At 38.7% G+C, this 57,671-nt stretch carries 56 protein-coding genes and 1 riboswitch (1 of these 57 cut by a window edge); of the genes, 45 read left to right on the forward strand and 11 right to left on the reverse strand.

What is annotated here, in order from left to right; all coding sequences use genetic code 11:
* Positions 1-203 precede the first annotated feature (203 nt).
* The 6 genes from HMPREF9088_RS04790 to phoU all read left to right on the forward strand — a co-directional run bounded on the left by HMPREF9088_RS04790 (position 204) and on the right by phoU (position 5,271).
* A complete protein-coding gene (locus HMPREF9088_RS04790; RefSeq protein WP_007208023.1) occupies positions 204-1,058 on the forward strand; it encodes a phosphate ABC transporter substrate-binding protein PstS family protein in 855 nt (284 codons plus the stop codon).
* A 115-nt stretch (positions 1,059-1,173) separates the two neighbouring features.
* A complete protein-coding gene (gene pstC, locus HMPREF9088_RS04795; protein ID WP_007208024.1) occupies positions 1,174-2,094 on the forward strand; it encodes a phosphate ABC transporter permease subunit PstC in 921 nt (306 codons plus the stop codon).
* Positions 2,094-2,981: a phosphate ABC transporter permease PstA gene (gene pstA / locus HMPREF9088_RS04800; RefSeq protein ID WP_007208025.1), complete on the forward strand. Its 888-nt coding sequence runs from the start codon at positions 2,094-2,096 to the stop codon at positions 2,979-2,981. Before pstC ends, pstA begins: the two co-directional genes overlap by 1 nt.
* 10 nt (positions 2,982-2,991) lie before the next feature.
* A complete protein-coding gene (gene pstB, locus HMPREF9088_RS04805; protein WP_007208026.1) occupies positions 2,992-3,798 on the forward strand; it encodes a phosphate ABC transporter ATP-binding protein PstB in 807 nt (268 codons plus the stop codon).
* Positions 3,799-3,816: 18 nt separating this feature from the next.
* A complete protein-coding gene (gene pstB, locus HMPREF9088_RS04810; RefSeq protein WP_040366430.1) occupies positions 3,817-4,575 on the forward strand; it encodes a phosphate ABC transporter ATP-binding protein PstB in 759 nt (252 codons plus the stop codon).
* Between the two features lie 15 nt (positions 4,576-4,590).
* Positions 4,591-5,271, forward strand: coding sequence for a phosphate signaling complex protein PhoU (gene phoU / locus HMPREF9088_RS04815; protein WP_007208028.1), 681 nt, complete (start codon positions 4,591-4,593; stop codon positions 5,269-5,271).
* Positions 5,272-5,434: 163 nt separating this feature from the next.
* Here the strand turns inward: phoU and HMPREF9088_RS04820 are convergent, their stop codons facing one another.
* Together HMPREF9088_RS04820 and HMPREF9088_RS04825 are read right to left on the reverse strand one after the other, a co-directional pair.
* Positions 5,435-6,037 carry a hypothetical protein gene (locus tag HMPREF9088_RS04820; protein WP_007208029.1) on the reverse strand — a complete coding sequence of 201 codons (603 nt, stop codon included), beginning with the start codon at positions 6,035-6,037 and terminating at the stop codon, positions 5,435-5,437.
* Between the two features lie 76 nt (positions 6,038-6,113).
* Positions 6,114-6,398, reverse strand: a complete 285-nt coding sequence (locus HMPREF9088_RS04825; protein WP_007208030.1) for a hypothetical protein — start codon at positions 6,396-6,398, stop codon at positions 6,114-6,116.
* 122 nt (positions 6,399-6,520) lie between these two features.
* On the opposite strand from HMPREF9088_RS04825, the gene HMPREF9088_RS04830 reads away from it, so the two are divergent.
* Positions 6,521-7,513, forward strand: a complete 993-nt coding sequence (locus HMPREF9088_RS04830; RefSeq protein ID WP_007208031.1) for a nucleoid-associated protein — start codon at positions 6,521-6,523, stop codon at positions 7,511-7,513.
* Positions 7,514-7,585: 72 nt separating this feature from the next.
* On the opposite strand, the gene mprF is transcribed toward HMPREF9088_RS04830, so the two are convergent.
* The gene (gene mprF / locus HMPREF9088_RS04835; protein WP_007208032.1) at positions 7,586-10,150 is read right to left on the reverse strand and encodes a bifunctional lysylphosphatidylglycerol flippase/synthetase MprF; all 2,565 of its coding nucleotides are present in this window, start codon (positions 10,148-10,150) and stop codon (positions 7,586-7,588) included.
* The gene (locus HMPREF9088_RS04840; RefSeq protein WP_040366433.1) at positions 10,147-10,878 is read right to left on the reverse strand and encodes an alpha/beta fold hydrolase; all 732 of its coding nucleotides are present in this window, start codon (positions 10,876-10,878) and stop codon (positions 10,147-10,149) included. Before HMPREF9088_RS04840 ends, mprF begins: the two co-directional genes overlap by 4 nt.
* 234 nt (positions 10,879-11,112) lie before the next feature.
* On the opposite strand from HMPREF9088_RS04840, the gene HMPREF9088_RS04845 reads away from it, so the two are divergent.
* The 12 genes from HMPREF9088_RS04845 to HMPREF9088_RS04900 all read left to right on the forward strand — a co-directional run bounded on the left by HMPREF9088_RS04845 (position 11,113) and on the right by HMPREF9088_RS04900 (position 23,325).
* Positions 11,113-11,733, forward strand: coding sequence for a lysozyme family protein (locus HMPREF9088_RS04845; protein ID WP_007208034.1), 621 nt, complete (start codon positions 11,113-11,115; stop codon positions 11,731-11,733).
* 19 nt (positions 11,734-11,752) lie between these two features.
* Positions 11,753-12,583, forward strand: coding sequence for a DUF368 domain-containing protein (locus HMPREF9088_RS04850; protein ID WP_007208035.1), 831 nt, complete (start codon positions 11,753-11,755; stop codon positions 12,581-12,583).
* 151 nt (positions 12,584-12,734) lie between these two features.
* The gene (dnaG, locus tag HMPREF9088_RS04855) at positions 12,735-14,555 is read left to right on the forward strand and encodes a DNA primase (RefSeq protein ID WP_040366436.1); all 1,821 of its coding nucleotides are present in this window, start codon (positions 12,735-12,737) and stop codon (positions 14,553-14,555) included.
* 25 nt (positions 14,556-14,580) lie between these two features.
* Positions 14,581-15,687 carry an RNA polymerase sigma factor RpoD gene (gene rpoD, locus HMPREF9088_RS04860; RefSeq protein WP_007208037.1) on the forward strand — a complete coding sequence of 369 codons (1,107 nt, stop codon included), beginning with the start codon at positions 14,581-14,583 and terminating at the stop codon, positions 15,685-15,687.
* 278 nt (positions 15,688-15,965) lie between these two features.
* Complete coding sequence (locus tag HMPREF9088_RS04865; RefSeq protein WP_007208038.1) at positions 15,966-17,843, forward strand: cell division site-positioning protein MapZ family protein; 1,878 nt, start codon at positions 15,966-15,968, stop codon at positions 17,841-17,843.
* A 30-nt stretch (positions 17,844-17,873) separates the two neighbouring features.
* A complete protein-coding gene (locus HMPREF9088_RS04870; RefSeq protein ID WP_007208039.1) occupies positions 17,874-18,737 on the forward strand; it encodes a CvfB family protein in 864 nt (287 codons plus the stop codon).
* 102 nt (positions 18,738-18,839) lie between these two features.
* Positions 18,840-19,319 (forward strand): ferric iron uptake transcriptional regulator, encoded by a 480-nt coding sequence (gene fur, locus HMPREF9088_RS04875; protein WP_007208040.1) that lies wholly within the window; start codon positions 18,840-18,842, stop codon positions 19,317-19,319.
* Positions 19,320-19,443: 124 nt separating this feature from the next.
* Positions 19,444-20,334, forward strand: a complete 891-nt coding sequence (xerD, locus tag HMPREF9088_RS04880; protein WP_007208041.1) for a site-specific tyrosine recombinase XerD — start codon at positions 19,444-19,446, stop codon at positions 20,332-20,334.
* Between the two features lie 16 nt (positions 20,335-20,350).
* Positions 20,351-21,115 (forward strand): segregation/condensation protein A, encoded by a 765-nt coding sequence (locus tag HMPREF9088_RS04885; RefSeq protein ID WP_007208042.1) that lies wholly within the window; start codon positions 20,351-20,353, stop codon positions 21,113-21,115.
* A complete protein-coding gene (scpB, locus tag HMPREF9088_RS04890) occupies positions 21,099-21,683 on the forward strand; it encodes an SMC-Scp complex subunit ScpB (RefSeq protein ID WP_007208043.1) in 585 nt (194 codons plus the stop codon). The genes HMPREF9088_RS04885 and scpB overlap by 17 nt, the downstream gene beginning before the upstream one ends.
* Positions 21,684-21,685: 2 nt before the next feature.
* Complete coding sequence (locus tag HMPREF9088_RS04895; RefSeq protein ID WP_007208044.1) at positions 21,686-22,396, forward strand: pseudouridine synthase; 711 nt, start codon at positions 21,686-21,688, stop codon at positions 22,394-22,396.
* A 58-nt stretch (positions 22,397-22,454) separates the two neighbouring features.
* Positions 22,455-22,581: riboswitch (FMN riboswitch) on the forward strand.
* A 126-nt stretch (positions 22,582-22,707) separates the two neighbouring features.
* Positions 22,708-23,325, forward strand: a complete 618-nt coding sequence (locus tag HMPREF9088_RS04900) for an ECF transporter S component (RefSeq protein WP_007208045.1) — start codon at positions 22,708-22,710, stop codon at positions 23,323-23,325.
* 66 nt (positions 23,326-23,391) lie between these two features.
* On the opposite strand, the gene HMPREF9088_RS04905 is transcribed toward HMPREF9088_RS04900, so the two are convergent.
* On the reverse strand, positions 23,392-23,613 hold the full coding sequence (locus HMPREF9088_RS04905) for a ferredoxin (RefSeq protein WP_007208046.1): 222 nt from the start codon (positions 23,611-23,613) through the stop codon (positions 23,392-23,394).
* A 29-nt stretch (positions 23,614-23,642) separates the two neighbouring features.
* Here HMPREF9088_RS04905 and HMPREF9088_RS04910 point away from each other — a divergent pair, with 29 nt between their 5' ends.
* The 7 genes from HMPREF9088_RS04910 to HMPREF9088_RS04940 all read left to right on the forward strand — a co-directional run bounded on the left by HMPREF9088_RS04910 (position 23,643) and on the right by HMPREF9088_RS04940 (position 29,826).
* A complete protein-coding gene (locus HMPREF9088_RS04910) occupies positions 23,643-24,644 on the forward strand; it encodes a helix-turn-helix domain-containing protein (RefSeq protein WP_007208047.1) in 1,002 nt (333 codons plus the stop codon).
* The gene (locus HMPREF9088_RS04915; protein ID WP_007208048.1) at positions 24,628-25,971 is read left to right on the forward strand and encodes a RecQ family ATP-dependent DNA helicase; all 1,344 of its coding nucleotides are present in this window, start codon (positions 24,628-24,630) and stop codon (positions 25,969-25,971) included. The genes HMPREF9088_RS04910 and HMPREF9088_RS04915 overlap by 17 nt, the downstream gene beginning before the upstream one ends.
* 79 nt (positions 25,972-26,050) lie before the next feature.
* The gene (locus tag HMPREF9088_RS04920; RefSeq protein ID WP_040366437.1) at positions 26,051-26,623 is read left to right on the forward strand and encodes an SAG1386/EF1546 family surface-associated protein; all 573 of its coding nucleotides are present in this window, start codon (positions 26,051-26,053) and stop codon (positions 26,621-26,623) included.
* Between the two features lie 49 nt (positions 26,624-26,672).
* Positions 26,673-27,356 carry a (d)CMP kinase gene (gene cmk, locus HMPREF9088_RS04925; RefSeq protein ID WP_007208050.1) on the forward strand — a complete coding sequence of 228 codons (684 nt, stop codon included), beginning with the start codon at positions 26,673-26,675 and terminating at the stop codon, positions 27,354-27,356.
* A 234-nt stretch (positions 27,357-27,590) separates the two neighbouring features.
* Positions 27,591-29,138, forward strand: a complete 1,548-nt coding sequence (liaX, locus tag HMPREF9088_RS04930; RefSeq protein WP_007208051.1) for a daptomycin-sensing surface protein LiaX — start codon at positions 27,591-27,593, stop codon at positions 29,136-29,138.
* 20 nt (positions 29,139-29,158) lie between these two features.
* A complete protein-coding gene (locus HMPREF9088_RS04935; RefSeq protein ID WP_040366439.1) occupies positions 29,159-29,467 on the forward strand; it encodes a PspC domain-containing protein in 309 nt (102 codons plus the stop codon).
* The gene (locus tag HMPREF9088_RS04940; protein ID WP_040366440.1) at positions 29,467-29,826 is read left to right on the forward strand and encodes a phage holin family protein; all 360 of its coding nucleotides are present in this window, start codon (positions 29,467-29,469) and stop codon (positions 29,824-29,826) included. Before HMPREF9088_RS04935 ends, HMPREF9088_RS04940 begins: the two co-directional genes overlap by 1 nt.
* Positions 29,827-29,977: 151 nt before the next feature.
* Here the strand turns inward: HMPREF9088_RS04940 and HMPREF9088_RS04945 are convergent, their stop codons facing one another.
* Positions 29,978-31,678 carry a M3 family oligoendopeptidase gene (locus HMPREF9088_RS04945; protein ID WP_007208054.1) on the reverse strand — a complete coding sequence of 567 codons (1,701 nt, stop codon included), beginning with the start codon at positions 31,676-31,678 and terminating at the stop codon, positions 29,978-29,980.
* 128 nt (positions 31,679-31,806) lie between these two features.
* Between HMPREF9088_RS04945 and hprK the strand changes: the two genes are divergently transcribed.
* The 6 genes from hprK to HMPREF9088_RS04975 all read left to right on the forward strand — a co-directional run bounded on the left by hprK (position 31,807) and on the right by HMPREF9088_RS04975 (position 36,864).
* On the forward strand, positions 31,807-32,742 hold the full coding sequence (hprK, locus tag HMPREF9088_RS04950; protein ID WP_007208055.1) for an HPr(Ser) kinase/phosphatase: 936 nt from the start codon (positions 31,807-31,809) through the stop codon (positions 32,740-32,742).
* A gap of 15 nt (positions 32,743-32,757) precedes the next feature.
* A complete protein-coding gene (lgt, locus tag HMPREF9088_RS04955; protein ID WP_007208056.1) occupies positions 32,758-33,588 on the forward strand; it encodes a prolipoprotein diacylglyceryl transferase in 831 nt (276 codons plus the stop codon).
* A 14-nt stretch (positions 33,589-33,602) separates the two neighbouring features.
* Positions 33,603-34,625: an NAD(P)H-dependent glycerol-3-phosphate dehydrogenase gene (locus HMPREF9088_RS04960; RefSeq protein WP_040366446.1), complete on the forward strand. Its 1,023-nt coding sequence runs from the start codon at positions 33,603-33,605 to the stop codon at positions 34,623-34,625.
* Between the two features lie 16 nt (positions 34,626-34,641).
* Entirely contained in the window at positions 34,642-35,553 is a 912-nt protein-coding gene (gene galU / locus HMPREF9088_RS04965) for a UTP--glucose-1-phosphate uridylyltransferase GalU (RefSeq protein WP_040366447.1), read from the forward strand.
* A 159-nt stretch (positions 35,554-35,712) separates the two neighbouring features.
* Complete coding sequence (locus tag HMPREF9088_RS04970) at positions 35,713-36,159, forward strand: DUF948 domain-containing protein (RefSeq protein ID WP_007208059.1); 447 nt, start codon at positions 35,713-35,715, stop codon at positions 36,157-36,159.
* Between the two features lie 24 nt (positions 36,160-36,183).
* Positions 36,184-36,864 (forward strand): YtxH domain-containing protein, encoded by a 681-nt coding sequence (locus tag HMPREF9088_RS04975; RefSeq protein WP_007208060.1) that lies wholly within the window; start codon positions 36,184-36,186, stop codon positions 36,862-36,864.
* A 73-nt stretch (positions 36,865-36,937) separates the two neighbouring features.
* On the opposite strand, the gene HMPREF9088_RS04980 is transcribed toward HMPREF9088_RS04975, so the two are convergent.
* Complete coding sequence (locus HMPREF9088_RS04980) at positions 36,938-38,041, reverse strand: aminopeptidase P family protein (RefSeq protein WP_040366450.1); 1,104 nt, start codon at positions 38,039-38,041, stop codon at positions 36,938-36,940.
* A gap of 186 nt (positions 38,042-38,227) precedes the next feature.
* Between HMPREF9088_RS04980 and ccpA the strand changes: the two genes are divergently transcribed.
* Positions 38,228-39,229, forward strand: a complete 1,002-nt coding sequence (gene ccpA / locus HMPREF9088_RS04985; protein WP_040366454.1) for a catabolite control protein A — start codon at positions 38,228-38,230, stop codon at positions 39,227-39,229.
* Between the two features lie 154 nt (positions 39,230-39,383).
* On the opposite strand, the gene HMPREF9088_RS04990 is transcribed toward ccpA, so the two are convergent.
* Entirely contained in the window at positions 39,384-41,708 is a 2,325-nt protein-coding gene (locus tag HMPREF9088_RS04990; RefSeq protein ID WP_040366456.1) for a transglycosylase domain-containing protein, read from the reverse strand.
* A 165-nt stretch (positions 41,709-41,873) separates the two neighbouring features.
* On the opposite strand from HMPREF9088_RS04990, the gene tyrS reads away from it, so the two are divergent.
* The 7 genes from tyrS to HMPREF9088_RS05025 all read left to right on the forward strand — a co-directional run bounded on the left by tyrS (position 41,874) and on the right by HMPREF9088_RS05025 (position 49,890).
* Positions 41,874-43,139, forward strand: a complete 1,266-nt coding sequence (gene tyrS, locus HMPREF9088_RS04995) for a tyrosine--tRNA ligase (RefSeq protein WP_040366457.1) — start codon at positions 41,874-41,876, stop codon at positions 43,137-43,139.
* A gap of 80 nt (positions 43,140-43,219) precedes the next feature.
* Entirely contained in the window at positions 43,220-44,119 is a 900-nt protein-coding gene (locus HMPREF9088_RS05000; RefSeq protein ID WP_007208066.1) for a deoxyribonuclease IV, read from the forward strand.
* Between the two features lie 71 nt (positions 44,120-44,190).
* On the forward strand, positions 44,191-45,096 hold the full coding sequence (locus tag HMPREF9088_RS05005) for an ABC transporter ATP-binding protein (RefSeq protein ID WP_007208067.1): 906 nt from the start codon (positions 44,191-44,193) through the stop codon (positions 45,094-45,096).
* Positions 45,096-45,914: an ABC transporter permease gene (locus HMPREF9088_RS05010; RefSeq protein ID WP_007208068.1), complete on the forward strand. Its 819-nt coding sequence runs from the start codon at positions 45,096-45,098 to the stop codon at positions 45,912-45,914. Before HMPREF9088_RS05005 ends, HMPREF9088_RS05010 begins: the two co-directional genes overlap by 1 nt.
* 120 nt (positions 45,915-46,034) lie before the next feature.
* Positions 46,035-46,241, forward strand: coding sequence for a YneF family protein (locus HMPREF9088_RS05015; RefSeq protein WP_007208069.1), 207 nt, complete (start codon positions 46,035-46,037; stop codon positions 46,239-46,241).
* Positions 46,242-46,360: 119 nt separating this feature from the next.
* Positions 46,361-48,115, forward strand: coding sequence for an ABC transporter ATP-binding protein (locus HMPREF9088_RS05020; protein ID WP_007208070.1), 1,755 nt, complete (start codon positions 46,361-46,363; stop codon positions 48,113-48,115).
* Positions 48,115-49,890: an ABC transporter ATP-binding protein gene (locus tag HMPREF9088_RS05025; RefSeq protein ID WP_007208071.1), complete on the forward strand. Its 1,776-nt coding sequence runs from the start codon at positions 48,115-48,117 to the stop codon at positions 49,888-49,890. Before HMPREF9088_RS05020 ends, HMPREF9088_RS05025 begins: the two co-directional genes overlap by 1 nt.
* Positions 49,891-50,022: 132 nt before the next feature.
* Here the strand turns inward: HMPREF9088_RS05025 and HMPREF9088_RS05030 are convergent, their stop codons facing one another.
* Both HMPREF9088_RS05030 and HMPREF9088_RS05035 read right to left on the reverse strand, forming a co-directional pair.
* The gene (locus HMPREF9088_RS05030; protein WP_040366459.1) at positions 50,023-50,499 is read right to left on the reverse strand and encodes a glutathione peroxidase; all 477 of its coding nucleotides are present in this window, start codon (positions 50,497-50,499) and stop codon (positions 50,023-50,025) included.
* A 34-nt stretch (positions 50,500-50,533) separates the two neighbouring features.
* A complete protein-coding gene (locus HMPREF9088_RS05035) occupies positions 50,534-51,913 on the reverse strand; it encodes an MATE family efflux transporter (protein ID WP_007208073.1) in 1,380 nt (459 codons plus the stop codon).
* 173 nt (positions 51,914-52,086) lie between these two features.
* Between HMPREF9088_RS05035 and trxB the strand changes: the two genes are divergently transcribed.
* The 5 genes from trxB (at position 52,087) to thrB (ending at position 57,477) form a co-directional block, all read left to right on the forward strand.
* On the forward strand, positions 52,087-53,013 hold the full coding sequence (gene trxB, locus HMPREF9088_RS05040; RefSeq protein ID WP_040366461.1) for a thioredoxin-disulfide reductase: 927 nt from the start codon (positions 52,087-52,089) through the stop codon (positions 53,011-53,013).
* Positions 53,014-53,110: 97 nt separating this feature from the next.
* Complete coding sequence (locus tag HMPREF9088_RS05045) at positions 53,111-54,841, forward strand: phospho-sugar mutase (protein ID WP_007208075.1); 1,731 nt, start codon at positions 53,111-53,113, stop codon at positions 54,839-54,841.
* Between the two features lie 46 nt (positions 54,842-54,887).
* The gene (locus HMPREF9088_RS05050; RefSeq protein WP_040366462.1) at positions 54,888-55,181 is read left to right on the forward strand and encodes an ArsR/SmtB family transcription factor; all 294 of its coding nucleotides are present in this window, start codon (positions 54,888-54,890) and stop codon (positions 55,179-55,181) included.
* Positions 55,182-55,304: 123 nt separating this feature from the next.
* The gene (locus tag HMPREF9088_RS05055; protein WP_007208077.1) at positions 55,305-56,576 is read left to right on the forward strand and encodes a homoserine dehydrogenase; all 1,272 of its coding nucleotides are present in this window, start codon (positions 55,305-55,307) and stop codon (positions 56,574-56,576) included.
* A gap of 22 nt (positions 56,577-56,598) precedes the next feature.
* Positions 56,599-57,477, forward strand: a complete 879-nt coding sequence (gene thrB / locus HMPREF9088_RS05060; RefSeq protein WP_007208078.1) for a homoserine kinase — start codon at positions 56,599-56,601, stop codon at positions 57,475-57,477.
* Positions 57,478-57,544: 67 nt separating this feature from the next.
* Here thrB and HMPREF9088_RS05065 read toward each other — a convergent pair whose 3' ends face one another.
* Positions 57,545-57,671, reverse strand: partial view of a pyruvate, water dikinase regulatory protein gene (locus HMPREF9088_RS05065; protein WP_007208079.1) — the 3' end only. Its footprint extends 734 nt past the window's final position; 127 of the gene's 861 nt are visible here — the last part of the coding sequence; the start codon falls outside the window, past its right edge — the gene reads right to left on this strand; it ends in the stop codon at positions 57,545-57,547.

Here is a 57,671-nt window from a genome sequence, read left to right on the forward strand (position 1 = left end):
TTATAAAAAAATATTTGATGTCACTACTCTATTTGAGTAACAACACCAAATATTATAGAGCCCTTTCTTTTTGTCAGTGAAAAAAGGACAATTGAAACGTTCGCAAGCCAAGTTATTGAGAAGAGATACATTTAAAAATCATTCAAAAGATGCTAAAATGAATAGATAAGTAAATTTATGAATACATACAAGGAGTTAATAAAATGACTAAAAAAATACTTTTGGCAACAATTTTTTCACTATCGATTCTTATTTCAGGGTGCGCCAAATGGGTAGATCAAGGAGAGTCTATCACTGCTGTCGGTTCATCTGCTTTGCAGCCACTAGTGGAATCCGTTGCCGAAGAGTTTCAATCCAACAATCCTGGGAAATTTATCAATGTTCAAGGTGGTGGGAGTGGTACTGGATTGAGCCAAGTGCAGGCAGGTGCGGTAGAAATCGGTAACTCAGATTTATTTGCTGAAGAAAAATCAGGCATTGATGCGACGAAATTGGAAGACCACCGTGTAGCAGTGGTAGGTATTACACCGATTGTCAATCCAAAAGTAGGGATAAAAAATATATCCTTAGCTAACTTAAAAAAAGTTTTTACTGGTGAAATCACAAACTGGAAGGAACTGGGTGGAACAGATACCCCAATTGTCTTATTAAACCGAGCATCTGGCAGTGGAACGAGAGCGACTTTCGAAAAATGGGTGATGGATGGTCAAGAAGCCAAACAAGCTCAAGAACAAGATTCAAGTGGAATGGTACGTCAGATAGTGAAAGATACCGCGGGAGCGATTAGTTATGTTGCATTTTCGTACGTTACAAGTGATGTCCAAACACTGTCAATTGATGGAGTGAAACCAACTGATGAAAATGTAATGGACAATAAGTGGATCATTTGGTCATATGAACATATGTATACCAAGAAAAGTCCTGATTCACTTACGCAGTCATTTATTGAATACATTTTATCAGATGAGATCCAAGAAAATTTGGTGACTAAGTTAGGGTACATTCCAGTATCGAAAATGACTGTCCAACGAGATTGGGAAGGAAATCTAATTAATTAAGCGTTATTTACAAAAAATTTACAATCTTAATCATTCCCTTACAAGACGTTTAATAGAAATTGATGTTGAACTATTACACTTAGTCTGAGAAAAAAGTTTTGAGGAGGACCCTCTTGTGGAAGATGTAAAAAAAGTGTTAATGAAAAAATCAAAACGTTCTAAGATGGAGCAGTTTGGTAAAGCAATCAGTTTTCTTTGTATCGCATTGATTGTTGTGGTTGTATTGTCAATTTTTTATTTTGTAGCAAGTAAAGGATTGGCCACTTTCTTTGTAAATAAGGTCAACGTATTTGATTTTCTATTCGGATCAAAATGGAACCCTAGTGTCGTCGGATCAGATGGTAAAGCATTAGTCGGTGCATTACCGATGATTTTGGGCTCTTTTATCGTTACATTACTATCAGCTATTCTAGCGACACCATTCGCTATTGGTGCCGCTGTCTTTATGGTTGAAATTTCCCCTAAGCAGGGTCAAAAGATTTTGCAACCGGTTATTGAATTGTTAGTCGGTATCCCTTCTGTTGTTTATGGGTTTATTGGACTATCTGTCATTGTTCCTGCTATCCGATCGGTATTTGGTGGTACGGGATTTGGTATTTTAGCAGGTACTTTTGTCTTATTCGTGATGATTTTACCGACAGTAACGACGATGACTGTTGATGCATTAAATTCAGTCCCTAGATATTACCGAGAAGCCTCGTTAGCATTGGGTGCAACTCGGTGGCAAACAACGTACAAAGTCGTCCTTAGAGCGGCTGTACCAGGTATTTTAACAGCGGTCGTATTTGGAATGGCACGCGCATTTGGTGAAGCCCTGGCTATTCAAATGGTTATCGGAAATGCTGCTCTTATTCCAACTAGCCTAACAACGCCAGCATCCACCTTGACTTCTATTTTGACGATGGGAATCGGAAATACGATTATGGGGACGTTAGAAAATAATGTCTTGTGGTCATTAGCACTGATTTTACTCTTGATGTCATTATTATTTAACATTATTATTCGCCTAATCGGTCGGAAGGGGGCAATGAAATAATGAATGCAAAACGTGCAGATAAAATCGCTACAGGAATTCTTTATAGCATAGCAGGTGTCATCGTCATTATTTTAGCTGCCTTATTGCTATACATTTTGGTTCGTGGCTTGCCTCATATTTCATGGGAATTTTTAACCCAACCATCTAAGGCTTACCAAGTCGGTGGTGGGATTGGTATTCAGCTTTTTAATTCATTTTATTTATTAATTGTAACGATGATTATTAGTTTTCCAATTTCATTGGGAGCTGGTATTTATTTATCAGAATATGCGAAGCAAAATTGGCTGACAGATGTGATTCGTACATCGATTGAAATTCTTAGTTCGTTGCCTTCTGTTGTGGTTGGTTTGTTCGGTTTCTTGGTCTTTGTTTTACAATTTCAATATGGCTTCTCGATTATTTCAGGTGCATTAGCGCTGACATTTTTCAACTTGCCTCTTTTGACAAGAAATGTTGAAGAATCATTACGAGCTATCCCAGCAACTCAGCGTGAAGCAGGCTTAGCTTTAGGTCTGTCACGATGGGAAACAGTATTACGCGTGATTGTTCCTGAGGCTACCCCGGGTATTTTGACGGGCGTAATTTTAAGTTCTGGTCGAATTTTTGGTGAGGCCGCTGCGCTTATTTACACAGCAGGTCAAAGTGCACCTGCATTGGATTTTAGCAACTGGAATCCATTGAGTGCTGCAAGTCCACTGAATATCTTCCGTCAAGCGGAAACGTTAGCTGTATATATTTGGAAGGTGAATTCAGAGGGGACAAAACCTGATGGCGATGCGATTTCGGCAGGTGCTTCAGCAGTGTTGATTTTAGCAGTACTAGCGTTTAACTTTGGCGCACGTGCAATAGGCAAACGCCTGTACAAAAAAATGACTTCGGCAGCATAAGGAGAAGAGTATGAAAGAGTATAATTTAGCAGATCGTCATATCATCGAGTTGAAAAAGCCCGAAGAAATTATTATAGAAACCAAAGATCTTCATGTTTTTTATGGCAAAAATGAAGCGATAAAAGGGGTAGACCTCCCCTTTGAAAAAAATAAAATTACAGCCTTAATTGGTCCGTCTGGATGTGGAAAATCGACTTACTTACGTAGTTTGAATCGTATGAATGATGAAATTCCTAACACGACAGTAACAGGAGAAATTATTTATAAGAATGTTGACGTAAATTCAAAAGAAGTGGACGTTTATGAAATGCGTAAACGAATCGGAATGGTGTTTCAACGTCCAAATCCATTTAGCAAATCTATTTATGAAAATATTACCTTTGCACTTAAAAGACATGGTGAAAAAGATAAGAAAAAATTGGATGAGATTGTTGAAACGAGTCTGAAGCAGGCTGCACTATGGGATCAAGTAAAAGATAGTTTACATCAAAGTGCTCATGCTCTGTCAGGTGGGCAACAACAAAGATTGTGTATCGCCCGTGCAATTGCTATGAAACCAGATATTTTATTATTAGATGAACCAGCGAGCGCGCTCGATCCAATTTCGACAAGTACTGTTGAAGAAACGTTAATTAATCTAAAAAAAGATTACTCCATCATAATCGTCACCCATAATATGCAACAGGCGGCACGGATTAGTGATTACACAGCCTTCTTCTACTTAGGCTATGCGATTGAATATGATGATACCCGCAAGATATTTACGAGACCAAAAATAAAAGCGACGGAAGACTATGTTTCTGGACATTTTGGGTAGATGGAGGTTAGCAAAATAATGACAAAACCAATGATTAGTTCAAAAGATTTGCATTTGTACTACGGGAAAAAAGAGGCATTAAAAGGGATTGACCTGGCAATTTACCAAAATGAAATTACGGCGATGATCGGTCCGTCAGGTTGTGGGAAATCGACTTATTTACGATGTTTAAATCGGATGAATGATTTGATTCCTAATGTTACGATAACTGGTAGTATTGTTTATGGTGACAAGGATATTTATAGTCCGAAGATGGATACTGTTGAACTACGTAAAGAAATTGGTATGGTTTTTCAACAACCCAATCCATTTCCTTTTTCAGTCTATGAAAATGTTGTTTATGGCTTACGTTTAAAAGGTGTAAAGGACAAGCAGTTACTTGATCAAGTTGTAGAAGAAAGCCTCAAAGCAGCTTCTGTCTGGGAAGAAACAAAAGACAATTTGCACAAAAGCGCACTGTCATTTTCTGGTGGTCAGCAGCAACGGATATGTATTGCTAGAGTTTTAGCCGTTAATCCGAAAATTATTTTACTTGATGAACCGACTAGTGCCCTGGATCCAGTTTCATCAGGCAAAATAGAAAATACATTGTTGGAATTAAAGAGCAAGTACACAATGGTCATCGTGACGCATAATATGTCACAAGCTTCTCGTATTTCAGATAAGACTGCTTTTTTTCTGAACGGCAGTCTGATAGAATACGATGCAACCAAGAAAATATTCTTGGATCCTAGCAAGCAAGAAACGAATGATTATATTTCAGGCAGATTTGGGTAATTAGGAGGAGAAAAAATGTTACGTTCACAATTCGAAGAAGATTTACTTAATTTGCATAATCAATTTTACGAGATGGGTATGATGGTTAGTAGTGCGATTCATAAATCGGTAAAAGCATATGTCAAACATGACAAACAATTAGCAAAAGAAGTGATTGCATATGACGACCACATCAATGAATTAGAAATTTCACTTGAAAAAAGAAGTTTTGAAATGATTGCATTGCAACAACCGGTAACGACAGACTTAAGAAATATTATCACTGTAATGAAAGCTAGCTCTGATTTAGAACGTATGGGAGATCATGCGGTTTCGATTGCAAAATCAACGATTCGTGTCAAAGGGCAACAGCGCATTGCAGAAGTAGAAAAAGAAATTTCTGATATGTCTGATTACGTAAAAAAAATGGTAGATAATGTATTGGTTGCATATGTGAAGACAGATCAAAAAGATGCACGGATGATTGCACAGATGGATGAAAAGGTGAATAAATATTATAATGATATTTATTATATGACAATTGATTCTATGAAAGAAAATCCTGAGACAGTGATTAGCGGTACGGAGTATTTATATGTAGCGCAATATCTTGAACGTATTGGTGATTACGTAACCAATATTTGTGAATGGATAGTGTATTTAGCAACAGGTAAAATTACTGAGCTTGGATCAAGTCAAGAACCAAAAAGAGAATAACCCTAGTAGTTGGACTTTAGCTACGTTTCTGCTACTAAACCAAAAAGGCTTGAAGTAGAGTTACAAGTAAAAAAGCCATAAAATCCAAAAGTTCGAGATAAAACTTTTGGATTTTATGGCTTTTTTACTTGTAGTTGAACAGTGTTGTGTCAGATATAAACTTTTATCTTTCAGCTAATGGCACTGCTGCATAGGCATCAATAACTGGGATGACTTCTAGTTTTAGCTTGTATTTTCTTTCCAATGCGGACTCAATCACCCGTGTGTTTTCTTCTACTTTAGATACGGAAGCAAGCAAGCGAGGTTCTTTCGCTGTTTCTTCATAGATTTCTAGTGAAGTATCGGATTCTTTAACAGTGAATTTAGGGAAGCTCTCGATTTCTTTAATGAATGCTGTCGTTTTTTCACCATCTGTTGTTGCAATTGTTGGTGTTGATCGTGTTTGTTCTGGAATCCAATAACTTGCCACTTCTTCTACTAAATTAGCACTAAAACGATCCAATAAGCCTTTTTCTTGGTTTTGGATTCGTTTTACCACCGTTGTAAAATTTTCATCCAGTGGTACTTTGATTTGCTGATCGCGTTCGGTTGGTTGCAGCAATTCAATGCGCATCTCATGACCTTCCGTACCATTTAGGAAAACACGAAGATTCAATTGATAGTCTTCTTGTGCTTTCTCTTCCATTTTATGGAAAAGTTGTTGCCGAGCATCCGTAAAAGATGGGCGAAATTGTTGTTTTAATTTAGCTAATTGTTTCTTTTTCATGATGTTCCCCTTTCAATACCATTTGATTATATGAAAAAAAAACTATTTGAACAGATTTTTTTTAGATAATGAAAATTTAATGAGAATCAAATTCTTTTTTTAAAGATGTGATGGTTTGATATCTGGGGATGATTAAAAGTTTGGTTTTTTGTGCATTCCAACAAATCAAATAATTATGCCAACTAGAACTTTCATAATTCGGGCCTAATTGCCGCTGAATTTCGGCGAGAATTTGGCCGGCCTGCCATTGGCGAATAGGAAAATGTTGGATTATGTCCTCATTTATCAAAAAAATAAATGATGGTTGCAATGCTTGTTTGACTTGAGTGGGGATGTTTTCTAGTCGATTTTGAATATTCATCGTAATCACCTCTAAAGAAATTGTATCAAGGAGATAGGAGAAAAGTCAAAGGATGTAACGAAATTGTAGATGGAACGTATGGTATAATGATGTTTATTTCATAGAAGGAGAGAACATGTGTCATGATTTACTTAAAGAGTGCCTACTTACACGTGATTGATCGTGAAGCAGGCCTACCTATCTTTTCTAGTGTAGCGTTAGATTTATCCAAAGAATTTATTAGAGAATTTATTGAGAAAAAAATTACGAAGATTAGCAATGCTAAAGCACAGACGGGGTATTTATCACCTACTAGTATTGTTAATGAGCTGATCATGTCTAATCAGGACAATTTTGCCGCATTAAATCAGCAAGTAGTCGAGCGTTGGTATCAGTGTTATGTAGAAAGTGAAGGAGCGCCAAGCTGTGATGTTCTTATTGTGTCATTTGAACGAGAAGAGACGTCCCATCTAGCATTTCTAAAAATGGATTATCAAACGGGCTTCACGCATGCGATTGAATCCAATGAGCAAACTTTTTTTACGGATTTACTCATGCATCGTGCTCTTATTCCTTCTCTTTCACAAGCGGCTAGTGAAGGATTTTTACTTGAGTTGTCGACGAAACGATTTGAACTAATCGAGAAAAAATACGAGTTTTCTGGTAAAAAGATGGCATATTTAGCTGAGAAAGTCTTGCAGTCGCCAGTCGAATTATCCTTTACTCAACAAGTAACCGTTCTTGAAAAAACAGCAAAAAAAGTTGGTGAAAAATTTTCTGAAGAGGGTGTTGCATTTCAGGCGACAGTTCAAGATGTGTTGGCGACCTCCTTTGTTGAAGAAGAAGAGACGTCTGTTGAAAAAATTGCGCAACACGTTTTCCAAGACAATCCAATTGCGCAAAAAGCATTTATAGAGGAAGTCGCTGAAAAAGGTGTCCATGACGATATACCGACCATCCACAATATTGAAAAAGTTTCTGCGAAAAAATTTGAGAAGCAAAAAATTAAATTGGCTAATGGAATTGAAGTAATTATCCCAATGGAATTATATCGTGATCCGAACGTCGTCGAGTTTGTCCAACAACCGGACGGAACCCTCTCTGTGATTTTAAAAGATCAGATTGTGCAAGATTAAAAGAAGTAGCGTGTCAGCACTAAAAAGGCCATCCCATCCGGAAGATGAGGTGGCCTTTTTACGACTAGTTAATTATTTTTTTAAGGAGTCATCGTTTTTTTGATTGTCGACGATTAATAAGGCAATAATCACATACAAAATCCAACTATCTCTTGAATACAATGTATATCTAGGATTCCATAAACTGGCATATTTTGACTTGTATTCTCGTAGTCCTTGGAATGAATACAATTCAGAACCAAATTCGTAGACGAACGCTGCTATGCGCTCTTGAATAAAGCTACTACGGTATTTGCCGACATTGGATAAGGGCGCCATACCTAAGTTAAAATACTGAATGTCTTCTTCTTTTAAATACTCAAATAGATGGATAAATAGAAAATCCATGCTGCCAGCAGGGGCATTCTCCTTATGGTGACGCATCAAATCGATGGTGGCACTTTCTTTTGTATATGTTGGAATAATATTTGCAAAGGACACAATCTCTCCCGCTTGATTTTTGACTAAGGCAATTGGATTTCGTTGCAAATAGGCTTCATCAAAAAATCCTAAAGAGAATCCTTTTTCTTTGCGCCCTTCAAGCCAGCTATCTGAAATTGCTTTAAGGGCTTGCATGTTCTCAGCAGAAAAAGGTGGTTGAACCACTTCGAACGCGTACCCCTCTTTGGTCAAACGATTCATTAAGGAACGAGCACCTCGTTGTTTCTTACCTGCGAGAGAAAAACTTTGCAAATCAACCAAGGCTTCTTCGCCCATTTTGATAAAATCGTAACCAAATTCGTGCATAGTGAGGACTGTCTTTTCGCTAACTTCGTAAAACACAGGTAAATATCCTAACACATCGCAATCAAATATGAAGGCCTTCAGAGCGGCAGTGAAGTCGTCTTTTTTCCCAGATGGATTGCCCATTACGATACATTTATTATTTATCGTACGAAATTGCAGAAAGACTGTCGGCTCATCGTCTTTGTAGTAAGTATACATTTCTTTGTCTCGTAAAAAGATTAATTCACTATCTATATTGCCACCATATGTAGTTAAAATTTGACTTGCTACAGCTTCATTTAATGCAGTACCGACTTTTTTCTTCTCTCCTCTTAAATAGCGCGTGAACAACGATAGGAAGACAATTACGACCATAATGGCAATAAATCCTGAAAACCAAGCTTTTTCAGAAGGGAAGAGTAAAAATGAGCCGGGTCTTAATATATGATGACGCTGGAAATGATTGGAAAAACTAGGTAAATTATAAAAGCCAATAATCAGATATAGAACGGTCAAAATACCATAGATTAACCCGTCCATAGTCAACCACTCCCATGAATACACCAATTGCTCACGATACAGCTCAGATTTAGAAACAATGACCAAAATGAGAAGTAAAACAAAGTAGCTAACAGTAAAGAGACTAAAGTCAGTTATGAAGGCATAAAAAATTGTCACAACTAAAAGAATAATCGTCGGCCAATAGGCTCTCTTGACTCTTGCAGCCATCCCACGGCCCATGATTAAGAGTGAAAAGCCTAATAAGATACTTGGGAATTGAGCGATGATATGGAGACGGAAAGGATTCAAATGTTCCAACCATTTGTTGGTGGTAAATGCCTCTGGAATGGTCGCGACTAAAATCATTAACATACCAGAGAAGTAAAGCAGTCCGACAATTAATTTATGAAACAGTTCTACAGCTAATTGAGAAGGAACACTGTTATATTTTTCATCAAGTTTAGTAAATAAGTGCTTAGAAAAGAGTAAGGCACCTAATAAAAATGGCAAGAAATAATAAGCGACCCGATACAAAAGCAACCAAAGCACAACAGTCTCACGAGGTAACCCCATTGAAGAAAAGCCAAGAATGATCATAACATCAAAGCTACCTAGTCCGCCTGGAATCATGGACACAATCCCAATTACAGTTGCTGCAATAAATAACGGAATGGAATCATTTAAAGGTATTGGACTATCCAAAAAATAACCAATAACCGAGAAGGTCACAATCATCCCTGTCCATTCAAAGAAAGAGGTTCCGATTAAACGCCACCGATTTTCTAAAGATAGTCCTGTTAATAGACCGTCTTTTTTCCTACGTGCAATTAAAAAGACAATCGGGAAATAAAGTCCTGCGCCCAATAACCAAATCCAGTACTGTTTGACATAGTCAGAAAGGGCAAAAAATTGTGTCAACACGAAGAAAAATAAACTATAAATGGATAGACCAGATAGTACAAATACTAATATTTTTGTTAATGCCCCAATAATTCGTTGATCTTTTGCTCCTTTACGGAAGAATTCATTCCGTAAACCAACGCTCACCAATCCTCCAAAACCGGCTAAATTATTAATGGTATTAATAATCCAACTCGCTTCGAAAATATAGCGTTTTGAATAGTCAAGTTGGACCATTTTTTTCAAAGTAAAATCATAGCCAGTCATCGGTACAATCGAAAGCAATCCGACGAGCAAAATAATAACAAATTTCCACCAACTTACATTATCGAGAATGGATTGGAATTTATCGATAGACAGACTGTTAAAAATAGACAATAACTGCGCCACAACGAGGACCGATACAATTAAAATAAACATTCCTTTTAAAAATTTGGCATGCTTGTTTATCACTTGTATTGCTTTTTTCAAGATGATTCTCCCCCCACTAAAAAGTGCAAAACTTCTTCATTAAAAACATTTGGTAATTTCTTTGCTAATAAGTGCCCTTGATTTGGAATGAGCACAAAGGTCGCCTTTGGTATCGTTGAGGCGATAGCCATTGAGTGCTCAATTTTGATAATATCTTTTTTGCCGACGATTACTAGTGTATTGGCAGTAATTTTTTTTAGCATCTCTTTCGATAGGCCGGTTGGGGCTACCATCAAGTGAACGATATGTTTTCTTTTTTTGAAATGGGATGAAAAAAGTCCCAGAAATTTGACCAAGGCGTACTGCATGTCCGTCAAAATTCGAACACCTAGTTTGACACCGGAAACCGAATAATTACCGGCATTTAAAACAAGCTTGGTGACTTTATTTGGGTAACTCGCGCTAAAAGCCATGGCGACATTCGCTCCATCACTAAATCCTAAGATATAGGCCTGTTTCAAATGTTCTGCTTGAAATAATTCATATAAATCGTTTGCCATCAATCGATAAGAGAGTTGACTCAGTTCACCTGTCGACTTCCCATGACCGCGGCTATCTACGACAATGACCTTAAATTGCTTGGCAAAAAAAGGAATTTGATTGGCAAAATAGGTACGATCATTGCCGTTTCCATGTAGTAAGATAAAGGGGAAGCCGGTTCCGAAAATTTCATAGGCTAATACACTTTTATCTGATAGAATGATTGACTTGACTATGCCATGCTCCATAATAAAACTTCCTTTTACTAAAATACGATTATCTAAATTGAGGATACGTTTAGTATAGCGATTTTTTCCGAGGAATAACAGCATGAGTGGCGAACATTATCGTAAGATATGGTATAAGGCCTTATTTTTTTTATAAAGATTATAAGTGAAAGGAGAGAAATGATAGACAGAGCTCTTATTGCAAGGTACCCTATAAAAAGTGTATAGCGAAACAAAAAAGGTTGGTACAGTGTTTTGAAGAAAAAAAGCAAACAATTTATTGTCCGAGGTATTCTTTTCCTCTTGGTGATTAGTGTCAGTGCAATTGGTTATCGAAACTATAAAATTTTAAAACAAGTTCATACTTTTGATGAATTGGTGACGACAGAGACTAAAGCACATGGTATTTCAGAATACCGGGATCTGGCGCTCAGTATTATTTATACGGAGTCAAAAGGTCTTGGCAATGATCCGATGCAGAGTTCTGAAAGTCTGACGAATACAGCAGGAACAATTACTGCCTCAGAACAAAGTATCAAACAAGGTGTACTTTTTTTAGCCAAAGCAATCAAACAGGCCAAAGAAGCAGATGTCGATATTTGGACGGCTGTTCAAGCCTATAATTTTGGATTGGATTACATTTCCTATGTGAAAGAAAATGGTGGGAAAACGACGGTTGAGTTAGCTGAAACGTATTCAAGAGATGTTCTTTCACCAAAATTGGGTAATGAAGAACAGACGAAGTATCGCTATTACGCTTGGCGATCCTTTATTTACAACGGTGGCTATTTATACCATAATGGTGGTAATATGTTTTATGCAGATTTAGTCCAATGGAATCTTTATAAAATACAATGGACGACTATCTTTTTTTAAATCTTGTTAGGGGGAAATTATGAAAGAGCAAAACCATAAGAACGATTGGGTGTTACGATTTATCAAGGGGATGTTTATCGGATCAGGATTTATTCTACCAGGTGTGAGCGGCGGGGCACTCGCAGCTATTTTTGGCATTTATGAACGCATTATTTCTTTCTTAGCGCACATTACACGAGACTTCAAAGAGAATGTTCGCTACTTCTTACCAGTTGGTCTTGGTGGGATTGCGGGTGTTTTTGTTTTGTCTTTTGCGGTAAGTTTTTTACTAGGAAATTATGAAACAATTATTTTATGGTTTTTCGTCGGCTGTATTGTTGGAACTGTTCCTTCTTTATGGAAGGAAGCAGGCAAGAAAGGACGAACGAACCGCGAATTAATTATTTTTGCAGTAACGTTTTTTGTCGGTTGGTTGTTTTTATGGAAAGGAGCCGCACTTTTTGGAACTGTGGAGCAAAATACCTTTACATGGGTGATCGCCGGTGCCTTAATTGGATTGGGGATGATTGTTCCAGGTCTAAGTCCTTCCAATTTTTTAGTTTATATGGGGATGTACAAAGCAATGTCCGATGGAATTAAGACGGTCAATCTAGGCGTTATTTTGCCTATCGCTGTAGGTGGCTTGGTAACTGTTTTAGCATTGTCAAAAGTGATGGATTATATTTTTAGTAAAGCATACGCCCAGCTGTTTCATTTTATTTTAGGAATTGTTTTTGCATCTACGGTTATGATTATTCCTACGAACTACGCCGGAATGAGTGCACTAGGCTATCTAAGTTGCTTTGTGTTGTTTCTTTTAGGTTGTCTATTAGGAAGTTGGATGAGTCATTTGGAAGAAACCTATAAATAAGAAGACATTAAGCAAAAAAACTTGCCACTTGTAAAAAATATGTTATGATAGAAAGAGTAAAAAAAACAAACGATAAATCGCGCTAATTTGATTAGTGCGATTTTTTACCGAAGTTTTTCTATGTATTTCGAGTTGGATGGAGGTGATTTTTTTGGCGAAGATACCTTCGACTGTCGTTGATTCTATCAGGGAGCAAGCCAATATTGTTGAAATTATTGGTCAATATGTCCAGCTAAAAAAAGCAGGTAAAAATTACCTAGGTCTATGTCCATTTCATAATGAAAAAACGCCTTCTTTTAGTGTTGCAGAAGACAAGCAAATTTTTCATTGTTTTGGTTGCGGAAAAGGAGGCAATGTTTTTCGCTTTATCGAAGAAATTGATCATCTTTCTTTTGCTGAAGCCGTTTTAAAAGTAGCTGATCTTGAACAAATTCCCATCGACCATGCTTTACGCGTATCGCAGCCAGGTACAGTTGAATCGTCACCCTTACTGGTACTGCATGATAAAGCAATGCAGTTTTATCATCATATTTTGGTGAATACTGAAGTGGGGCAGCAACCATTAGACTATTTGCATCAAAGAGGGCTGACGGATGAATTAATTCAAGAGTTTCAAATCGGTTTTGCGCCACCACAACGAACATTTTTGGAGCGCATTTTTCGAAATGAATCGTTAGCGCCTGATGCTTTTCCTAATTCGGGTCTTTTTGTAGAAAAAGATGATCACTCTTTAATCGATCGATTTTATCAGCGTATTATGTTTCCAATCCGAAACCCACAAGGTAAGACGATTGCCTTTTCGGGAAGGTGGTTTGAATTTGAAAATGAAGAGATCTCCGATCAGCCAAAGTATTTAAATTCTCCTGAAACATCGATTTTTAACAAAAGAGATGTCCTCTTTAATTTAGACAAAGCGAAGGCAACCATTCGAAAAGAAAATACGATCGTATTGTTTGAAGGATTTATGGACGTGATTGCAGCTTGGCAAGCTGGGGTTACAAACGGCGTAGCGTCCATGGGAACCAGTCTCACCGAACAACAGATCCGTCAAATGGAGCAACTCGCAGCGCAACTTATCTTTTGCTACGATGGCGATCAGGCTGGTCAAAATGCAACTATGCGAGGGGTTCAGTTATTAAGAGAGCATAGCCGGCTAAAGCTAACCACTCTACTACTTCCTGAAAAGCTAGATCCAGATGAGTATATTCGTAAATATGGCGGCGATTCATTTGTACAAGCAATGAAGCATCAGCAACTGACGCCTTTTCTATTCACGATGGATTACCTCGCAACACAATTTCATTTGGAGAATGAACAGGAAAAATTGTCCTATTTGGAGCAGCTTTTAAAAGAGCTTACGTATGTCGATTCAATTTTAGAGCAAGATGGCTATCTGACCAAAATTGCTAACCAGTTTGACATTCAACGTGCGACCCTAGTCCAACAATTGCAAGTAGTCAAACGAGAAAGCCGAAAAAAAATGGCACCACAAAGTCATACTGGTGCACAGTCAGTTCCTTCGCAAAGATCTATTCAGCAACGGAAAACGCAATTACAAAAAGCCGAAGAGCTACTATTATTTCGGATGACAAATGACAGTTTGTATCGCACCAAGTTTAAACAACAAGACGGTGTATTTCCTGAGGATCACTATCAAGAACTTTTTGTTCTTTTAGATACTTATTTAGATGTAAATGAGACGTTTGATTTTGCAAAATTTTTAGATTTTTTGCAAAAAGATTCGTTAAAAACATTGATGATTGCCATTGGCTCAGCCAATCTTTCAGAAGAAGGTTCCGAACAAGAATTTCATGATTTGATGAGGCAGCTTAAAATGGCTGCATATCAGCAACAAATCAATCAAAAGCAACAAGAGTTACGACACGCATCAAACGTAAGTGATGCACAATTGCAAGTAACACTAGCAATGGAGATTATTGATCTCACCCGTAGATTAAAGAACGTAGATTAAGCAAGCACCGAAGGGGGCATCTTTCATGACAAAAGAAACAAACGCAACGTATGAACAAGCAGTAAAAGAATTTATTCGCAAAAACAAGCCGAATGGGCAAGTTGTCTATGATCAATTGACCAATCAACTAGCAACACCTCATAATTTAGATGCAGATCAAATGGATCAATTGATTCAAAAAATTGAAGATGCTGGAATTAGTGTTGTTGATGAAAATGGCGAACCATCTGTTCACAGCTTGAAAAATGCAAGCAAACAAGAAAAAACTGTCCAACAAGAAGATTTATCGGCTCCAACTGGCGTGAAGATAAATGATCCTGTTCGGATGTACTTAAAAGAAATTGGTCGTGTGCCACTTCTAACTGCCGCAGAAGAAGTAGAACTAGCCCTAAAAATTGAAGAAGGCGATCAAGAAGCAAAGCAACGATTGGCAGAAGCCAATTTACGTTTGGTTGTAAGTATCGCCAAACGCTATGTTGGTCGTGGTATGCAATTTTTAGACTTGATACAAGAAGGAAATATGGGTCTAATGAAAGCTGTTGAAAAGTTTGATTACCGTAAAGGATTCAAATTCTCAACTTATGCTACTTGGTGGATTCGTCAAGCCATCACTCGTGCGATTGCCGACCAAGCTCGCACTATCAGAATCCCAGTCCATATGGTAGAAACTATTAATAAATTAATTCGTATTCAAAGACAATTATTGCAAGATTTAGGTAGAGAACCAACACCGGAAGAAATCGGCGCAGAAATGGATTTATCTACAGAAAAAGTAAGAGAAATTCTAAAGATAGCACAAGAGCCTGTGTCACTTGAAACGCCGATTGGTGAAGAGGATGATTCACATCTAGGGGATTTCATTGAAGACCAAGATGCAACTAGTCCAGCAGAACACGCTGCTTATGAATTACTAAAAGAACAATTAGAAGATGTGTTGGATACACTAACAGATCGCGAAGAAAATGTGTTACGACTACGTTTTGGTATTGACGATGGCCGGACAAGAACGTTAGAAGAAGTTGGAAAAGTATTTGGTGTAACAAGAGAACGGATTCGACAAATCGAAGCCAAAGCACTAAGAAAATTACGCCATCCTTCTCGTTCAAAACAATTAAAAGATTTTCTTGAATAGTTTGTAAAGAAGCTAAGACAGACTCAGCTAAACGCAAAAGATCAGAAAATCCAGAAGTTGTTTCTCAAACTTTTGGATTTACTGGTCTTTTTGTCTTAGTAACTACTCTGACCATTTTGTCAAATTATCCGGACAAAACGATTGATGTCACATGATATGGTTTTAAAGTAAAAAATGTAACACAATCAAAATTGGTGAAAGGCCCATCTTTTACTGCCCTGTTTTTTAGTGTATGATAGGATTATTAGTAGTTTGCTAAAGGAGTGGTCCAAAGAGTTATGAGTAACTACCCAAAGGAAGAAAAAGAGAAACAAGAAAAAAAGAATGATACTGCTAAATCGCCCGACTATCAATCAGAAAAGCAAAATGATGATATCAACTGGTCTGATTTAAAAGACCTTTCGCTTGGCGAGGTGATGGAGCAATTAGATAAATTTACAGATTCCAGTCATACTGATGCAATGGACGAACAAGCTTCAGATTCAATGGAGGAGTCAGTTGAAAAATTATTTGAAGATAACCCGATTCTAGCGACCTATTTACGTGGCCATAAGGAAGGGACTCAAGTCGAGGCCTTAAAGAAAATTGAAGAGCTAGTCAAGGAAAAAGAAACCGCAGAAAAAGTGACAGATTCACCTACTTCATTGGATGATGATCCAAAAGACGCTATCATTATGTCAAACGAAGATGCTGAAGAGTACCAAGAGGAACTGCAAGCTGAAGAAACTATTGTGGAACCAGATGAAGAAGCAGATGAAGAAACAACAAACGAAGATGCTAGTGAGCCAACATTACCAACTGTTGAGGTGGAGAGCGATTCTCAGCAAGTGGAAGCTGCTGAGACAGCCGAATTGGAGGCACCCGCTGAATCAACGGTTGAAGAAACGGTAGTCAATCAAACTGCTGTAGCTAAAAACGAGCAGCCGATTGCAGAGCATCAAGTTAGTGAACCAGAGACAGAAAGAACGCGCCAATCACTGCAAAAGAAAAAACATCCAAAGCGTAAATGGTATGCTTTGGCAGCAGTCTTAGCAGTTGGAATTACTGGTGGAGCGTATTACAACCATGTTCAAGCAGTCGCGCAAGCAGAGAGGGAGCAAGAAGCCAAAGAGAAGGCTCAATTAGCTAGTATTGCCTCTGAGGTTACTGAATTATTTACTGATGATCAACAACAATTGCTAAAAGATACCACCACTGCCACTCAAATTTCCAATTTAGACAATCGATTAAGTTTACTAAAAAAAGTAGCAGGCTATAAGGATATCAAACAAGTGCTAGCAGATGCGCAAGAAAAATTAACACAAGTCGAAGCTTTGAATGAAAAATTTACGAGCCCTATATTGGTTAATGGCGAAATTCAGACAGATGCACATGTAAAAAATGTGGATACCGCTACATTTTCAAAATTAACTGGGAACTCTACTTTTGAAGAGACATACAATAAAGCCGTTACAGTCGCTGAAAAAGAGATCGCAAATGCGAAATCAGTCATGGCAAATGTCACTCACTTAACCGATCAGTTATCCAATGGGACAGTAGCAGCTACGGTCAACCAAACAAGCTATGACGATGTCAAAAAACAACTAACAACGTTGTATGATGAGGACCTAAAGGCGAAGCTACAAACCCAAATTACACCCGTGCAAACTGCGCTAACGAAACGAGCTGCAGCTGAGAAAACTGCCCGTGAAAAGGTTGCTGCTGAGCAAGCCGCTCAAGAGCAAGCAGCCAAACAAAAAGCAGCAGAGGAGCAAGCCGCTCAAACACAAGCCACTTTACTAGCTAAAATAGCTGCCAATACAACCTATAGTGAATCAACGCAGATCTTAAGTACAAATACCGCGACCAATAAAGAAAATCGCCCGATTATTGATTCTCGTAAAAGTGATTTGGCTAATTCTTCTAGCTCTGCCTGGAATTGGGGAGCTGGGATGTATGATTTCGTCATTAATCGTGCTATTGCAAAAGGGTATATTGTTCAAAATGGCTTTTATTTGGAACGAGTTCGAATTGAAAACGGCGAAGGGTATTACAACCTATACGCCATGAATAATGAATCATCACTAATGAAAACGATTAGTGCCAAGGCGTTACCTATGTATATCGCAACAATCAATGCAAAAACAGGCTATTTTAAAGGCAATGGATCAAATTAAACCGTTAGCTAGTCTTAAAAGGAGAAAACTATGAGTGAGTTAGTAGCTACAGTATTTAGTGGCATGATTATTGACGAAAATGAGCGTGCATACTATGTTCAAAAAAATGGTGTGACCTTTCGTTTGCCAAAAAGTGAAGGGGAACATAAATTAGGGGAATTAGTGGAAGGTTTTGGTTACCAAAACCAAAACCAAGACTATTGCATGACAACAACAGTGCCTTTAATTGGCAAAGGCCGATTTAGCTGGGCAGAAGTCAAAGAAGTTCGCAGAGACTTAGGTGTCTTTGTGGATATTGGTTTACCAGATAAAGATATTGCCGTGTCACTTGACGAGCTCCCGCTGATGAGAGAGCTTTGGCCTAAAAAAGGCGATCGCTTAATGGTTGAATTACGCACGGATGAAAAAAATCGTATTTGGGCGGGAATTGCTGACGAAAAATTATTTCAAGCGATGGCGCAAAAAGCGACAATTGAAGAAAAAAATAAAAATATTACTGGCACCATCTATCGGATAAAGTTAGCAGGTAGCTTCTTAATCACCGATGATCAACATTTAGCCTTTATTCATCCGAGTGAACGGTTTCAAGAGCCGCGACTGGGTGAAATCGTCCATGGTCGAGTGATTGGTGTACGTCCAGATGGAATTTTGAATGTTTCATTAAAACCGAGAGCTCATGAATCGATCTCGGATGATGCATTAATGTTGATTGCCTATTTAGAAAGAGCCAGCGAGCATAAAATGCCATATACTGACAAGTCTTCACCAGAAGATATTAAGCAACTCTTTGGCATCAGTAAAGGTCAGTTCAAACGCGCACTAGGGCATTTGATGAAACTGAGAATGATTGAACAAAAAGATGGGTATACGACACTAATTAAAAAATCTAATTGAGAATGCTTGAATAATATTGGATGATAAATTATAATAACTTTAGATTTAGTTCTAATAATTAGGTGCTAAATTAAAATAATTGTAATCAAGGTAGGTTTTTTCATGAATACTGTGGCAGCATTAAAAAAAACAAAACAACAATTGCATGATTCTGGTTTTAAGCTAACCCCACAGCGGGAAGCAACTGTATTAGTTTTGTTAGAAAATGAAAAAGAACATCTATCTGCAGAGGAGATTTATTTCTTTGTAAAAAAGAAAAGCCCAGAAATAGGCTTGGCCACAGTGTATCGAACGCTTGAAATTCTTACCGAACTAAACGTTGTCAACAAAGTCAGTTTTAATGATGGTGTGGCTCGTTATGATTTAAGGAAAGAGGGAGCAAAACACTTCCATCATCATTTGCTTTGTCTTGAATGTGGCAATATCGAGGAAATTGAAGAAGACTTGTTAGGCGAGGTAGAAGAAGTCGTTGAGCGTAGGTATCAATTTTTGGTCAAAGATCATCGCTTGACGTTTCATGGAATTTGTCATTCTTGCCAAGAAAAAATGCAAGCTAACAAAGATACGTTGCTTTCTAAGTGAAAACAGAAATGTTCTCATTTAGAAAGTTTTTTTATTGAGGATTAGAGTCAGGTAATGGGTTCAGAACTATCTATTTAGCTGGAAATTTGTTACTATTAGACAGTGAATGTAGAGGTGAGTAGAAATGTACGAACAGATAGAAGACTACTTGCATTTTTTGACGATTGAGCGAGGCCTATCTCTCAATACTCGTTCAAGTTATGAAAGAGATTTAAAACAATATTATACGTTTGTGCAAACAAAACAAATTACTAGTTGGCAGCAAATTGACCGCTATACTATTTTGGCTTTTTTGGAGCAATTAAAAAAGGAAAATAAATCGACCGCTACGATTACTCGTATGATTTCTAGCTTACGCCGCTTCCATCAATTTTTAAGGCAAGAAAGGCATACCGATCATGATCCAATGCAACACATTGATACGCCCAAAAAAGTACAAAAATTGCCAGATACGTTAAGCTTAAAAGAAGTGGAACGCCTGATCGATACACCTGACACCCGAAAAATATTAGGGATTCGGGATCGAGCGATTCTTGAGGTCATGTATGCGACTGGACTGCGAGTGAGCGAATTAATTCAGTTGCAGTTAAGTGATATTCATCTCAATATGGCCTTATTACAGACAATCGGTAAAGGAGACAAAGAGCGTATCGTTCCCTTAGGAGATATGGCGATTCATTGGCTGGAGGTCTATTTAAGTGATGCGCGACCAATACTTGTTAGCAAACAACCGAATGAAACGGCCTTGTTTGTAAATAGTCATGGGAAAAAATTGACCAGACAAGGAATTTGGAAAAACCTAAAAGAAATTGTGCGAGCAGCTGGCATCCATAAGACGGTGACCCCACATACGTTGCGCCATAGTTTTGCGACACACTTATTAGAAAATGGTGCAGATTTGCGTACGGTTCAAGAGTTATTAGGTCATGCAGATATTTCAACAACGCAAATCTATACGCATATTACAAAGAAACGTATGACAGATGTCTACAAGCAATATTTCCCAAGAGCATAGAATTAGGAGTTAATGGATGAAGGAAATGAATTTGAAGCTAGCTGTATTTGAAGGGCCGCTTGACCTTTTGTTGCATCTAATTCAGCAATATGAACTGGATATTTATGATATTCCCATTTCAGAAATTACTGAACAGTATATGAGTTATATCCATGCAATGAAGGACTTGCAGCTTGAAGTAGCGGGCGAGTATTTGGTGATGGCTGCGACCTTGATGTCGATAAAAAGCCAAATGCTTCTACCGACAATGGAGGAGGAAGAGGAGTTTTTCGATGATTTCTTTGAAGAAGATCCTAGAGATTTGTTGGTAGCTCAACTGGTTGAGTACAAAAAGTACAAAGCGGCTGCCCATCAATTATCCGACTATGCAGATCAACGCCAGCTTTTTTTCAGCAAAGAACCGCTAGATATGGATGAGTATAAAGAAGTCAATCAAGAACTACCAGACAATCAAGTCAATACCATTGATTTATTTTTAGCATTTCATCAATTACTTGAAAAAAGGAAAAAGCGTGCCAAGTTTGAGGCTAGTATTTCCAATGATAAAGTAACAATTGAAGAGTGCATTAAAACAATTGAAACGCGTGTTCACTTGTTAACGGATAAGCAAGGCTGTCCTTTTGATTCATTGTTTGATACAGGAAGCAAAGAGGAAATTGTCACCACGTTTATGGCATTATTAGAATTATTGAAATACAAAAAAATTAAAGTAGTTCAGGAAAACAGCTACGAACAAATTATGATTTTTGCAGGAGAAGGTACAAATGAGGTCTTATTGTGAGTTAGAAGCATTATTGTTCATTGCAGGTCAAGAAGGAATAGGGTTGGACGAGTTAAGCTATGTGCTAAAAGAACCCACAGCAGATGTATTTGCAGCCATTCAATTGTTAAATCAGCAATTTGAAGAAGACAGTCACTCCCCTTATATTATTTTGGAATTGGGCAATCAATTTGTCCTATCAACAAAAAAAGAATTGAGTCCCTTACTAAAGGAATATGCGCAGTCACCACTATCTGCAAAATTGTCACAGGCTGCGCTTGAAACATTGGCTATTATTGCCTACAAGCAACCCGTTACCCGTACGGAAATTGAGACAATTAGAGGGGTAAAGACAACTGGTTCAATTCAAAAGCTGATTGCGTTACAGTTTATCCAAGAAATGGGAAGAGCTGATGGACCTGGTCGGGCAATTTTATATGGCACGACGGAGTATTTCATGAATTATTTTGGTATAAAAAATTTAACCGAACTCCCTGATTTAGAGCAAATGTCGGCTGATTTAGCAGATGATAGTACATTTGATTTATTTGATGGAATAGTAGATGAGGAATTAGACGAAGGAGAATAGAAATGGATCGATTGCAAAAAGTAATTGCCCAAGCAGGGATTACCTCGCGTAGAAAAGCAGAAGTTTATATTTTAGATGGACGTGTCAAAGTGAACGGGGTTGTTGTAAACGAATTAGGAACAAAAGTATCAAGCAAAGATACCATCGAAGTCGACAATGTGCCAATTAGTCAAGAAGGCAGTGTCTACTATCTTTTTTATAAACCAAGAGGGGTCATTTCAGCTGTATCAGATGACAAAAAAAGAAAAGTTGTGACAGACTTTTTTACTGAGGTATCAGAGAGAATTTACCCCATTGGCAGACTGGATTACAATACATCTGGTTTATTGTTATTGACCAATGATGGTGAATTTTCGCAATTATTGACCCATCCAAAAAATGAAATCGAGAAAAAATATGTAGCCAAGGTAAAAGGTGTTGCCCTTCCTCATGCTCTAAAACCGTTGACAAGAGGGCTGAAGTACAAAGGCGAAAAATATGCTCCTGCCAAATATGACATTCTTTCTACAGATACACGTGCGGAAACAAGCATTGTTCAATTGACCATTCACGAAGGAAAGAACCACCAAGTAAAAAATATGTTAGAGGCAGTCGGATTACCCGTTCAAAAGTTAAAACGTGAACAGTACGGTAATCTAACCCTTGGTAATTTGAAGCCTGGTGAATACCGACCACTACTAAAAAAAGAAATCAATCAATTTTTCTCTAAATAAGAGTAATAAGTTGTAAAATTTAAAATCAAGAGTATAATGAATTTATAAAAAATTAAAGGTTCGTCTTCAGGGACAGGGTGAAATTCCCGACCGGTGGTGATAGTCCACGAACTATATGAGCAATCATATAGCCGAATCGGTGTAATTCCGATACCGACAGTAAAGTCTGGATAAAGAAGATAGGGCGTATTTGTTTTGTTCAAAATGACAAAGTAAATACCCTATTTTTCCCTGGGAAAAATAGGGTATTTTTTATTTTGGAGCAAACAAATGGCTTGAAGATGTTTCCTAACTATTAGGAGGATTTTTTTATGAAGAACAACAAGGTACAAAAAATGGTGGCAGTTTCGTTATTTGCAGCAATGGGGTTAATTTTACAGTATGTCGGTTTTCCAATTATTCCAGCTTTTTCTTTTATGAAGGTGGATTTTAGTGACATTCCTGTATTACTAAGTATGTTTCTTTACGGCCCACTAGCTGGTATTGTTACTGCATTGATTCGCTCGGTACTACACTTGCTTACGACAGGTGTCGGTGATCCGGCAAACTTGGTTGGAGATGTAGCAAGTTTTATGGCGACGACTAGTTTTGCATTACCCATTTTTTATTTTTTCCAAAAGGGTAGTCAGGTGAAAGCCAAACGAGTAGTCAATCAATCAATAGGAATCTTGACAGGAATTTTGGTTATGAGCATCTTTATGAGTATTGCCAATTATTTTGTCATTACACCAATTTATCTTGCGTTTTTCGGCATGAATGCCAATCAGTTCTTGGGGATGTCACTAGCCAAATATGTGGTGATTGGCGTATTACCATTCAATCTCATTAAAAGTGCGCTAGTCAGCTTCGTCTTTGTCGTATTGTATGCGAAGTTATTACCTTGGCTTTCAAAAAAACAAGTGGGAACAATTAGACATCAATCATTATAAAATGTTAAAAGGAAGTGTGACGGACGTTTGTCACACTTCCTTTTTTGCGTAATTAGTGATAGATAGTTATTCTTTTTCAATGAGAATTGCACGAACTGGGCATTTTTGATAAGCTTTCAGAGTAGCATCATACTGATCGTTGGCGATATATTGATGAGTTGATGTTGGTTCTTGTGTGAATAAGACAATGCCTTCTTCATCATAGTCAAAAATTTCAGGAGCATAGACAGCACATAACCCACAAGCGATGCATCGTTCTTTCACTAAAGAACAAGTTAGTGAAGACATAAATAGACCTACTTTCTTGAGGTGATTTAATGGAACAACTTATTTTAGCGATATTACGAGAAAAGGACAAGCTGAAACTATCGACACTCTACCAAATTTTGATTGGCAAGCGGACTTCATCAACGATTTGCTATGCGTTTTTCCATGATTTACTCGCATATTTTGGTTGTTTGACGCAACTAGAAGAAGAATCATGGTATCACACGTGTCAGAAGTTAGCAAAACGTGGCAAAGTGGAGCTAGAAGATGGACATATTTCATTGACGGGTCAAATGAATGAAAACCGAGCGGATTTTGTATTGCCGGGCCATATAAATTTTTATCGGTTCGGCAAAGTTGACGGTGTCGGCTGGCGCTTGATGCAGTTTTTTGTGCAACAGGTGACAACGAATGGAGAGCACCGGTCACTAGAGAACGGCTCATTCTATAGTTATGAAGTACAAAAGTTACTTGCATCACGAGTCGGTCAAGCGAAAGAAGAAGTATACGTTGAATTACAGGAAGCTTTTCAACATTTCTCAGATTCCGAGGCGAATCTACTCGCGCGGACACTCACTGGTAATAAACAAATAGGAGAAACATTTTATCAGATACTGGATGATGACCTAGACACTCTTACGAAAAGACTGCTACAAGCAAATGCTACACATCAGTTTTATCAGTACTTTTTGCAAAGACCCGATTCACTCATCCATGAGTTACTTAAAGATTGGTATCGCATGGGCTTGAATCAGAGCTTACTCCTCACTAGAGAATTGTTTCTTGCTGGGGCTAATGTTCAAGAAATTGCCGCAAGACGGCATTTAAAGGAAAGTACGGTGCGTGATCACCTAATAGAATGGGCTGTCAATGACCCAAATTTTCCATTTGATTCCTTTGATTTTTCAAAAGTAGCGTCTCAGCTAGACCCACTACCGTTGTCCGTTTGGCTACAAAATTATAAAGAAGTGAATCAAAGAGAACGGATTGATTTTCTATCCTTTCGCTTATATCAAATAAAAAGGAAGCATGAGCATGGAGCTAACCAATGAATTGCAGCGTTTATTTGGCTTAACGGCATTTCGCCCTGGTCAACAAGAATGTATCGAATCACTTTTGGCAGGCCATGATACACTAGCACAACTGCCAACAGGGACTGGAAAAAGTTTGTGCTACCAGCTGACAGGGTATCTAAAGGACGGACTGGTAATTGTTGTTTCACCATTGATTTCTTTGATGGAAGATCAGGTGAATCGCCTGCTAGAACTCGGCGAGACGCGAGTCGTATGTATCAATAGTAATTCCTTGCCGGAAGAAAGAAATGAGTTTATTCGGCGATTGCCAATGATCAAGTTTTTGTTTTTGAGTCCAGAGATGATTCAAAATAAAACGATAGTCACTCATCTCAAAAGACAAAAAATTGCGTTGTTTGTCGTCGACGAGGCGCACTGTATTTCCCAGTGGGGGTTTGATTTTCGTCCAGAGTATCGTTTATTAGGCGATGTGAAAAAGGATTTAGGCAATCCACTGACGCTTGCACTGACGGCTACTGCTACAGCGAAAGTGCGAGCGGATATTAAGCAGGTGCTTTTGACAAAAAAAGCCAATGAATATGTCTTTTCAATTGATCGTCCGAATATTTCTCTATTCGTCAAAAAAAGTGAAAATAAAATGGCGGACTTAGCGGATTTATTGGCAAAAATTGATCAACCAGCGATTATTTATTGCTCCACTAGAAAAAAAGTGGAGGAACTCTATGCTCAATTTGCCAAGCAATTTCGCATTGGCTACTATCACGGAGGACTCAACACGGGTGAAAGAAGTCTATTGCAAAGGCAATTTAAAGAAAATCACTTACAAGTATTGATTGCTACAAATGCTTTTGGTATGGGGATTGACAAACCGGATATCCGCTACGTCATTCATTATGATTTACCAGATAGTGTGGAAAATTATGTGCAAGAAATGGGCAGAGCGGGGCGTGATGGGCAAGAGAGTTTTGCTATTCTTCTATATGAAGAAGGGGACGAACGCATTCACTATTATTTCCAAGAACAGGCTAAAAATGACTGGCAAAAAAGAGTAGACAATGATGATATGACAAACGAAGCAAAGAAAATCAGTCAAGCTCAACACACAGTTGAAGCGCATCAATTCGAGAAAAAGAAAAAACTACTGGACATGCTTGACTATCTGGAAGAAAAAAAGTGTCGGCGACGTTATTTGCTTCGCTATTTTGGTGAAACGATGAGTGAGAAGCCAGAAGTTTGTTGTGATTTGGATGGTGCCCAAATACTCCTTGGCACGAACCGCCAACGAAGAAAAGCCAAGTCTGAGGAAAGTTGGCAAAAAATTTTAGAAAAAATTTTTAAAGAATAATAATTGGTACGATTTTCTTTTCCACTCCTACTTTCCCTATGGTATAATGATTCGGAAAGCTTAGCAGGAGGGAATCAAATTGAACAAACGAAGCAACCGTAATCAAAAAGACAATCTCAATTCAAAAGAACCTTGGGATCAACCCATTTATGACTCCGAGTCATCAGAGTCTTATTCTCGCTCTTCTCAACATCGACAAAAAAGAGGGAATACGTTATTTCTTTCTGTGGTTTTATTTATTCTGTTTCTGTGTGTAGCGATACCAACAGTCGTTGGGATTTGGATAGTCCAACAAAAGAATGAAGCAGCCTCTGCTATCAGCTCAACAGCATCAAGTCAAACAACGCAGACTTCGGTGACAGCAACGACCACATCTGCATCGACTTCATCTTCAGCTTCTGAGACAATTGAATCATCAACAGCTGCAAGTTCATCGACTGATTCTGCATCTTCAAGTACGACTAGCGAAAGTCAAGATACATCAAGTAGCACGTCGGAAGCTAGTGGAGATACGATTACAGTATTATCAGGTGAAGGACCGAATCAAATTGCGGCACGTGCTGGCATTTCGGTCGATAAATTATTGGAATTAAACGGTATGACATTACAAAATTATTTCTTTTCACCAGGTCAAGAAGTAAAAATCAAATAAAAACCGCCACTCGCGGTTTTTTTTAATGGCAAAGAAAGGTGATTAAAGCTTGAAAAAAATTAATATAGCAATTGATGGTCCGGCCTCTTCAGGTAAGAGTACCGTTGCTAAAATTTTAGCAAATGATTATGGATTTATTTATACAGATACAGGTGCGATGTATCGTAGTGTCACTTTGATGGCTATTAAGGCAGGGGTAGCGTTCACTGATGAAGATGCATTGGTTCAACTGATTCATGAAAATGCCATTTCATTCAAGCAGACCGACCAAGGTCAATTGGTCTTTATTAATGACAACAATGTCACAGAAGACATTCGCCAACCCGAAGTGACCAATAATGTTTCCGAAGTCTCTGCTCATGAAGCGGTGCGACGGGAGCTCGTAAAAAAACAACAAGAAATTGCAAAAGCAAGCGGCGTTGTCATGGATGGACGTGACATCGGGACAGCAGTCTTACCGAATGCTGAGGTCAAAATATTTTTAGTAGCAAGTGTCGTTGAACGAGCCGAGCGAAGATACAAAGAAAACCAAAGCAAAGGCATCATGACAGACTTTCAAACATTAAAAGAAGAAATCGAACACCGAGACTTATTGGACTCAACAAGAAAGATTTCGCCCTTGAAAAAAGCAGCTGACGCTGAATTACTTGATACAACAGGTATGACAATTCAACAAGTAGTGACAAGCATCAAAGAAATCGTCGAAAAGAAACTAGCCGAAATCGTGAGTTAATGATTTTGGATGATAGTTGCTAATAAGTCCACTTTAAATGGTGAGGCAGAAAAAATAAGACCATAAATCCAAAAGTTTGAGAAATAACTGCCGGATTTGATGGTCTTTTGTCTGTAGATAAGAAATTGACCCACTCTCTTTTATAAGTTGGTACTTAAGACCTATGTCAATTGTCTTCTTACTTGGCATAATAAGGATGTAAGAAAGATATACAAATTGATAGGAGGCATTTCCATGAATGAAAGAGAACGTATTTTAGATTTAGTCAAAAAAGGTGTACTCTCGACGGAAGAAGCCTTAGATTTACTTGAAAGTATCGCAAAAGAAAAAGATGCTTCACAAATCAAAAGGGCTGCAGAAGAAGTTAAAGCAAACAACAATGCAAGTGATAAAATAGCAGATAAGACAATTGAAGAGTTGGAAATGGAAGACAAAGAAAACTTGGAGGCCATTTTAGAATCTTTGACACAAAAAGCAACGCAAGCATCGGCAGAACTAGATGAGCTTTCTGTTGAATTAGACGGAATAGCTAAGGAACAAGCTGAGGTAGCGGAGCAATTGATGCAACTAAATACCAAAGAAGAACTTGGTGAATTAACCGCAGATGAGCAAAGACAACGGCAAGCGCTAGAGCAAGAAAGCAAAGACTTGACAGAAGCTGCTGAAGAGCTAAAAGCAGAAAAAGAAGCGGTTGAAGATCAAGTCAAATCGATTCGGAAACAACAATGGAAACAAACCAAAGAAAAAGTAAGCCAAAAGTTTGATATTCCAGATGATTGGCGTGAACAAGCCAATGAAAAATTAAATCAAGCTAACGAGACATTGAATCAAGTCAGCGACAAACTGCTAAAAAATGGGTCGAAATTAGGCAAAACATTTATCAAAACTATCCAAACATTGACGGATACGATTGGCGAAAATGTTGAGTGGAAAAATATTCACGTCAAAGTTCCTGGAGTGGCAGCAACGAAATTCGAAAAAACCTATGAATTTCCAGCCTCAGAAGCGACTCTGATCGACATGAAAGTAGCTAATGGGAAGATTGAAGTAAAACAATCACTTGATGATACTGTCAAGATTGAAGCTGCGATTAAATTATATGGAAAACTAACAGGTGAAGATCCAGAAGAAGTCTTTGCCAATCGCAGTCAGGTGTCAGTCGATGAAGAACGAATCAGTATCCAAATTCCGAACAAACGCATTCGAGCAGATTTGGTCATCTACTTACCAGCAAAGACGTATGATCATGTATCAATCAAAACGTTAAATGGTGAACTTGATATTAAAGATTTAGAAGCCAAAGATGTCTATTTTAAATCGACTAATGGCAACATTAACTTGCAAGAACTCTCGGCAACAATGCTTGAAATTGAAGGAGTTAATGGTGAAATGAATGTGCAATCTGGAACAATTCGCGATATGGTGATCGAGTCAGTCAATGGTGGCATTTCCATCACGACAACACCAGAAACAGCTGCTATTTCATTAGTGAACGGCGATATTAAATGCTCATTTTCAAAAGAGAGCTTACGTCAATTAAAGGCAACTTCAGTCAATGGTAATATTAAATTAGCTGTGCCCGTGACTATTGGATTAAATGGTACAGCCAAAACAAGCATGGGCTCTATTCAAAGTCGCCTGACCCACTACGAAGTGATTCGTGAGAAGAAAGAAAAAATGAATCAATTACTAGATTTTGAACGAGTAAATGAAGAGATGGCTACGATTGATTTAGGCACGACAACAGGAACAATCTATCTAAAAGATACCCAATCATTATAAGCAAAAGAAAGGTGAAAGATATGAAAAAAAGATTAGTGAAATCCTCTGATAATAAAGTCATCTCAGGTGTATTAGGAGGAATTGCAGAATTTTTCAATATCGATCCAACCATTGTACGTGTGGTTTTCGTGATTCTTGCAGTCTTCTCTCGCTTGTTTCCGGCATTTCTCATTTATGTCTGTCTAGCTTTGGTGATGCCTAGTAAACATACGCGAACTGGTGGCTACGGACATGACAATGAGTATTATCAAAAAAATGATCCGACTAGAAGAGCAAAACGGAAAACAGCTGAAAAAGTAGAAGAAGATGATGATTGGAGTGATTTCTAGTGACTTATTTGCAACGACTGGTTATGAATATGTTAACATTCATTTCTTTATCCGTGTTGTTGCCGCAAATGATTCACGTTGAAAGCATCATGACGGCATTGGTGGCAAGCTTTATTTTATCGATATTAAACGGATTCATCCGTCCAATACTATCGATTCTTGCCTTTCCTCTGACATTGTTAACTCTCGGTTTGTTTACCTTTGTTGTGAATGCTGCGATGCTACAGATGACTGCGAGTGTAATGGGTGATAGTCGCTTTGGCTTTTCTTCATTCGGCGCGTCTATCTTGATTTCAGTAGTAATGTCTGTTATCAATATGATTGTGACAGAGCATCATTTAGAAAAACTAACTAAATAAACCATTCCCCTAAAAAGCTGAATCAGAATTGTTCAGCTACAAAAAAGACCAGGAAATCCGAAAGTTGTATCTCAAACTTTTTTGGATTTCCTGGTTTTTTTATAGTAATTAATTTTATGTTGTTCTAATGTAACGGGACAGAATGATGTCTCTAGGCTAATGTCTCTTCAGATACTCCACTTAAGTAGTCTTCCACTGCGAGAATTGTTTGATCAAGGGCACCTTTTTCAAACGGCGATTGCAACTTACCAGTAGCCAAAATCTCAAGAAATGTTTGGGTACCGCCGACTTTACAAATAGCAAGATAATCATTCCACGCAGTATCTTCTTGGTCAACATGGAATTTTTTCCAAAATTGGAAAGCACATACTTGCGCCAATGTATAATCGATATAATAAAATGGAGAGTTAAAGATATGTCCTTGACGATACCAATACGTTCCACGATCCAAATCACTTAATTCACTGTAATCTCGTTCAGGACAATATTGTTTTTCTAGTTCACGCCAGCAGTTTTTGCGATCAGCTGCGTGCCATTCTGGGTGGCTATAGACTTCTTGTTGGAAGTGATCGACTAACACACCATATGGTAAGAATTGCAATGCACTTGCCAAGTGAGCAAATTTATATTTATCTGTATCTTCTTTAAAGAAGCCACCCATCCAAGGCCAAGCGATGAATTCCATCGACATCGAATGAATCTCACATGATTCATAATTAGGGAATACGATTTCTGGTTCTTTGATCCATCGTGATTCAAAACATTGGAAGGCATGACCGGCTTCGTGCGTCAAAACATCAACATCATGTGACGTGCCATTAAAATTAGCAAAGATAAATGGTGATTGATAGTCCTGGATAAATGTACAATATCCACCAGATTGTTTGCCGCGTTTGCTTAATAAGTCTAATAACCCATGATTTACCATAAAGTCAAAGAATTCACCGGTCTCAGGTGAAAGTTCATGGTACATTTTTTGCGCGTGAGCGACTAATTCATCCGGTGTACCTTTAGGAGTAGCGTTCCCACTTGGGAAATCTAAGCTTAAATCATAAAATTGTAGATGGTCAAGTTGGTTTCTTTGTGCTTGTCTCGCGTATAATTTCTGAGTCACAGGGACCACTTTTGTCAAAATCTCATGGCGATACGTTTCGATCATCGCACGATCATAGTCCCAACGATTCATCATGACATCGGCAAACTCTACGTAATTCTTAAAGCCTAATGTATGGGCAATTTTTGTCCGGACATGTACCATCTCATCATAAATGCGATCAATTTCTGCTTCGTTGTCACGATAAAATGCTGAAATTTTGGTTTGTGCTTGTTTACGGACTTCTCGTTCTTTTGACTGTGCGAAGGGAGCCATTTGTGGCAATGTGTATATATTTCCCTCAAACTCAATTTGGGCAGAAGCAATTAATTTGGCGTATTCTGAAGACAGTTGGTTTTCCTTTTGCTTAAATGGAATGACGGATTCATCAAAGATTTTTACGCGGCTCTCTGCAAACAAAAAGAGCGTCTCAGGATATTTCTCTTTTAGTTCAGGCAAAAGAGGAGAAGAGAGCAATGCTTGATAAAATTGAAAATCCAATGATTCAAAATGAGGTGTGTATTCATTCCAGAAATCATCTTCCGCTTGGTAGAAAGAATCATTGGTATCAATTGAATAGCGGATACTCGCCAAATTGGCAGCCGTATCTATCGTACCTCTAAATATATTTAAAGTATCTAGTGCGTTTGAAGCTTCCTCTAAAGTCGTAGCTTCTTTGAGTGTTTGCACGCCAGCTAAGTAGTTTGTTTTGTATTGTTCATAGTCTGGTCTTTGGTAATTGTATTCTGAAAAATTCATAGTGTTTGACGCCTCCTTTATAGGTAAAATGATAGCATAAAATGACAAATAATTGATAAGAATATAGGAATTTAAAGATTGTAATGATAAAATAAATACGAACATGTCAAAAGAAAAGAGGGTTAGGAATGACAGAGTCTGTGAAACTAAGTGAATTAACACAAGCATTAAACTTGGAAATTGTTACTGGAAATGACGAAGCAATGGACCGTTCCGTGTTTACTAGTGATATTTCAAGACCTGGATTAGAATTAACTGGTTATTTTTCGTATTATTCAAATGATCGCCTACAATTATTCGGGAACAAAGAGATTACCTTTGCCCAACGTATGATGCCAGAAGAGCGTCTGATGATTTTGCGCCGGTTGTGTTCTGATGAGACACCTGGCTTTATTGTTTCAAGAAATTTACCCGTACCTGAAGAAATGATTCAAGCTTGTCAAGAGCATCAAATTGCCATCTTACGGTCGAAAGCATCGACTTCAAGATTACTAGGTGAAATGTCTAGCTACCTAGATGAGCAATTAGCGACTCGTACCAGTGTGCATGGTGTATTGGTAGATGTATATGGGCTAGGTGTTTTGATTCAAGGAGACAGCGGGATTGGTAAGAGTGAAACGGCACTTGAACTAATTAAGCGTGGCCATCGGTTGATTGCCGATGATCGCGTCGATGTATATAAAAAAGACGATTTAAACTTAGTCGGGGAACCACCAAAAATTTTGGAGCACTTAATTGAAATTCGTGGGATTGGTATTATTGATGTCATGAATCTTTTTGGTGCGAGTGCAGTTCGTGGTTCTATGCAAGTCCAATTAGTCGTATATTTGGAAAATTGGGCGAAAGATAAAAAATATGATCGCCTGGGAACTTCTGATGAAACTGTCAATATTGGTTCAGTTGATGTTCCTCAAATCAAAATTCCTGTTAAAACAGGTCGAAACGTGGCAATTATCATTGAAGTTGCGGCGATGAATTACCGTGCACGATCCATGGGGTATGATGCAACGAAAGCATTTGAAGAACGCTTGAGTCGTTTGATTGAAGAAAACTCTAGCAATTAAAGGGAGAGACGTGAAATGTTGTCATATGTAAACCGAGTCGCATTTGAGCTTTTTGGATTATCAGTTTATTGGTATGCGATCATCATTGTTTCCGGAGTTATTTTGGCTATTTTTTTGAGCTCGCGTGAAGCACAACGAGTGGGAATGAGACGAGACGACGTTTCCGATTTTATGTTACTGGGCTTGCCACTAGCGTTTATTGGTGCCCGCTTGTATTATATTTTATTTGACCTACAGCCATATTTACAAGATCCGATCCAAGTATTTAATATTCGTTCTGGTGGTCTAGCAATCTATGGAGGGTTAATTGCTGGTTTTTTATGGTTGGTTTATTTTTGTTACCGACAAGTGATTCCTTTGTGGACTTTTTTAGATATTGCAGCACCAAGTGTCATGATTGCTCAATCAATCGGACGCTGGGGGAATTTTATGAATCACGAAGCATATGGTGGCAAGACGACCTTAGACTTTCTACAATCGATTCATATTCCTAATTTTATTATTGAAAACATGTATATTGACGGAGCTTACCGTCAACCGACCTTTTTATATGAGTCATTATGGACATTCATCGGCTTTTTTGTTCTGATATTTTTACGTAAAAAAACCGGTTTACTTAAACAAGGTGAAGTAGCGATTAGTTATGTGATTTGGTATAGCTTCGGTCGGATGTTTATTGAAGGTATGAGAACAGATAGTCTGTATTTGTATGGTGATATCCGAGTTTCACAATTATTGTCACTGCTTTTATTTATTGGAGCAATCATCGTTTTTATCTGGAGAAGAAAAAAAACTACGTTAAAACCATATCTTCGCAGTTATGGACCGGATGAGTGGTTAGTATAGAAAGAGGGAAAACATTGGAAAAACAACGTATTGCAGTCTTAGGACCTGGTTCATGGGGCACAGCCTTAGCACAGGTCTTAGCTGAAAATGGTCATGAGGTAACTATTTGGGGGAATAAACCAGAGCAAATTGCAGAAATCAATGAACGACATACCAATGCTCATTACTTACCAAATCTTCAGATGGCACCGTCCATTCGGGGGGAATTTTCTTTGGAACGTGCCATTGATAGAGCGGATGCTATTTTATTTGTTTTGCCGACCAAGGCCATTCGCTCTGTAGCAAAAGAAGTCAATCAATTGATTCAAAACCAACCCCACATTGTCCATGCATCGAAAGGACTTGAACAAGGGAGCCATAAGCGCATCTCAGAAATTTTGGACGAAGAAATTTCACCAAAAAATCGTGCAGAAATTGTTGTCTTATCAGGACCAAGTCACGCTGAAGAAGTATCTGTGCATGATATTACAACGATTACGGCAGCGAGCGCGGAGCAAACAGGCGCATTATATGTGCAGTCGTTATTTATGAATGATTATTTCCGAATTTATACCAATACCGATGTCATTGGTGTTGAGACAGGAGCAGCGTTGAAAAACATCATTGCAATTGGGGCCGGCACTTTGGCTGGATTGGGCTTTGGCGATGATGCCAAAGCAGCCATCATGACTCGCGGTTTAGCGGAAATTAGTCGTTTAGGTGTCGCAATGGGCGCCAATCCGTTAACTTTTATTGGTCTGAGTGGTGTTGGTGATTTGATTGTTACCTGTACAAGTGTTCATTCGCGTAATTGGCGTGCAGGAAACCTTTTAGGTAAAGGTCATACATTGGATGAAGTCTTGGCCAACATGGGAATGGTAGTCGAAGGTGTCTCCACTACAAAGGCGGCCAAAGAATTAGCGGATATGCTAAAAGTAGAAATGCCTATCACAGAAAGTATTTATCAAGTGCTCTATGAAGGAAAAGATATCCAACAAGCTGCACGTGATATTATGTTACGTGACGGAAAAATCGAAAATGAATTTTCAATCGAATGACAAAGGAGTAGACAAAATGAAAGTAAAGAAAGCAGTTATTCCAGCAGCTGGGTTAGGTACACGATTTTTACCAGCTACCAAAGCAATGGCAAAGGAAATGTTACCAATTGTCGATAAACCAACGATTCAATTTATTGTTGAAGAAGCATTAAAGTCAGGCATCGAAGATATTTTAATTGTCACAGGCAAAGGCAAACGCCCGATTGAGGATCATTTTGATGCGAATCTTGAGTTAGAAATGAATTTGAAAGAGAAAGGCAAAGAAGATTTACTAAAATTAGTAGAAGAAACCACCGATGTCAATCTTCATTTTATTCGTCAATCGCATCCATTAGGATTAGGCCATGCCGTATTACAAGCCAAAGCATTTGTCGGTAATGAACCTTTTATTGTTATGTTAGGCGATGACTTAATGGACGATACCATTCCATTAACCCAACAATTGATTAATGATTACGATGCTACTCACGCTTCAACGATCGCGGTGATGGAAATTCCGCATAAAGACACTTCAAAATATGGCATTATTAATCCCGGAGAACAAGTGAATCCAGGACTATACAATGTGAAAAATTTTGTTGAAAAGCCAGAGCCTGATCAAGCACCGAGTGATCTAGCAATCATCGGTCGTTATTTGTTAACACCTGAAATTTTTGATGTTTTAGAAAATCAAAAACCTGGTGCAGGCAATGAAATTCAACTAACGGATGCCATTGATACCTTGAATCAGACCCAACGAGTATTTGCCCGTGAATTCAAAGGCAAGCGTTACGATGTGGGTGATAAATTTGGCTTTATGAAAACAAGTATTGAATACGGCTTAATTCATCCAGAAGTAAAAGAAAAACTACGCTCGTTCATCATTGAGTTAGGAAAAGAATTAAGCGCAGAAGATCAACCAATAACTTCTTCTAAGGATAACGAATAAATGTTAAACACCCTACATTGAAAAATTGTCGGGTGTTTTTTTGTAAAAACGATTGATTTGTTATCGAGTGAAAGATGATTGTTGAAATAGAAAATGTTTGTCTAATGATTTGGGAAATGCTATGCTTATAAAAAGAGTAAGTTTGGAAGGAGCGTTAGTATGTCAATTGGTGGACTTGCTGCGATGATTGCAGCAATCGCGTTTGCAGTATTGGTTTTATTTTTAGTTAAGGTGCTTTTAAAAGTATCAAAAACAATGGATCAAGTGAACCGGACTGTTGAGACGGCAAATGAAACAATTACCATTATTACAAAAGATGCAGATATTCTCTCAAAAGAGGTCGAAGGCTTACTAGTAAAGAGCAATGCGTTGTTACTGGACGTCAATGAAAAAGTGTCAACCATTGATCCTCTTTTTACAGCAGTCGCTGACTTAGGGACTTCAGTATCTGATTTGAATCAATCTAGCCGCAATTTGGTGACGCGTGTCGGCTCTTTAGGTAGAACGACGGCAAAAGCAACAGTGGCCGGTAAAGTGGGGCAGGCAGCCTCTAAATACTTCTCAAAACGCAAATCATCAACAGAAAGTGAAACAACAAAAGCATAATGAACTATTAAGGAGGAAATAGACATGGGTAAAACAGGAGGTTTCATATTAGGTGCAGTCATTGGTGGAACAGCTGCTGCTGTCACCGCGTTATTATTAGCACCCGAATCAGGAAAAGAATTACGTGGAAAATTAGCGAAGCAAGTCGATGACTTATTAGATGTCGCATCGGACTATTCAGATATTGCCAAAGATCGCGGCGTTGATTTTGCCAACCTAGCAAAAGAAAAAGCCAATCAATTTGCGCAACAAGCCGATGATTTAGCCGGTACAATCAAAGACAAATCATTAGGTTCAGTGAACGATATTCAAGAGAATTCAGCGGACCTTGTCGATACGTTAAAGCAACAAGCCGACGATTTGTCGAATCGCTTGAGAAAAGCGACAAATAAAGTAACCGATAAAGTCGCAGAAGGCAAAGCAGAAGTGGCAGATCAAACGGAAGATATTATTATTGAAGTGAAAGATGCCCAAGCTGACGTTAAAGATGCAGTAATTGACGCTAAAGAAGAAGTAAGTTCACAAGCACAGTCTACTATAGATGCGAGTAAAGCAGACTTAGCAAAAAATAAAGACGACGTAGCAGACAAAGCAGCAGAAATGAAGCAAGATGCCAAAGTGACTGCAGAAGAAACCAAAAAAGAGGGTCAAGAAATTGCGGATCTCTTAAAACAAGAAATTAAAGAAGAAGTCAACAAAGAGTAAAAAAGCCCAGAAAATCCAAAAGTTTGAAGCTAACTTTTGGATTTTCTGGGCTTTTTGCTTAACGCTGATCGGTTTAATGTAACGTAAGTAGTTTTTTGGAAGTTTTGGTAAAAGGTTCGCAGCCATCTGAGGTGACATGAACACAGTCCTCGATTCGGACACCTACTTTGCCAGGAATATAGATGCCAGGTTCCAATGAAAAACACATGCCTTCTTCAATTATTAAGTCATTTCCCGCAACTAATGAAGGATACTCATGAACAGACATGCCCAATCCATGCCCCAAACGGTGGGTAAAGTATTCTCCATAGCCGGCTTCTGAAATTACCTCACGGGCGACACGATCAAGATACTCGGCAGTCACGCCAGACTTCACGGCTTTTTGCGCAGCGAGCTGGGCATTTAAAACTACATTGTATACTTCTTGTTGTAAGGAGGTTGGTTCACCAAATGACACGGTTCTAGTTGCATCAGAGCAATATCCTTTCCAGACAACCCCTAGATCAAATAGAACAAGTTCATTTTCTTTGACCTGATTGGCTCCAGGCGTTCCGTGAGGGTTTGCAGCATTTGTTCCTGCTAAGACCAACGTATCAAATGACATTTGAGAAACGCCACGACGCTTTAATTGGTATTCAATTTCAGCTACGATTTCTTGTTCAGAAACGCCTGCCTTAACTGCGGAAAAGCCAATTTCAAAGGCAACATCAGCCCAATGACCTGCCTCAAGTAGCGTAGTGATTTCGTCGGCTGTCTTTTTGAGTTGCATCGTTTCAATAACTGGTGTTAAATTAGCTGAAAAAGAAACGTTTGGAAACAAATCAGTCAGAATTTCGTAACGATCTAAAGAAAGCGATCCTTTTTCTAAACCGATTGAATCAAGTGAAGGATAGCGATGTAGCAATTCTTTCTTAATTTTTTCATAAGGATTTTCATTATCCAAGTAGCCGATTACATCATATTGCCAAGAACTATTTTTAGCTGGTTCAGCATCCAGAGCAGGTGTAAATAAAAAAGGATCAGTAGTTGCCGAGATAAATAAGCCTAAAATTCGTTCATGCGGGTCGCTTTCAAAGCCGCTCAGATAGGCGATGGTTGTAGGGTTTGATAGATAAGCAGCACTAATGCTGTTTGCTTGTAAATAGGATTGTAATTCAGTAAGCTTTGTACGATTCATGTTCAGTCCTTCTTTCTTAGAAATCACTTTATTTTATCACTTCTTATATTTAATTCAAATTGAGAGCAAACAAATTGTTTCATGGAAACTAGAATTAAAACGGTTGCATATTAAAGCTATATTTGCTATTCTTATTTAGAAATGTAAATAAGATTTTCTGAAAAAAAGCAGAATGGAGCAATAATGATGGAAAAGCAAACAATTACTATTTATGACGTTGCCAGAGAAGCCAATGTCTCTATGGCTACAGTCTCTCGCGTTGTAAATGGCAACCCTAATGTTAAACCAGTAACACGAAAAAAAGTATTGGATGTAATCGATCGCTTAGATTATCGACCGAATGCAGTCGCACGAGGATTGGCTAGTAAAAAAACAACGACAGTCGGAGTAATTATCCCAGATGTAAGCAACATGTTCTTTGCTTCTTTAGCACGTGGGATTGACGATGTCGCAACAATGTACAAATACAATATTATTTTAGCAAACTCAGATGGCGATAGCATAAAAGAAGTCAATGTATTAAATAATTTATTAGCTAAGCAAGTGGACGGAATCATCTTTATGGGTCACCGTATTACGGATGAAATTCGTGGCGAATTTTCTCGTTCGAAAACACCAGTTGTCCTAGCAGGTTCGATTGATCCTGATGAGCAAGTAGGTAGTGTCAATATTGACTATACTTCAGCCACTCATGATGCAGTTGCGACTTTGGCAAACAATGACAATAAGAAGATTGCGTTTATCAGTGGTGCGTTAATTGATCCAATTAACGGTCAAAATCGCTTAAATGGGTACAAATCTGCCTTGAAAGACTCAGGTATTGAATACAATGAAGGCTTAATCTTCGAAGCGCCATATAGCTTCAAAAATGGGTTAGATTTAGTCGATCGAGTGCTAAATAGTGGGGCCACTGCAGCCTATGTGACGGATGATGAATTAGCGATTGGTTTATTAGATGGTTTAATTGACCGTGGCATTACAGTACCAGACGAATTTGAAATTATCACAAGCAATAACTCTTTACTGACAGATGTCTCTCGTCCGAGACTGTCAAGCGTGAGTCAACCACTGTATGACTTAGGTGCTGTATCCATGCGACTTTTAACAAAGATGATGAATAAAGAAGAAATCGAACAAAAAACGATTACTTTACCATATAGTATTATTACAAAAGGTTCATCAAAATAACTAAACTTATTTTGAACTACTAAATTCGTATCAAAAAGCGGCTAGAATTTGCTACTTCAACAAAAAGCCATACAATCTAAAAAGGTGAGAAATCACTTCTGGATTGTATGGTTTTTTTCTTATAGCTGATCATTTCATTCTATATTAGTTCGTGCTACTTTTTCGTTGATGTGGCCCCTTTTTGCCAAGCGCTCAGATAATTACTATCCGTACCGCCAATACCAAACTTAAATTGAGAATCACTAACAGCTGATTTTGCCCAATAGGAAGTTGTTGTAGCAGTAGGTAGGGTATACGTCGTGCCATTAAATGTCACTGTTTTGACATTCTTTTCACCTGTAAACGTATTGACTTTTTCTTTTTTCACAGATGAATCAAGTGTGAATTTCTTCGTGACCCCAATCGTATCAGGTGATGATTGATAGATGGCATTTGCAAGATTCGCCATATACGTAGCCTGACGTAAGCTAGCACCTTCATCAGACGCTGTTCCATCGTCATGGCCAGTCCAGCTACTTAACGTTATAGATGGTGTCGATACGACTAACCAAGAGTCCTTGTAGTCATTGGTCGTACCAGTTTTTCCTACCCAATCCGCATTTCCTAACGTGCTATTCAAAGCAGTTAATAATGGTTTATATTTTGATGTAATATTACTTGTAAGCACGCTACGCATCAAATCATTCATGATTGATGCAGTTGCTTTTGAGTATACTTGCACTGGATCTTCTTCGTGTTCATAAATGGTATGCCCACTTGAATCGGTAATCGATGAGATCATATAAGCATCTTGATATACACCACCGTTGGCAAGGGTCTGGAAGCCACTTGTTTGCTCAAGGACAGTTAAGTCGACTACTCCTAATGGTGCCGATGGATAGGTCCACTGATCAACATCTGGATAATTCATTTTGGCTAAATAATTATCATAGACGTAGCTTGTGGAGCCTTCTTTATTTAAGGTGTTTTGATAAATTTGATAAGCAGGAATATTGTTTGACCAAGAAATTGCTTCCCGAACAGTCTGGAAGGTATTCATATTGTATTGAGTAGCATTGACGACCTGTTCATCACTGTCACTACTTGTGCCGCCCCAAGTCGTCGCGTAGTTTGATACCCGTGTCTCGGTACCAATCAAGCCTAAATCTATCGCCGGTGCGTATACGAGTGCCGGCTTAATCGCTGATCCGGCTTGACGCTCAGCTGAGAAAGCGTGGTTGAACTGATTGGTTGAAAAATCTCGTCCTCCGACAAAGCCAATGATGCGACCAGTTTGATTATTCATTAATACATTTCCGACTTCGACTGTTCCATTGCCATCATCCAATTGATACCCATAAGTGGCTGCTGCATCTTGCATCGCTTGATAGATGGTTTTATCAATTGTAGAGTGAATGGTGTAACCGCCATTAATGATTTTTTGCTCTGCTAATGTTTCATAAGCTTCTTTTACTTCATCTTTGGCATATTCTTTTTCACTAATTTTGGCTTCTTCGGCTAATTGTTTACCCAAGACGGATTTTGCTTCATCCATTACGGCATAATACAAAAAGCTTTGCTCATTTGTATTTGCTGCTGCTTGAGGTAAGAAATCACTTTTAAGATCATATGCCTTAGCTTCTTCGTATTCTTTTTTGGTAATCGCATTGTTACGATACATACTAAAAAGAACAAAATCCTTGCGTTTTAATCCTAACGATACATCGTCTTTAATGGAGCCATCACTATTATATGGGCTATAACTGATAGGACTTTGTGGGAGTCCCGCAATAAATGCAGCCTGTGCAAGGTTCAATTTACTCGCATCCACACCAAAAATCCCTTTGGCCGCTTCTTGCACGCCGGCGATGTTTTCTCCTTTATTGTTTCTTCCAAAAGGGGAGACATTTAGATACATGGTAAGAATTTCATCTTTGGAAAAATTCTTGTCAACTAAGTGAGCCAAAATAATTTCATTGGCCTTGCGCTTAAAGGTCGTCTCATCTGTCAGCATTTGTTGCTTTACAAGTTGCTGTGTTAAAGTCGATCCACCACTGCTACCAATGCCGGTAACTTCTGATACAAGTGCTCGAATAACGGCTTTTGGAACATAACCTTGATGTTCATAGAAGTTTTCATCTTCAGTAGAGACAATTGCTTTCTTTAATAGATCAGAGATTTGATCAGATGCCACTGTTTTTCGCTGTAAGTCTGAATTGACGGTAGCGATTGCTGTATCATCGGCATAGGTTAAAAGGGAAGTCTGGGAAAGATTCCCAAGCTCCTGATTCATCGTCTCTTTAGAAGGTAACTCGGTATCTTCTACTAAGTAGGCAAAATAACCAGTGCCGATACCAAGGCCAAATGCGCCTGCTAAGACAATCAGGCTAACAATAACCAAAAAGAGTGATTGGAGAACACGGACGACCACGTTCGTATAAAAGAGAACGCCGTGTGTTGCTGATTGCGATTTGTTGTTTTTTTTAGGTTTCTGGGCCAAAAAAGTCACCTCAGTTTCAATTTATTCTGTCCAATTATAACAAAAAAATGAGAGAAAGAATAGGTAGAGTGTTTTAAGCAAATTGAAAAATCTGCTTAAAACTCTTTGCAACGGCTAAATTATCAGTTAATATGTGTAATGAGTATGTATTTGGGAGGAATGAACATGAGTTCTGATTTTTTTCAAGAACTAAAAGATCGTGGTTTGGTTTTCCAAACGACAGATGAAGCAGCATTAGAAAAACAATTAAATGAAGAGTCCGTGAAATTATATGTAGGATTTGATCCGACTGCAGATAGTTTGCATATTGGACACTTGTTACCAATTCTTATGTTACGCCGTTTTCAACTTCAAGGACACGTGCCAATCGCATTAGTCGGTGGCGGAACTGGGATGATTGGTGATCCCTCTTTTAAAGATCAAGAGCGTCAATTGAATACCTTATCGATTGTCCAAGAGTGGTCCCAAAGCATCAAAGATCAATTGTCTCGCTTTATTGATTTTGATGATGAAAAGGCTCCGGCTGTCCTTGCGAATAACTATGACTGGCTTGGATCAATTTCGTTGATTGATTTTCTTCGTGATGTCGGTAAAAACTTTACGATTAATTATATGATGAGTAAAGAAAGTGTCAAACGACGAATTGAAAGTGGTATTTCTTACACTGAGTTTGCCTACCAATTACTACAAGCGTACGATTTCTTAAAACTTTATGAAAACCATGGCTGTTTATTGCAATTAGGTGGTAGCGATCAATGGGGAAATATTACTTCAGGGATTGAATTGTTGCGTCGTGAGAAAGAAGTCCAAGGTTTTGGTTTGACGATGCCACTAATTACCAAAGCAGATGGCACAAAATTTGGTAAAACTGAAGGAAATGCAGTTTGGCTAGATCCAGAAAAGACGACGCCTTATGAATTCTACCAATTTTGGATCAATACTGATGACCGCGATGTCATCAAATTCTTGAAATACTTTACGTTTTTATCTTTAACTGAAATTACGGCTATTGAACAAGAATTTACCGCTGCACCTGAATCGCGTGTAGCGCAAAAAGCTCTTGCCAAAGAAGTAACAACTTTGGTTCATGGAGAAGAAAAATATCGTCAAGCAGTTCATATCTCACAAGCGCTATTTAGTGGAGAACTAAAAACATTATCAAGTGAAGAAATCTCACAAGGGTTTAAAGGAGTGCCAAGTTATGAAATCACGACCGAAGATGGTTCACAACTATTGGATTTATTAGTTGCATCAAAAATTGTTTCTTCTCGTCGACAAGCACGCGAAGATTTGCAAAATGGGGCCATCTATGTCAATGGTGACCGCATTCAATCAGTGGATTACGAGTTACGTGAGGAAGACAAATTATCTGGGAAACACACGATTATTCGTAGAGGGAAAAAGAAATATTTCTTATTTACTTTTGCCTAAGAATGGTCTGAGAACAATGGAGACGAGTAAAAGAGAATGATTATTTTCTTTGCTCGTTTTTTTTAGAATGGAGGAAAACGATGTTAATTGGGTCGCATGTATCCATGAGTGGAAAGAAAATGTTATTGCAATCAGCAGAAGATGCGGCAAGTTATGGTGAATCTACGTTTATGATTTACACCGGAGCGCCGCAAAATACACGGAGAAAACCAATTGAAGAATTAAATATTGAGGCAGGGAAAGCTTACATGGCCGAACACGGCTTAAGTAATATCGTTGTTCATGCACCGTATATTATTAATTTAGGCAATACAACGAAACCGCAAAACTTTGGCTTTGCCGTTAATTTTTTAAGAGAAGAAATTGTGCGCGCAACGGCATTAGGTGCCAAACAAATTACCTTACACCCAGGTGCGCATGTCGGTGCTGGCGTCGACGCTGGCTTGACACAAATTATCAAAGGACTAAATGAAGTACTTGAAAAAGACCAAGTACCTCAGATTGCGTTGGAAACGATGGCTGGTAAGGGCACCGAATTGGGAAGAACCTTTGAAGAATTAGCAACGATTATCGACGGTGTGACTTTAAATGAAAAATTGTCAGTTACCCTCGACACTTGTCATACACATGACGCAGGGTACAATATTCGTGAGGATTTCGATGGCGTCCTAGAAGAGTTCGATAAAATTATTGGCTTAGATCGGTTGAAAGTAATTCACGTCAACGATTCAAAGAACCCTCAAGGATCACATAAAGATCGTCACGCCAACATTGGCTTTGGTACGATTGGCTTTGACGCGCTGTGCAAAGTTGTCCATCATCCGAAATTAGCCGAGTTGCCAAAAATTTTAGAAACGCCTTTTGTAGGAGAAGATAAAAAAGATAAAAAGCCGCCGTATAAATACGAAATTGCGATGTTAAAGAAAAAAGAGTTTGATCCACAACTCTTAGAAAAAATTCTCGCAAACGAACAATATTGAAAGCTTGTGCAATAGCACTTGCTTTTTTTTATTGGTTTGATACGCTTAAATAGAAAGAAAGTGGGGAGTCTATGGAAAACATCCTAGAAGTGCAAAATGTCCAAAAGAAAATTGGCTCAAAAATCATTATTGATGAAGTAAGTTTCCATGTACCGAAAGGAAAGATTGTCGGATTACTCGGACCAAATGGAGCTGGCAAAACTACTCTTATTCGGATGATTGTCGGTTTAATGCGTCTGTCACAAGGTGAAATTATCATCGCCAATCATTCATTGAAAAAAACTTACCGCCAAGCAATTGCCGAAGTCGGAGCGATTGTGGAAAATCCTGAATTTTATAATTATATGAGCGGCATGGACAATTTAATGCAATATGCACGCATGTCCAAAAAGAAAGTCATGCCTGAAGAAATTTTAGCCATTATCAAACAAGTTCATTTAGAAGATCATATTGGAAAAAAAGTAAAGACGTATTCATTAGGGATGCGCCAAAGATTGGGTGTCGCACAAGCGCTGATTCACCACCCCTCACTCCTTGTATTGGATGAGCCGATGAATGGCTTGGATCCGATGGGGATGAAGGAATTTCGAGAAATGATTCGTGACTTAAAGAACAAAGGGTTATCGGTCATTCTCTCTAGTCATCAACTCAGTGATATTGAACTAGTTGCCGATGAGTTGGTTATTGTCCAAAACGGCAAAGTCACACACCAAGTGTCGATGAATGAGTTAAAAAATCAACAGCTAACCATGATTATTGAGTCGCAAAAAACGGAAGAAGTCATTCGCTTTTTGCGACAAGAAGGAGTAGCCGTTGAACAACACAGTAAGCAAATTTGGGTGACTTTGGAGCAAGACATTCGCGTCTCTCTACTGAAAGACTTGGTCGAAAACGATTTGGCTATTTCTGCCTATTATCCAAAAGTAGCTTCACTAGAAGAGGTCTTTTTGGATTGGACAAAAGAGGGGGGATTATAATGGGCTCATTACTAGTAAATGAATGGCTTAAATTAGCCAAGAAAAAATCAACCATTTTTTTGTTTCTATTTTTAATTGTCGCTACATTTGGCATTACCTATCTGATGAAGCTTGCTCAAGCTTCAGTTGACGGACCGCAAAGTTTTGCAGAACTATCTGGGGTTAGCTCCTTTTTAAATTTAGTCATTGTCATTCTGGCGGCATCTACTGTGGCAGAAGAATTTTCAAAGGGCACGATCAAATTTTTACTCATTCGACCGTTTACAAGAAGTCAGATTTTGTTCTCTAAATGGCTTGTATGTATGGCATATGGCCTAGTAGGTACGATCATTTTAGGAATTAGTAGTTTTTTTGCGAGTATTATTTTCTTAAAACAAGGCTCTTATACTGCTAGCATGACAAGCTTTGGAGGGTGGAATGCGATTGAAGTTGCTCTTTTATATGGCGCAACCAATTTGTTAATGTTGGTTTTTTATGTATCGATTACTTTATTTATTTCAGCGGTGATACGGTCACAGGCACTAGCGGTCGGGCTAGGTATTGGTGTTCTTTTTGGCTCGTCGATGATGAATGCTCTCTTATTTATTATTATGGCAAAGCATTCTTGGTTACGCTGGAATCCATTCAATCTCTTAAATATTCGCGAGCTCATTCTTGATTTTATTCAAATGCTTGGAGGAACAAAATCATGGACGAGTGCATCTGATATGTATCTTTTGACCTATTGGCAGATGGGAATTGGAATTTTGGTAATTAGTGCAATCATTTATTTCATCACCAATTGGTTGTTTACGAAACGAGACGTCGCTTTAAATTAAGATTAAATGGCAAAGTGCAAGAAGTCTCTTCTTTAAAATTTTGCCATTTGTCTTTTTTTTTGACGACACTTCTAGTAGAATGGGTGGGAAGAGATTGTTTAGAAAGGAGTTCGAGTCACTATGATGTATGTAATCGTCGCTATTATTGCATTGGCTGTCGGAGCAATTGGTGGGTTCTTTTATGCACGTAAATATATGAAAGATTACTTAAAGAAAAATCCTCCTGTCAATGAGGATATGCTGCGTTCAATGATGATGTCAATGGGTCAAAAACCATCTGAAAAGAAAATCCGTCAAATGATGCAACAAATGAAAAATCAAAACTAAGTCGCTATGACTATTTGAAGTGAACATGCGACATAACCCAAACAAGATAGAATGTTTCGGCGTTCTATCTTGTTTGGTTATTTTGTTGTAAAAATGTTTTGCAAGAAGGGAGACGCACAGTGTCAATTTTCAAAAAGTTAGGTTGGTTTTTTAAACAAGAGAAAAAACATTATGCAATCGGCGTTTTCTCTTTGGTTGTGGTCGCAATCGTCCAAGTATTACCACCCAAAATAATTGGTTTGATCATTGATGAAATTGATCAGAAACGATTAACAAGGCAAACGTTATTGATTTGGATTGGTGTGCTCATACTAGCTGCGTTCACACAATACGGGTTCCGTTTTATTTGGCGCACAAATATTTGGGGCAGTGCCGCTAAGTTAGAACGGTCTTTAAGGAGTCAACTGTTTCACCATTTTACAAAAATGGATCATCTTTTCTTCCAAACCCATCGAACAGGAGACTTGATGGCTCATGCGACCAATGATGTCAGCGCTGTGCAAAATGTTGCTGGAGCGGGGATACTGACATTTGCTGATTCATTAATCACAGGGATATCGACCATTGTTGCAATGGTTTTATTTGTTGACTGGCGCTTAACGATATTAGCGATGATTCCACTGCCACTTTTGGCAGTGACTTCGCGCGTGTTGGGATCAAAAATTCATGTCGCTTTTCGCGATGCTCAGGCGGCGTTTTCAGATATTAATGATAAAACGCAAGAAAGTATCACGGGCATGAAAGTCATTAAAACGTTTGGTCAAGAAGAAGAGGATATCGCTGACTTTGAAGAGAAAATCCAACGAGTGGTTCAAAAAAATCGCAGAGTGAATCGGTATGACGCGTTGTTTGATCCATGTATTACAGCTATTATCGGAATTTCTTACGTCCTGACGATTTGGTTAGGTGGGCGCTATGTCATGGCTCATACGATTTCGGTCGGGCAGTTGGTCTCCTTTATTAGTTACATTGGTATGCTCGTATGGCCGATGTTTGCGATTGGTCGCTTATTTAACGTCCTGGAGAGAGGAAATGCTAGCTACGATCGAATTGAAGAACTACTATCAGAAGAAACCCATATCATTGAAGAAGAACATGGCATAGCGACTCGTGCCAAAGGGGATATCGTGGTGGATATCAAGTCATTTGCCTACCCAGACTACCCAGACCAAGTTGTGTTAAAGGATATCGCCCTGAAATTGGACGAAGGTAAGACGCTGGGGATTGTGGGAAAGACGGGTGCTGGTAAAACCACGCTATTAAAACTTTTTTTACGTGAATACGATGACTATCAAGGGTCGATTTTGTTTGGTGAGCATGACATTAAAGCCTACCGACTGCAGGCTTTATTAGCAGCGATTGGCTATGTGCCACAAGATCACTTTTTATTTTCGATGACCATTCGGGACAACATTCGGTTTGCTGCGCCCAAATCTACGCAAACGATGGTCGAAGAAGTCGCAAAACTCGCCGCAATACATGAAGACATTCAGGCATTTGTGCAAGGGTATGATACCTTGGTTGGTGAACGAGGCGTCTCGCTGTCAGGTGGGCAAAAACAGCGAATTTCCATTGCGCGTTCATTAATCACAAAACCAGAATTGTTGATATTAGATGATGCTTTGTCAGCTGTAGATGCGAAAACGGAAGAAGCCATTTTGCAGCATCTTCAAGCACGCACGAAGCGACAAACGACCATCATCACTGCTCACAGATTAAGCAGTGTAATGCATGCAGATGAGATTATTGTCATGGATCAAGGTACAATCGTTGAACGAGGGACACATAGTCAATTATTAACGAATCACGGATGGTATGCACAAATGTGGAGCAAGCAACAATTAGAAGCAAAAATAGAGCGAGGTGAAAAATAATGCAAAAAAGCGAATGGTCAAAAGAGTTGACGCTTAAAGAACAAGTGACCATCATTCGGCGTATGTTGCCTTATGCTAAGCCTTATCGACGATCATTTTTTGTTGCGATTGGTTTGGCTTTAGGAGTTTCTATTGTGAACATCTTATTGCCTAAAGTCCTCCAATATTTGATAGATAACTATCTGACTTCTTTTTCTGCTACTGGTCAAGTTATCTTTGGATTTGGCTTGTTGTATCTTTTTGGGACAATCGTTAAAGCATGTATGCTATTTTTTCAAAGTTATATGTATGCGAATGCTTCTACGCGAACATTGAATCATATTCGTATAGAGCTTTTCAAAAAAATCCATACGTTAGGGATGCGCTATTTTGATCAAACACCGGCTGGCTCGATTGTCTCACGGGTATCAAATGATACGGAAACCTTGAATGAATTTTGGTATGTCTTTATGACGGTCATCACAGGTATCTTTGCAGTTGTTTCCTCATTTATTGCCATGATACAAATCAATATCAAAATTGGGCTTGCGATGCTCGTATTTTTACCGATTTTGTTGTTTATCATTGGGTATTATCAAAAGTACAGTTCACGTATCTATCGACAAATGCGGGAACGACTGAGTGATTTAAATACCAAGCTAAATGAATCGATTTCCGGTATGGCGATTATTCAACAATTTCACCAAGAAGCACGGCTAAACCAAGAGTTTGACGAAACCAATAATGAGTATCTAGCAAGTCGGTATGCGATGATTCGTACGAACTCATTACTATTAGCGCCAATCATCAATCTTTTGTATGCTCTAGCAGTGGCTGCTTCGTTGTCACTTTTCGGAATCAACGCTACGCACCGTTTGGTAGAAGTGGGTCTAATTTATGCGTTTGTTACGTATGTTTCGAGTTTTTTCAATCCAATGACGCAAATGATGGATTCATTAAGTGTCTTTACTGATGGGATTGTTGCCAGTAGCCGCATCCTAAAAATTATGGATCATCAAGAATTGGCTCCAGCTGCATTTGAAGATGCCACTGATTCGATAGTCAACGGAAAAGTTGAGTTTCGAGATGTCACGTTTGCTTATAACCCAGGGCAACCAGTCTTAAAGAATATTTCGTTTGTTGTCAATCCCGGAGAAACAATGGCGTTTGTCGGTCACACTGGTAGTGGCAAGAGTTCCATTATTAATAGTTTGATGCGTTTCTATGAAATTGAATCTGGCCAAATTTTACTCGATGACAAAGACATTCGTTGCTATCCAATCGAGGAATTACGCAAAAAAATTGGCTTGGTCTTACAAGATGCGTTTTTATTTTATGGAGATATTACCGATAATATTCGCCTTCGAGATTCTTCCATCACGCAAGAACAAGTCCAAGAGGCTGCTCGTTTTGTTCAAGCAGATCAATTTATTGAAAAGCTACCGGGATCGTATCAGGCCAAAGTAATAGAACGCGGGGCCAGTTACTCGAGTGGTCAAAGGCAAATACTTTCATTTGCCCGCACGATTGTCACGAATCCCAAGATTTTAATTTTAGATGAAGCGACAGCCAATATTGACACAGAGACCGAATCAGCTATTCAGGAAGGACTAGAGAATATGCGAAAGAATCGGACAACGATCGCCATTGCGCACCGCCTATCAACAATTAAAGATGCTAATATGATTCTAGTATTAGATAAAGGCATCATCGTCGAACAAGGGACGCATGAGACGCTACTTGCTCAAGATGGCTTATATGCGGACATGTACCGACTGCAAAGCGAAGAAATCTAACTATCACTTATTCCTTACAGAGAGTATTCTATAAGGATCAGAAAAAAGACCATGAAATTCAAAAGATTGAGAAACAACTTCTGAATTTTATGGTCTTTTTGTGTATAACTACAGTCTTCAATGTATATCATTTTAGTCATGTAATAGTTTTTCAATCATTGGTGCTGCTTCAAGTGGTGAAGTCTTCGGACCGTAACGATTAACAACAGTGCCGGTCTTATCAACTAAAAATTTCGTGAAGTTCCATTTGATGTCTTTGGTTAAAACACCTGGTTGCTGCTCCTTTAGGTACGTAAAGAGTGGATCAGTGTCAGTGCCGTTGACAGCTATTAGTTCATGGATGGGAAACGTGACACCATAGTTTAATTGACAGCTTTCTTTTGCTTGTTGGCCATCAGTCAGTTCTTGGTGAAATTGATTGGAAGGAAAGCCCAGCACGACGAATCCATCGTCTTTGTATTGTTGATACAATGCTTCCAGTTCTTTGAATTGACCGCGCAAGCCACATTTTGAGGCCGTATTGACAATCATCAGCGCTTTGCCTTGATACTTTTCTAAAGAATACTCTTTGCCAGAAGCTAGACGAACTTGAAATTGATAAATCGACATAATCAGCGCCTCCTTTTTGACAATCATACCGCGATTAAGCCAAATCGACAATGGATTTTTCCTCAGCAGTCACGACGGCCTTGGACTTCCAGACACCAGAACGCCAACGATTAATCATCAGACAACTCCTTAGAAACTCATCTATCGCATACGCAATCCACACACCGACTAATCCAAAGCCAAAACGAATTGCCAAAAGATATGAAAATGGCAAGCTGATTAGCCATAAAACGATTAAACTACAGATTAATGGAAACTTCACATCGCCGCTAGCATTTAAAGAACCGACTAGAATCATATTGACTGAGCGAACTGCTTCTAAAATAATCTCGACTAAGAAGACTTCTTTTGAGATGGCAATAACTTCAGGATTGGTGGTGAAGATTCCCATGATTGGTTCGATAAAGACATAGGTCAATACACAAATCATAATCGAAGCCAATACACCAATGACAGTCGAACGCATGCCACGCTTGTACGCACGCTGAAATTCTCCTGCGCCAACGCTGCGACCAATCATTATCTGATTCCCTTGACTAATTGCTGCTGCAATTAGATAGACAAATTGGGAGATTGCTGTAATGTATGATTTTGCAATTAAGACACTGGCACCTAGTGAAGCGACAATCATCGTCACGACTACTTGTGCTCCTTGATAGGATAAGGACTCACCAGAAGAAGGGAGACCGTATGTTAATATTTGCTTGATTCTCGCTCCTGAAAAATCTTTGAGGGAGAGGTCACGAATGGAAAAGCGAATGTGTTTCTTTAATAATGAGAAGGCAATAATCAGGCCGATTATATTACCAATCACACTGGACCATGCAAGTCCGCTTACGCCGAAATTCGGTAAGCCAAAGGGACTATATAGCGCTACATAGTTTCCTATGACAGCAAGAATACTTGCGACCATTGGTACAAGTAGGGCAGGCTGAGTATAGCCGTGCGTACGTAAGATGGCGATGATGACAGCTGAGACAGCTGAGACAAACAAGCTACCACCAAAAATTTGTAAATAACTTTTGCCAATTGTAATCAATTCAGGTTCAAGATTCATAAACTGCAAAAGCTGAGATGAGAAGAGAATGAAAACAAGGCTAATCAAAAAGCCAATCCCTAGCGCACCGAACAATGAAGTGTTGATGACTTGTTTGACGGACGCTATTTTTTTGGCACCTAAGTACTGTGCAATCAAAATTTGGGTCCCGACTGTGACAAAGCCATATACAAAAATCGATAAATTCAGTAGTTGATTCGCTGCTCCAATCGAAGCGACAGCAGGTTCAGAGTAATGTGAAATCATCCAGACGTTAATATTTCCGATAACAACGCGCAAGAAAAATTCAATAAAAATAGGCCAACTTAAAAAAAGTAACTCTTTGTCAGAAGGCGTGACTAATTTTGCTCTTGTCAAAAGTAAAAACCTCTCTTATAGTTTAATAATTATAACGTCTAGGAAATTTTACCTGACTGAAAAGCAAAGTCAATAATTATGAAAGAAATGTTAGTATATTTAAGCAGATTAGTTGTAAATTTTACTTTAAATAAGTAAAGTTGGAAACAGAAATCAATTTGGAGGGTACAAAGATGAACGATGTAATTATAATTGGAGCGGGGCCTGCGGGAATGACAGCCGCACTATATGCCGCTCGTGCCAATTTAACAGTAGTGATGATTGAACGTGGCGCACCCGGTGGCCAAATGAATAACACAGCAGAAGTAGAAAACTATCCAGGATTTGATTCAATCTTAGGGCCTGAGTTAGCATATAAAATGTATGAGAATGCGACTAAGTTTGGCGTAGAAAATGCATACGGTATCGTAAAAGAAATCAAGGATTGTGGCTCTTATAAAGAAGTCGTGACCGATGACCAGACGTACCAAGCAAAAACAGTCATCATTGCGACTGGTTGTGACCATCGTAAATTAGGCATACCAGGTGAAGACGAGTATGCTGGTCGTGGCGTTTCTTATTGTGCCGTTTGTGATGGTGCCTTTTTCCGCGAGCGAAAATTAGTTGTTGTTGGTGGTGGAGACTCTGCTGTAGAAGAAGCTCTATATTTAACTCAGTTTGCATCAGAAGTGGTAATTATTCATCGCCGTGATCAACTACGAGCACAAAAAATTATTCAAGATCGGGCCTTTGCCAATGAAAAAATTTCCTTTATTTGGGATTCCGTTGTCGAAGAAATTACTGGTAACGATCGTGTCGTAGAATCAGTGAAAATTAAAAATGTTCAAACGGGTGAAGAATCTTCAGTAGCTGCTGGCGGCGTATTTATCTATGTTGGCCTAGATCCATTAACAGAGCCATTTCAATCAGCGGGTATATTAAATGAAAATGGCTGGATTCCTACAAATGAAGAGATGGAAACAAGCATTCCTGGTGTCTTCGCGGTTGGCGATGTTCGCGAGAAGAACTTACGACAAATTACTACAGCTGTTGGTGAAGGAAGTATTGCTGGACAAAACGTTTTCTCTTATATTGAAACGTTAAAAGATATGCAAAAATAGTATCACTCGGCTGCCATCATTGGCAGTCGTTTTTTTATAGGACGGAATGAAAATCAGTGGTATAATAAGCATGATTAAATGAGAAAGGGTGTTTTATATGACTTGGCAAGATGTCTATCAACAATGGAATAACGAAGCAACATTAGAACCCACCTTAAAAAAACAATTGGAAGAGCTAGCGACTGATCCTGAAGCTTTAGAAGATGCGTTCTATGCGCCGCTTGAATTTGGTACGGCTGGGATGCGTGGGGTATTAGGTCCTGGTATTAATCGAATGAATATCTATACTGTCAGACAAGCAACAGAAGGTTTGGCATTATTTATCGACACGCAAGATGTAGAAACGAAAAAAAGAGGCGTTGCGATTGCTTATGATTCGCGTCATTTTTCAGAAGCATTTGCCATGGAAGCGGCACGTACGTTAGCCCAACATGATATCCCTTCATATGTCTTTGAATCACTAAGACCAACACCGGAGCTTTCATTTGCTGTAAGAGAGTTAAAGGCATTTGCCGGTATTATGATTACAGCTTCTCACAATCCAGCTGCTTACAATGGCTACAAAGTATATGGTGAAGATGGCGGTCAAATGCCACCGCAAGATGCAGATGCTTTGACAACATTTGTTCGTGGTATCGAAAACCCATTAGAAATTCCAATCTTATCGGAAGAAGAAGTGGAAACGAGTGGCTTGATTCAAATCATTGGTGAACAAGTCGACCAAGCATACTTAGAACAAGTTAAAAAAGTAACGATAAATTCTGAATTAGTAAAAGAAATGGGCAAAGACTTAAAGCTTGTCTACACACCACTACATGGTACAGGTAGAATGCTAGGAGAAAAAGCATTAAAACAAGCTGGCTTTGAAAAATTTGTGATTGAACCCCATCAAGGTATCCCTGATCCAGACTTTTCAACAGTAAAATCTCCTAATCCAGAAGAGGCTGGGGCATTTGAATACGCCATGAAATTAGGAAAAGAAGAAAATGCAGATGTATTAATCGCGACTGACCCCGACGCTGACCGTCTAGGAGCTGCAGTCCGTATGCCAAATGGTGACTACCAAGTACTAACCGGAAACCAAATCGGTGCCATTTTCATCCATTATATTTTAGAAGCTCATAAGCAAGCCAACACATTGCCAGAAGATGCAGTGGTTATTAAATCGATCGTATCTAGTGAATTACCGACTGCTATTGCGAATCACTATGGCGTTGAGATGCTGAACGTCTTGACTGGTTTTAAATTTATTGCAGAAAAAATTCAACAATTTGAAGAAGACCATTCGCATACTTTTATGTTTGGGTTTGAAGAAAGCTATGGCTACCTGGTGAAATCTTTTGTTCGTGACAAAGATGCCATTCAAGCTTTGGTCTTATTAGCAGAAGTAGCAGCATATTACAAAAAAGCGGATAAAACATTGTATGATGCGTTACAAGAAATTTTTGAAACATATGGTTACTACAAAGAAAAAACAATTTCTGTAACGATGAGCGGGCAAGAGGGGGCAAGTAAAATTGCTGCGTTGATGACTCGTTTCCGTAACGAAGCACCAAGTGAATTTGCCGGTGCTACAGTAGAAGTTACCGAAGACTTTAAAGAATTAACAAAAGTAAATCACCAAACCAATAGCACTGAAAAAATGACAACACCACCTTCTAATGTATTGAAATATATCTTAGCAGATGGTAGTTGGATTGCTGTACGTCCTTCTGGTACAGAACCCAAAATTAAGTTCTATATTGGTGTGAAAGCATCCTCACAAGCGGAAGCTGAAGAAAAAGTAGCTAGTTTAGAAGACGCAATTAATGAAATAACAAACGCTTAAAGGTATAATCTATATCACGTTGACAAAAAGTGATAAGGAGAACGAAATGAAAGAAGTATCCGACAAAGAATTCGAACGTGTCAGTCAAATCTATAAACTATTAAGCGATGTGACTAGACTCAAAATTTTATTATTATTGGAAGATGGCGAGTTAAATGTGACAGCCATTGCCACTCACTTGGCAATGGAGCAATCTGCCGTATCCCATCAATTAAAACTGTTACGTGAGAATCAAATTGTAAAAAATCGTCGTGAAGGTAAAACAATCTTATATAGTCTTGATGATGGTCATGTTTTGGCAATCTTGACGAAGACATTCGATCATGTGCGCCACAACTGATAGAGTAAAGAAAACTGGGAATTTTATAAAAATTCCTAGTTTTTTTTGAAGAGTTTGGTATGCTAAGTGAAATTATGAGAAAATGATGAAAGTTATCAAGATGACTTTCAGTTAGGAGTTAATATGGAAGGCAAGAAGTTACGCATCGCAATGCTTGGTCTCGGATCTGTCGGTAGTAAAGTGGTTGAATTGGTCACGAAAAATTCTGAATACCTTTATCAAAGGACCGGTGTCCAAGTGGAAATCGTCTATGGACTAGTTCGTTCCATCTTAGAAGAAGATAAGAAAAAGTTAGCAAAAAACTATCAGTTTCAACTGACGGATTCATATGATGATATTTTGTCTGATGACTCAATCGATGTTGTCGTTGAATTAATCGGTCGCGTGTCACCGGCAAAAGAATACATTGTTCGTGCCCTAAAAGCAAAAAAACACGTGGTGACAGCGAATAAAGATGTGATGGCTCAATATGCTCATGAGCTATTACCACTTGCCAATCAACATGGCGTGACGATTGGGTACGAGGCCAGCGTGGCAGGGGGAATCCCAATTGTCAATCCATTGAAGACACAATTTTCTCTGGATACAATCACTAGCATTCGCGGAATTTTAAATGGGACGACGAACTTCATCTTGACTAAAATGTTGAATGAATCTTTAAGTTATGAGGAAGCGTTGACTTTAGCACAAGAATTAGGTTTTGCCGAATCTGATCCTACAAACGATGTAGAAGGAATCGATGCCGCCTATAAAGTAATGATTCTAGCCCAACTTGCTTACCATGTTTATCCTAAGATGGAAGACGTTCAAATCGATGGAATTACGGCCATTCACCCCGCTCAGTTAGCAGTAGCCAAGCAATTTGGCTATAAAATCAAATTATTAGGTGAAGTAAAAGCAATAGGTAATGAGCTTAGTTTACGAGTAGCTCCTGCCTTGGTTTCAGATCAAACATCTTTAGCTTTGATTGACAATGAGACCAACGCTTTACAAGTCAATAGTACGCAGATTGGGCAATCTTTCCTTAGTGGACCTGGAGCGGGAGCAGCTCCGACAGCTACGAGTGTCTTAGCAGATATTCAAGCCCTAATTGAAAAGAAAGAACTAGGGACAAGCAATCAATTTGCTCCTGTATTTTTTGAAAACCTAGAGTTTACCTTTTTAGCTGAGTCACCTGCAGAAAAAATGGGGATTGTCATGAAGAAAGCCAATGCTTCTCAAAAATTCACCAATGATCAACTCGCAGATATTCAGTCCATTCATCATGTGAGCATAGCAGATGATGCATATGAGTGGCTCGTGACGAATCCATTAACTAGTGAACAACTTCATGACTTACTAGAAAGTTTAAATCGAATGGGCTCAGTTTTGGGCGCCTTACCGTTTGTAGACTAGCTTAAGAAAGAGGGTAACAACTTTGATAATTCGTGTTCCTGCGACGAGTGCCAATTTAGGTCCTGGGTTTGATTCTTGTGGTATCGCGGTCGCTCGTTATTTGACGATTGAAGTAAAAGAGCAACAAGACAGTTGGTTCATTGACCATCAGCTAGGAGCTGAAGTACCCACAGACGAAACCAACTTGTTACTAACGACAGCATTAAGTATTTGTCCTGCAATCGCACCACATCGACTTGTGATGCAATCAGAGATTCCGTTAGCGAGAGGGTTGGGGAGTAGTTCATCGGTGATTGTCGCCGGAATTGAGCTTGCCAATCAGCTAGGAAATCTAAATCTTACTCCTCAAAAAAAATTAGAATTGGCAACGGCAATCGAAGGACATCCGGATAACGTCGCTCCGGCTATATTTGGTGATTTTGTGGTTTCGACTTACTTTCCAAAGCGGAGTGAACGAACGGTCGTTTCTGTGAAGCACCAGTTTCCTGACTGTGGCGTGATTGCCTACATTCCAAAGGTTGAACTGCTAACCAAAACTAGCCGCAATGTCTTGCCACAGACATTTGCATTTAAAGAAGCGGTCGAAGCAAGTGCGATCGCCAATGTCATGATTGCGGCAATTATTCAAGGAGATTTAGCAGTTGCTGGTGAGATGATGTCTGCGGATCGTTGGCATGAACCGTATCGCAATTCATTGGTTCCACATTTACAATCAGTGAAAGATAGCTGCTTAGCTTTAGGAGCCTATGCCTGTTTTTTGAGTGGTGCAGGACCAACCGTCTTAATCTTGACGCCGCTTGATAAGAGGGATACGATTGTCAAAAAGTTACAAGATTCGGCTTCTGATGCTGCTGAAATTGCACCATTATCGATTGACCGGATAGGGGTTCATGTAAGGTAAATAAAGACGATCTTGCGCTGTTAAACAGAAATGTGTTTAACGGAGCAAAATCGCCTTTTTAATTTTCTTAGAAAGGGTGGACAGCATCATCATTATCAGAAATATAATAACTATGATCTTCAAGTTTTAAGGCATTTAGAATCATTGAGGCTGTTTCTTCAATCGATAGAGTGGCGACGTTGATTATCACACAC

This window comes from Enterococcus italicus DSM 15952 (assembly GCF_000185365.1).
GTDB classification, from domain to species: Bacteria; Bacillota; Bacilli; order Lactobacillales; family Enterococcaceae; genus Enterococcus_G; species Enterococcus_G italicus.

What these genes read in the sequence shown, in the direction of transcription:
- HMPREF9088_RS04790 (WP_007208023.1), top strand. Translation starts at nt 204, where the DNA reads ATGACTAAAAAAATACTTTTGGCAACAATTTTTTCACTATCGATTCTT.
- pstA (WP_007208025.1), top strand. Translation starts at nt 2,094, where the DNA reads ATGAATGCAAAACGTGCAGATAAAATCGCTACAGGAATTCTTTATAGC.
- pstB (WP_007208026.1), top strand. Translation starts at nt 2,992, where the DNA reads ATGAAAGAGTATAATTTAGCAGATCGTCATATCATCGAGTTGAAAAAG.
- pstB (WP_040366430.1), top strand. Translation starts at nt 3,817, where the DNA reads ATGACAAAACCAATGATTAGTTCAAAAGATTTGCATTTGTACTACGGG.
- phoU (WP_007208028.1), top strand. Translation starts at nt 4,591, where the DNA reads ATGTTACGTTCACAATTCGAAGAAGATTTACTTAATTTGCATAATCAA.
- HMPREF9088_RS04820 (WP_007208029.1), bottom strand. Translation starts at nt 6,037, where the DNA reads ATGAAAAAGAAACAATTAGCTAAATTAAAACAACAATTTCGCCCATCT.
- HMPREF9088_RS04825 (WP_007208030.1), bottom strand. Translation starts at nt 6,398, where the DNA reads ATGAATATTCAAAATCGACTAGAAAACATCCCCACTCAAGTCAAACAA.
- HMPREF9088_RS04830 (WP_007208031.1), top strand. Translation starts at nt 6,521, where the DNA reads ATGATTTACTTAAAGAGTGCCTACTTACACGTGATTGATCGTGAAGCA.
- HMPREF9088_RS04840 (WP_040366433.1), bottom strand. Translation starts at nt 10,878, where the DNA reads ATGGAGCATGGCATAGTCAAGTCAATCATTCTATCAGATAAAAGTGTA.
- HMPREF9088_RS04850 (WP_007208035.1), top strand. Translation starts at nt 11,753, where the DNA reads ATGAAAGAGCAAAACCATAAGAACGATTGGGTGTTACGATTTATCAAG.
- rpoD (WP_007208037.1), top strand. Translation starts at nt 14,581, where the DNA reads ATGACAAAAGAAACAAACGCAACGTATGAACAAGCAGTAAAAGAATTT.
- HMPREF9088_RS04865 (WP_007208038.1), top strand. Translation starts at nt 15,966, where the DNA reads ATGAGTAACTACCCAAAGGAAGAAAAAGAGAAACAAGAAAAAAAGAAT.
- HMPREF9088_RS04870 (WP_007208039.1), top strand. Translation starts at nt 17,874, where the DNA reads ATGAGTGAGTTAGTAGCTACAGTATTTAGTGGCATGATTATTGACGAA.
- fur (WP_007208040.1), top strand. Translation starts at nt 18,840, where the DNA reads ATGAATACTGTGGCAGCATTAAAAAAAACAAAACAACAATTGCATGAT.
- xerD (WP_007208041.1), top strand. Translation starts at nt 19,444, where the DNA reads ATGTACGAACAGATAGAAGACTACTTGCATTTTTTGACGATTGAGCGA.
- HMPREF9088_RS04885 (WP_007208042.1), top strand. Translation starts at nt 20,351, where the DNA reads ATGAAGGAAATGAATTTGAAGCTAGCTGTATTTGAAGGGCCGCTTGAC.
- scpB (WP_007208043.1), top strand. Translation starts at nt 21,099, where the DNA reads ATGAGGTCTTATTGTGAGTTAGAAGCATTATTGTTCATTGCAGGTCAA.
- HMPREF9088_RS04895 (WP_007208044.1), top strand. Translation starts at nt 21,686, where the DNA reads ATGGATCGATTGCAAAAAGTAATTGCCCAAGCAGGGATTACCTCGCGT.
- HMPREF9088_RS04900 (WP_007208045.1), top strand. Translation starts at nt 22,708, where the DNA reads ATGAAGAACAACAAGGTACAAAAAATGGTGGCAGTTTCGTTATTTGCA.
- HMPREF9088_RS04905 (WP_007208046.1), bottom strand. Translation starts at nt 23,613, where the DNA reads ATGTCTTCACTAACTTGTTCTTTAGTGAAAGAACGATGCATCGCTTGT.
- HMPREF9088_RS04910 (WP_007208047.1), top strand. Translation starts at nt 23,643, where the DNA reads ATGGAACAACTTATTTTAGCGATATTACGAGAAAAGGACAAGCTGAAA.
- HMPREF9088_RS04915 (WP_007208048.1), top strand. Translation starts at nt 24,628, where the DNA reads ATGGAGCTAACCAATGAATTGCAGCGTTTATTTGGCTTAACGGCATTT.
- liaX (WP_007208051.1), top strand. Translation starts at nt 27,591, where the DNA reads ATGAATGAAAGAGAACGTATTTTAGATTTAGTCAAAAAAGGTGTACTC.
- HMPREF9088_RS04935 (WP_040366439.1), top strand. Translation starts at nt 29,159, where the DNA reads ATGAAAAAAAGATTAGTGAAATCCTCTGATAATAAAGTCATCTCAGGT.
- HMPREF9088_RS04945 (WP_007208054.1), bottom strand. Translation starts at nt 31,678, where the DNA reads ATGAATTTTTCAGAATACAATTACCAAAGACCAGACTATGAACAATAC.
- hprK (WP_007208055.1), top strand. Translation starts at nt 31,807, where the DNA reads ATGACAGAGTCTGTGAAACTAAGTGAATTAACACAAGCATTAAACTTG.
- lgt (WP_007208056.1), top strand. Translation starts at nt 32,758, where the DNA reads ATGTTGTCATATGTAAACCGAGTCGCATTTGAGCTTTTTGGATTATCA.
- galU (WP_040366447.1), top strand. Translation starts at nt 34,642, where the DNA reads ATGAAAGTAAAGAAAGCAGTTATTCCAGCAGCTGGGTTAGGTACACGA.
- HMPREF9088_RS04970 (WP_007208059.1), top strand. Translation starts at nt 35,713, where the DNA reads ATGTCAATTGGTGGACTTGCTGCGATGATTGCAGCAATCGCGTTTGCA.
- HMPREF9088_RS04975 (WP_007208060.1), top strand. Translation starts at nt 36,184, where the DNA reads ATGGGTAAAACAGGAGGTTTCATATTAGGTGCAGTCATTGGTGGAACA.
- HMPREF9088_RS04980 (WP_040366450.1), bottom strand. Translation starts at nt 38,041, where the DNA reads ATGAATCGTACAAAGCTTACTGAATTACAATCCTATTTACAAGCAAAC.
- ccpA (WP_040366454.1), top strand. Translation starts at nt 38,228, where the DNA reads ATGGAAAAGCAAACAATTACTATTTATGACGTTGCCAGAGAAGCCAAT.
- tyrS (WP_040366457.1), top strand. Translation starts at nt 41,874, where the DNA reads ATGAGTTCTGATTTTTTTCAAGAACTAAAAGATCGTGGTTTGGTTTTC.
- HMPREF9088_RS05000 (WP_007208066.1), top strand. Translation starts at nt 43,220, where the DNA reads ATGTTAATTGGGTCGCATGTATCCATGAGTGGAAAGAAAATGTTATTG.
- HMPREF9088_RS05005 (WP_007208067.1), top strand. Translation starts at nt 44,191, where the DNA reads ATGGAAAACATCCTAGAAGTGCAAAATGTCCAAAAGAAAATTGGCTCA.
- HMPREF9088_RS05010 (WP_007208068.1), top strand. Translation starts at nt 45,096, where the DNA reads ATGGGCTCATTACTAGTAAATGAATGGCTTAAATTAGCCAAGAAAAAA.
- HMPREF9088_RS05015 (WP_007208069.1), top strand. Translation starts at nt 46,035, where the DNA reads ATGATGTATGTAATCGTCGCTATTATTGCATTGGCTGTCGGAGCAATT.
- HMPREF9088_RS05025 (WP_007208071.1), top strand. Translation starts at nt 48,115, where the DNA reads ATGCAAAAAAGCGAATGGTCAAAAGAGTTGACGCTTAAAGAACAAGTG.
- HMPREF9088_RS05030 (WP_040366459.1), bottom strand. Translation starts at nt 50,499, where the DNA reads ATGTCGATTTATCAATTTCAAGTTCGTCTAGCTTCTGGCAAAGAGTAT.
- trxB (WP_040366461.1), top strand. Translation starts at nt 52,087, where the DNA reads ATGAACGATGTAATTATAATTGGAGCGGGGCCTGCGGGAATGACAGCC.
- HMPREF9088_RS05045 (WP_007208075.1), top strand. Translation starts at nt 53,111, where the DNA reads ATGACTTGGCAAGATGTCTATCAACAATGGAATAACGAAGCAACATTA.
- HMPREF9088_RS05050 (WP_040366462.1), top strand. Translation starts at nt 54,888, where the DNA reads ATGAAAGAAGTATCCGACAAAGAATTCGAACGTGTCAGTCAAATCTAT.
- HMPREF9088_RS05055 (WP_007208077.1), top strand. Translation starts at nt 55,305, where the DNA reads ATGGAAGGCAAGAAGTTACGCATCGCAATGCTTGGTCTCGGATCTGTC.